Annotated in this window: 53 protein-coding genes and 2 pseudogenes (1 of these 55 running past the window's edge); 15 read left to right on the forward strand and 40 right to left on the reverse strand. The window is 54.7% G+C overall.

What is annotated here, in order from left to right:
* Window positions 1-68: 68 nt before the first annotated feature.
* The gene (gene lrhA, locus PSSD_RS03190; protein WP_039336481.1) at window positions 69-992 is read right to left on the reverse strand and encodes a transcriptional regulator LrhA; all 924 of its coding nucleotides are present in this window, start codon (window positions 990-992) and stop codon (window positions 69-71) included.
* A 967-nt stretch (window positions 993-1,959) separates the two neighbouring features.
* Between lrhA and PSSD_RS03195 the strand changes: the two genes are divergently transcribed.
* Window positions 1,960-3,177, forward strand: coding sequence for a pyridoxal phosphate-dependent aminotransferase (locus PSSD_RS03195; protein WP_039336479.1), 1,218 nt, complete (start codon window positions 1,960-1,962; stop codon window positions 3,175-3,177).
* A 195-nt stretch (window positions 3,178-3,372) separates the two neighbouring features.
* Window positions 3,373-3,972: a 5'-deoxynucleotidase gene (gene yfbR / locus PSSD_RS03200; protein WP_058969405.1), complete on the forward strand. Its 600-nt coding sequence runs from the start codon at window positions 3,373-3,375 to the stop codon at window positions 3,970-3,972.
* Window positions 3,973-4,171: 199 nt separating this feature from the next.
* On the opposite strand, the gene PSSD_RS03205 is transcribed toward yfbR, so the two are convergent.
* From PSSD_RS03205 to yfbV, 3 genes are all read right to left on the reverse strand, one after another.
* The gene (locus PSSD_RS03205; protein ID WP_058969406.1) at window positions 4,172-4,831 is read right to left on the reverse strand and encodes a sugar phosphatase; all 660 of its coding nucleotides are present in this window, start codon (window positions 4,829-4,831) and stop codon (window positions 4,172-4,174) included.
* 14 nt (window positions 4,832-4,845) lie between these two features.
* Complete coding sequence (locus PSSD_RS03210; RefSeq protein ID WP_039336473.1) at window positions 4,846-5,340, reverse strand: YfbU family protein; 495 nt, start codon at window positions 5,338-5,340, stop codon at window positions 4,846-4,848.
* 151 nt (window positions 5,341-5,491) lie between these two features.
* Window positions 5,492-5,944 (reverse strand): terminus macrodomain insulation protein YfbV, encoded by a 453-nt coding sequence (yfbV, locus tag PSSD_RS03215; RefSeq protein WP_039336471.1) that lies wholly within the window; start codon window positions 5,942-5,944, stop codon window positions 5,492-5,494.
* Window positions 5,945-6,282: 338 nt separating this feature from the next.
* On the opposite strand from yfbV, the gene ackA reads away from it, so the two are divergent.
* Together ackA and pta are read left to right on the forward strand one after the other, a co-directional pair.
* Window positions 6,283-7,485: an acetate kinase gene (gene ackA / locus PSSD_RS03220; protein WP_039336469.1), complete on the forward strand. Its 1,203-nt coding sequence runs from the start codon at window positions 6,283-6,285 to the stop codon at window positions 7,483-7,485.
* Window positions 7,486-7,558: 73 nt separating this feature from the next.
* Window positions 7,559-9,703, forward strand: coding sequence for a phosphate acetyltransferase (gene pta, locus PSSD_RS03225; RefSeq protein ID WP_197063374.1), 2,145 nt, complete (start codon window positions 7,559-7,561; stop codon window positions 9,701-9,703).
* Window positions 9,704-9,766: 63 nt separating this feature from the next.
* Here the strand turns inward: pta and yfcD are convergent, their stop codons facing one another.
* Together yfcD and yfcF are read right to left on the reverse strand one after the other, a co-directional pair.
* The gene (yfcD, locus tag PSSD_RS03230; protein ID WP_039336465.1) at window positions 9,767-10,300 is read right to left on the reverse strand and encodes an NUDIX hydrolase YfcD; all 534 of its coding nucleotides are present in this window, start codon (window positions 10,298-10,300) and stop codon (window positions 9,767-9,769) included.
* Between the two features lie 110 nt (window positions 10,301-10,410).
* Window positions 10,411-11,052: a glutathione transferase gene (gene yfcF, locus PSSD_RS03235; RefSeq protein WP_058969407.1), complete on the reverse strand. Its 642-nt coding sequence runs from the start codon at window positions 11,050-11,052 to the stop codon at window positions 10,411-10,413.
* Window positions 11,053-11,256: 204 nt separating this feature from the next.
* Here yfcF and PSSD_RS03240 point away from each other — a divergent pair, with 204 nt between their 5' ends.
* Entirely contained in the window at window positions 11,257-12,153 is an 897-nt protein-coding gene (locus PSSD_RS03240) for a TIGR01777 family oxidoreductase (protein WP_058969409.1), read from the forward strand.
* A 37-nt stretch (window positions 12,154-12,190) separates the two neighbouring features.
* On the opposite strand, the gene PSSD_RS03245 is transcribed toward PSSD_RS03240, so the two are convergent.
* From PSSD_RS03245 to dalD, 3 genes are read right to left on the reverse strand one after another with little or no spacing between them, the layout of a single operon-like run.
* Complete coding sequence (locus tag PSSD_RS03245; protein WP_058969499.1) at window positions 12,191-13,471, reverse strand: MFS transporter; 1,281 nt, start codon at window positions 13,469-13,471, stop codon at window positions 12,191-12,193.
* Between the two features lie 19 nt (window positions 13,472-13,490).
* Window positions 13,491-14,960 carry a xylulokinase gene (gene xylB / locus PSSD_RS03250; RefSeq protein ID WP_058969411.1) on the reverse strand — a complete coding sequence of 490 codons (1,470 nt, stop codon included), beginning with the start codon at window positions 14,958-14,960 and terminating at the stop codon, window positions 13,491-13,493.
* A 10-nt stretch (window positions 14,961-14,970) separates the two neighbouring features.
* Complete coding sequence (gene dalD / locus PSSD_RS03255; RefSeq protein ID WP_058969413.1) at window positions 14,971-16,359, reverse strand: D-arabinitol 4-dehydrogenase; 1,389 nt, start codon at window positions 16,357-16,359, stop codon at window positions 14,971-14,973.
* A 194-nt stretch (window positions 16,360-16,553) separates the two neighbouring features.
* Here dalD and PSSD_RS03260 point away from each other — a divergent pair, with 194 nt between their 5' ends.
* Window positions 16,554-17,501, forward strand: coding sequence for a sugar-binding transcriptional regulator (locus PSSD_RS03260; RefSeq protein WP_058969415.1), 948 nt, complete (start codon window positions 16,554-16,556; stop codon window positions 17,499-17,501).
* 158 nt (window positions 17,502-17,659) lie between these two features.
* Here PSSD_RS03260 and hisP read toward each other — a convergent pair whose 3' ends face one another.
* The 15 genes and pseudogenes from hisP to PSSD_RS03335 form a co-directional block, all read right to left on the reverse strand.
* Entirely contained in the window at window positions 17,660-18,433 is a 774-nt protein-coding gene (hisP, locus tag PSSD_RS03265; protein WP_039336453.1) for a histidine ABC transporter ATP-binding protein HisP, read from the reverse strand.
* Window positions 18,434-18,441: 8 nt separating this feature from the next.
* Window positions 18,442-19,158 carry an ABC transporter permease gene (locus PSSD_RS03270; protein WP_058969417.1) on the reverse strand — a complete coding sequence of 239 codons (717 nt, stop codon included), beginning with the start codon at window positions 19,156-19,158 and terminating at the stop codon, window positions 18,442-18,444.
* Window positions 19,155-19,841, reverse strand: a complete 687-nt coding sequence (locus tag PSSD_RS03275) for a histidine ABC transporter permease HisQ (protein WP_058969419.1) — start codon at window positions 19,839-19,841, stop codon at window positions 19,155-19,157. Before PSSD_RS03275 ends, PSSD_RS03270 begins: the two co-directional genes overlap by 4 nt.
* A 192-nt stretch (window positions 19,842-20,033) precedes the next feature.
* Window positions 20,034-20,816, reverse strand: coding sequence for a lysine/arginine/ornithine ABC transporter substrate-binding protein ArgT (argT, locus tag PSSD_RS03280; RefSeq protein WP_039336448.1), 783 nt, complete (start codon window positions 20,814-20,816; stop codon window positions 20,034-20,036).
* 275 nt (window positions 20,817-21,091) lie between these two features.
* Window positions 21,092-21,661: a UbiX family flavin prenyltransferase gene (locus PSSD_RS03285; protein ID WP_058969421.1), complete on the reverse strand. Its 570-nt coding sequence runs from the start codon at window positions 21,659-21,661 to the stop codon at window positions 21,092-21,094.
* Window positions 21,662-21,775: 114 nt separating this feature from the next.
* Window positions 21,776-23,293 carry an amidophosphoribosyltransferase gene (gene purF / locus PSSD_RS03290; RefSeq protein ID WP_039336444.1) on the reverse strand — a complete coding sequence of 506 codons (1,518 nt, stop codon included), beginning with the start codon at window positions 23,291-23,293 and terminating at the stop codon, window positions 21,776-21,778.
* A 36-nt stretch (window positions 23,294-23,329) separates the two neighbouring features.
* Entirely contained in the window at window positions 23,330-23,815 is a 486-nt protein-coding gene (cvpA, locus tag PSSD_RS03295; RefSeq protein ID WP_034825265.1) for a colicin V production protein, read from the reverse strand.
* 250 nt (window positions 23,816-24,065) lie between these two features.
* Window positions 24,066-24,820, reverse strand: a pseudogene (gene dedD, locus PSSD_RS03300) (cell division protein DedD).
* Window positions 24,810-26,075: a bifunctional tetrahydrofolate synthase/dihydrofolate synthase gene (gene folC / locus PSSD_RS03305; RefSeq protein ID WP_058969423.1), complete on the reverse strand. Its 1,266-nt coding sequence runs from the start codon at window positions 26,073-26,075 to the stop codon at window positions 24,810-24,812. The pseudogene dedD and the gene folC overlap by 11 nt, the downstream one beginning before the upstream one ends.
* Before the next feature lie 67 nt (window positions 26,076-26,142).
* Window positions 26,143-27,051, reverse strand: a complete 909-nt coding sequence (gene accD / locus PSSD_RS03310; protein WP_039337192.1) for an acetyl-CoA carboxylase, carboxyltransferase subunit beta — start codon at window positions 27,049-27,051, stop codon at window positions 26,143-26,145.
* Window positions 27,052-27,183: 132 nt separating this feature from the next.
* A complete protein-coding gene (locus tag PSSD_RS03315; protein WP_039337194.1) occupies window positions 27,184-27,846 on the reverse strand; it encodes a DedA family protein in 663 nt (220 codons plus the stop codon).
* A 29-nt stretch (window positions 27,847-27,875) separates the two neighbouring features.
* Window positions 27,876-28,682 carry a tRNA pseudouridine(38-40) synthase TruA gene (truA, locus tag PSSD_RS03320; protein ID WP_064511439.1) on the reverse strand — a complete coding sequence of 269 codons (807 nt, stop codon included), beginning with the start codon at window positions 28,680-28,682 and terminating at the stop codon, window positions 27,876-27,878.
* Entirely contained in the window at window positions 28,682-29,692 is a 1,011-nt protein-coding gene (locus tag PSSD_RS03325; protein ID WP_039337196.1) for an aspartate-semialdehyde dehydrogenase, read from the reverse strand. Before PSSD_RS03325 ends, truA begins: the two co-directional genes overlap by 1 nt.
* A gap of 102 nt (window positions 29,693-29,794) precedes the next feature.
* Window positions 29,795-30,919, reverse strand: coding sequence for a 4-phosphoerythronate dehydrogenase PdxB (gene pdxB, locus PSSD_RS03330; RefSeq protein ID WP_058969424.1), 1,125 nt, complete (start codon window positions 30,917-30,919; stop codon window positions 29,795-29,797).
* Window positions 30,920-30,976: 57 nt separating this feature from the next.
* Window positions 30,977-31,756: an AraC family transcriptional regulator gene (locus tag PSSD_RS03335; protein WP_058969428.1), complete on the reverse strand. Its 780-nt coding sequence runs from the start codon at window positions 31,754-31,756 to the stop codon at window positions 30,977-30,979.
* Window positions 31,757-31,850: 94 nt separating this feature from the next.
* On the opposite strand from PSSD_RS03335, the gene PSSD_RS03340 reads away from it, so the two are divergent.
* Window positions 31,851-32,756 (forward strand): DMT family transporter, encoded by a 906-nt coding sequence (locus PSSD_RS03340; RefSeq protein ID WP_058969430.1) that lies wholly within the window; start codon window positions 31,851-31,853, stop codon window positions 32,754-32,756.
* Here PSSD_RS03340 and PSSD_RS03345 read toward each other — a convergent pair.
* Both PSSD_RS03345 and tctD read right to left on the reverse strand, forming a co-directional pair.
* Window positions 32,743-34,119, reverse strand: coding sequence for a sensor histidine kinase (locus tag PSSD_RS03345; protein ID WP_058969432.1), 1,377 nt, complete (start codon window positions 34,117-34,119; stop codon window positions 32,743-32,745). The genes PSSD_RS03340 and PSSD_RS03345 overlap by 14 nt on opposite strands.
* On the reverse strand, window positions 34,110-34,781 hold the full coding sequence (gene tctD, locus PSSD_RS03350; protein WP_058969434.1) for a transcriptional regulator TctD: 672 nt from the start codon (window positions 34,779-34,781) through the stop codon (window positions 34,110-34,112). The genes PSSD_RS03345 and tctD overlap by 10 nt, the downstream gene beginning before the upstream one ends.
* Before the next feature lie 120 nt (window positions 34,782-34,901).
* Here tctD and PSSD_RS03355 point away from each other — a divergent pair, with 120 nt between their 5' ends.
* From PSSD_RS03355 to flk, 4 genes are all read left to right on the forward strand, one after another.
* The gene (locus PSSD_RS03355) at window positions 34,902-35,879 is read left to right on the forward strand and encodes a Bug family tripartite tricarboxylate transporter substrate binding protein (RefSeq protein WP_058969435.1); all 978 of its coding nucleotides are present in this window, start codon (window positions 34,902-34,904) and stop codon (window positions 35,877-35,879) included.
* 11 nt (window positions 35,880-35,890) lie between these two features.
* Complete coding sequence (locus PSSD_RS03360; protein ID WP_058969438.1) at window positions 35,891-36,322, forward strand: tripartite tricarboxylate transporter TctB family protein; 432 nt, start codon at window positions 35,891-35,893, stop codon at window positions 36,320-36,322.
* 12 nt (window positions 36,323-36,334) lie between these two features.
* Window positions 36,335-37,843 carry a tripartite tricarboxylate transporter permease gene (locus tag PSSD_RS03365; RefSeq protein WP_058969440.1) on the forward strand — a complete coding sequence of 503 codons (1,509 nt, stop codon included), beginning with the start codon at window positions 36,335-36,337 and terminating at the stop codon, window positions 37,841-37,843.
* A 120-nt stretch (window positions 37,844-37,963) separates the two neighbouring features.
* Entirely contained in the window at window positions 37,964-38,995 is a 1,032-nt protein-coding gene (gene flk, locus PSSD_RS03370; protein ID WP_058969441.1) for a flagella biosynthesis regulator Flk, read from the forward strand.
* Window position 38,996: 1 nt separating this feature from the next.
* Here the strand turns inward: flk and PSSD_RS03375 are convergent, their stop codons facing one another.
* Complete coding sequence (locus PSSD_RS03375; RefSeq protein ID WP_058969444.1) at window positions 38,997-39,440, reverse strand: rhodanese-like domain-containing protein; 444 nt, start codon at window positions 39,438-39,440, stop codon at window positions 38,997-38,999.
* Window positions 39,441-39,526: 86 nt separating this feature from the next.
* Here PSSD_RS03375 and pdxR point away from each other — a divergent pair, with 86 nt between their 5' ends.
* A complete protein-coding gene (gene pdxR / locus PSSD_RS03380; protein ID WP_058969446.1) occupies window positions 39,527-40,963 on the forward strand; it encodes a MocR-like pyridoxine biosynthesis transcription factor PdxR in 1,437 nt (478 codons plus the stop codon).
* Here pdxR and PSSD_RS03385 read toward each other — a convergent pair.
* Window positions 40,926-42,107: an MFS transporter gene (locus PSSD_RS03385; protein WP_058969448.1), complete on the reverse strand. Its 1,182-nt coding sequence runs from the start codon at window positions 42,105-42,107 to the stop codon at window positions 40,926-40,928. The genes pdxR and PSSD_RS03385 overlap by 38 nt on opposite strands.
* A gap of 251 nt (window positions 42,108-42,358) precedes the next feature.
* Window positions 42,359-43,579, reverse strand: coding sequence for a beta-ketoacyl-ACP synthase I (gene fabB, locus PSSD_RS03390; RefSeq protein WP_034825147.1), 1,221 nt, complete (start codon window positions 43,577-43,579; stop codon window positions 42,359-42,361).
* 155 nt (window positions 43,580-43,734) lie between these two features.
* Between fabB and mnmC the strand changes: the two genes are divergently transcribed.
* On the forward strand, window positions 43,735-45,747 hold the full coding sequence (mnmC, locus tag PSSD_RS03395; protein WP_058969449.1) for a bifunctional tRNA (5-methylaminomethyl-2-thiouridine)(34)-methyltransferase MnmC2/FAD-dependent 5-carboxymethylaminomethyl-2-thiouridine(34) oxidoreductase MnmC1: 2,013 nt from the start codon (window positions 43,735-43,737) through the stop codon (window positions 45,745-45,747).
* 30 nt (window positions 45,748-45,777) lie between these two features.
* Here mnmC and PSSD_RS03400 read toward each other — a convergent pair whose 3' ends face one another.
* From PSSD_RS03400 to prmB, 6 genes and pseudogenes are all read right to left on the reverse strand, one after another.
* Complete coding sequence (locus tag PSSD_RS03400; RefSeq protein WP_039336069.1) at window positions 45,778-46,059, reverse strand: YfcL family protein; 282 nt, start codon at window positions 46,057-46,059, stop codon at window positions 45,778-45,780.
* Window positions 46,060-46,090: 31 nt separating this feature from the next.
* Window positions 46,091-46,636 carry an elongation factor P hydroxylase gene (locus PSSD_RS03405; protein ID WP_039336067.1) on the reverse strand — a complete coding sequence of 182 codons (546 nt, stop codon included), beginning with the start codon at window positions 46,634-46,636 and terminating at the stop codon, window positions 46,091-46,093.
* Window positions 46,637-46,702: 66 nt separating this feature from the next.
* Window positions 46,703-47,501: pseudogene (locus PSSD_RS03410) on the reverse strand (sulfite exporter TauE/SafE family protein).
* Window positions 47,502-47,570: 69 nt separating this feature from the next.
* Entirely contained in the window at window positions 47,571-48,395 is an 825-nt protein-coding gene (gene mepA / locus PSSD_RS03415; protein ID WP_039336063.1) for a penicillin-insensitive murein endopeptidase, read from the reverse strand.
* Window positions 48,396-48,402: 7 nt separating this feature from the next.
* Window positions 48,403-49,488, reverse strand: coding sequence for a chorismate synthase (aroC, locus tag PSSD_RS03420; protein ID WP_039336061.1), 1,086 nt, complete (start codon window positions 49,486-49,488; stop codon window positions 48,403-48,405).
* A gap of 45 nt (window positions 49,489-49,533) precedes the next feature.
* Window positions 49,534-50,466 (reverse strand): 50S ribosomal protein L3 N(5)-glutamine methyltransferase, encoded by a 933-nt coding sequence (gene prmB, locus PSSD_RS03425; RefSeq protein ID WP_058969451.1) that lies wholly within the window; start codon window positions 50,464-50,466, stop codon window positions 49,534-49,536.
* A gap of 156 nt (window positions 50,467-50,622) precedes the next feature.
* On the opposite strand from prmB, the gene smrB reads away from it, so the two are divergent.
* Window positions 50,623-51,171: an endonuclease SmrB gene (gene smrB / locus PSSD_RS03430; RefSeq protein ID WP_039336057.1), complete on the forward strand. Its 549-nt coding sequence runs from the start codon at window positions 50,623-50,625 to the stop codon at window positions 51,169-51,171.
* Between the two features lie 46 nt (window positions 51,172-51,217).
* Here smrB and sixA read toward each other — a convergent pair whose 3' ends face one another.
* The 4 genes from sixA to PSSD_RS03450 form a co-directional block, all read right to left on the reverse strand.
* Entirely contained in the window at window positions 51,218-51,700 is a 483-nt protein-coding gene (gene sixA, locus PSSD_RS03435; RefSeq protein WP_039336074.1) for a phosphohistidine phosphatase SixA, read from the reverse strand.
* Between the two features lie 195 nt (window positions 51,701-51,895).
* Entirely contained in the window at window positions 51,896-54,025 is a 2,130-nt protein-coding gene (gene fadJ / locus PSSD_RS03440) for a fatty acid oxidation complex subunit alpha FadJ (protein ID WP_058969453.1), read from the reverse strand.
* Window positions 54,025-55,335: an acetyl-CoA C-acyltransferase FadI gene (gene fadI, locus PSSD_RS03445; protein WP_058969455.1), complete on the reverse strand. Its 1,311-nt coding sequence runs from the start codon at window positions 55,333-55,335 to the stop codon at window positions 54,025-54,027. Before fadI ends, fadJ begins: the two co-directional genes overlap by 1 nt.
* 167 nt (window positions 55,336-55,502) lie before the next feature.
* Window positions 55,503-55,799 (reverse strand): YfcZ/YiiS family protein, encoded by a 297-nt coding sequence (locus tag PSSD_RS03450; protein ID WP_072214941.1) that lies wholly within the window; start codon window positions 55,797-55,799, stop codon window positions 55,503-55,505.
* Between the two features lie 358 nt (window positions 55,800-56,157).
* Between PSSD_RS03450 and fadL the strand changes: the two genes are divergently transcribed.
* Window positions 56,158-57,441 (forward strand): long-chain fatty acid transporter FadL, encoded by a 1,284-nt coding sequence (fadL, locus tag PSSD_RS03455; RefSeq protein ID WP_058969457.1) that lies wholly within the window; start codon window positions 56,158-56,160, stop codon window positions 57,439-57,441.
* A 44-nt stretch (window positions 57,442-57,485) separates the two neighbouring features.
* On the opposite strand, the gene PSSD_RS03460 is transcribed toward fadL, so the two are convergent.
* Window positions 57,486-57,671, reverse strand: partial view of a LysR family transcriptional regulator gene (locus PSSD_RS03460; RefSeq protein WP_058969459.1) — the final stretch only. 711 nt of this gene lie beyond the right edge of the window; only the last 186 of its 897 coding nucleotides appear in the window; its start codon lies beyond the right edge, outside the window; its stop codon occupies window positions 57,486-57,488.

The following is a 57,671-nucleotide window of genomic DNA, read 5'->3' on the forward strand; positions in this document are numbered from 1 at the left end:
CTTTTTTTTCTATGTTTTAACAATTGAACGGCATTCCATTTGCGAGGAATGACCCGTTATTGCCATCCTTACTCTTCGTCATCCAGCAGCAGAGAGCCGTCCGGGTTTGCACTCAGATTGTAAGGATCATTGGTCGACTGCATCGCATTGAAGATGGCCAGTGCCAGTTCATTATCGCTGTCTGGATTGCGGCATAACAGATACTGTGTGTCCGGCAGAACCGGCAGACCTTCCGCCGCACCCATAACACGCAATTCTGGGCTCATCATCTCTACAGGACGCGCTGTAACACCTAAACCGGCTTTAACAGCAGCACGCACCGCAGCCAGCGTTGAGGCAACATAAGAGATGCGCCAAGGGATACCCGCTTCGTTGAGATGGTCGATCGCCATGTCACGATAAGGGCTTGGCTCATCCAGCAGAACCAAAGGAATGGCTTCGCCGCGCTGGAAGATATAATCCGCCGCGCAGTACCACAGAGTCGGTGATGTACGCAGGACTTGATAGGTGAAATTGCCGGGGCTGGACGTGGTGACGACCAGGTCGACTTCACCCTGGTTCAGCATTTCCATCATGAACGGGTTGCGCTTAACACGCACATCAATGGCCAGCTTAGGATACACCGACGTTACGCGGTTAAGCAGAAACGGCAGAATGGTATCGGAAGTATCATCAGAGGCACCGATAGTCAGTACGCCCTGGATATTGCTGTACATCAAAGAGGTGCAGGCTTCGTCGTTAAAACGAAGGATCTTTCTGGCATAGCCCAGCAACTGGATGCCATGCTCCGTCAGCAGTTTATTACGTCCATGTCTGGCAAACAGCTCTTTACCTACCAATTGTTCCAGACGTTGCATCTGCTGACTTACTGCCGATTGCGTTCTGCATACTGCTGCAGCTGCTGCCGCAAAGGTATTCAGGTCAGCAACAGCGACAAAAGTACGAAGCAGATCGAGGTCGAGATTCAGTATCGGACGATTTGCATTAGTCATGTTTTTTCTTCACTTATAAGATTTTTTAAAACTACTACCCTGGTGTATTACCCTACTTATCAAAGAGATAAGAGGTAATGGTGCTTAATGGCAGCCCTGTGTGGAGGATGCCATGAAAAAAACGTGTCAGGCGGATACCGACGGATAAGTCACTCTGCAATCAGAGCAGCGCCGTCTATTTAAGACAGAACAACTTCTGGTCCGAAGACGTATGTCGTACAAGTGCTGGAAGCTGCGTAGTTGTCTATTTTCCCGCAAAAAGGCCCTGCGGGTCAAAAAGGGATAACATCATGTTATGCTGATGCGAAGCGGTAAAGTGCATCAAATAATAAATTATACTTAATCATTTTTACGCTTTAAAGGGAAATGTTTTTGTTCAAAACATCGCAATTTTTGACCAAAACGCTTTTCCAGCCTATCCTGCCACAACCCTGCGCGTTTTTTAACCACCCCGATTCTGAAACCCCATACCAGGCGTTAAAGTTACAGTACAAATGCTATTTAAGACGCAATTATCGCCTTAATCATTCACTTGTTAGCGCCTCATTCTGCTGTGAAAAAGTGAATAAGAATGCACTGCATACCCTGACACCAGCTATTGCTTCAACACCGGTGCACACTTCTTCGGCATCCAACAAGATTCCTTTAACTATTTCATCATGTGGCTAATGAATTTTCGCACAGGATGTGAATAAAAAATTTCTTAATCACCTGCTTTACCTATGGATAACGCGCTTTACAGCGGTCATCAGTTTACCCAGAATTTAATATCACACTTACTTAAGTTTGCAGACTTATAAACCAGGCCGACTCACAACGGATGCGTTTTACTCTACGTACGCCGGGAATAACTGGCAAACTCGCCAAAACCCAGCGCTACCCTTCTTTTGTGACGATGAGAGGAGTAAATTGGGCAGGTTTGTTTTTGGTGGCAGGTTAAAGGACTCTGCCCATTAAGGCGGTAATAATGAATTTTCAAATTGATAAATCTGGCAAGCTGGAAAATGTCTGTTATGACATCCGTGGTCCGGTACTGAAAGAAGCAAAGCGTCTTGAAGAAGAAGGTAACAAAGTCCTCAAACTGAACATCGGTAACCCTGCCCCGTTTGGTTTTGAAGCCCCTGATGAAATCCTGGTCGATGTGATTCGTAACCTGCCAAGTTCGCAGGGTTATTGTGATTCAAAGGGACTGTACTCGGCGCGTAAAGCGATCATGCAGCACTACCAGGCGCGAGATATGCGCGATGTTACCGTTGAAGATATCTACATTGGTAACGGTGTGTCTGAGTTGATCGTGCAGGCGATGCAGGCGTTGCTGAACAGTGGCGATGAAATGCTGGTTCCGGCCCCGGATTATCCCCTGTGGACCGCGGCCGTTTCCCTGTCGAGCGGTAAAGCGGTGCACTATCTGTGCGATGAGTCTGCGGGTTGGTTCCCAGACCTGGATGATATTCGTAGCAAAATCACGCCGCGTACGCGTGGCATCGTGATCATCAATCCCAACAACCCGACCGGTGCGGTGTATAGCAAAGAACTGCTAATGGAAGTGGTTGAGATTGCGCGTCAACATAATCTGATTATTTTTGCCGACGAAATCTACGACAAGATTTTGTATGACGAAGCACAGCACCATTCGATTGCTGCGCTGGCACCGGATCTGCTGACGGTGACGTTTAATGGCTTGTCCAAAACCTACCGCGTTGCCGGCTTCCGTCAGGGCTGGATGGTGTTGAACGGTCCGAAAAAGCATGCCAAAGGCTACATCGAAGGCCTGGAGATGCTGGCATCGATGCGTCTGTGTGCCAACGTCCCGGCTCAGCATGCCATTCAGACTGCGCTGGGAGGTTATCAGAGTATCAGCGAGTTTATTGCACCGGGCGGTCGTTTGTATGAACAGCGCCAGCGTGCCTGGGAGTTGATTAACGACATTCCGGGTGTGAGTTGCGTTAAGCCACAAGGTGCGTTGTATATGTTCCCACGCATCGATCCTAAGAAATTCAATATCTTTGATGACCAGAAGATGGTGCTGGATTTCCTGCTGCAAGAGAAGGTGCTGCTGGTTCAGGGTACTGCCTTCAACTGGCCATGGCCGGACCACGTGCGCATCGTAACCCTGCCGCGCGTTGATGACCTCGAAATGGCCATCAGCAAGTTTGGTCGCTTCCTGCAAGGCTATCGCCAGTAACAGGTGATGCGTATACCCAAAATAATTCGAATTGCAGTAAGGCGGCAAGTGGGTGAATCCCCAGGAGCTTACATGAGTAAGTGACTGGGGTGAGCACGCGCAGCAAACGCAGCTGCGGTTCGAAGTATGACGGGTATATACTGTTTTTATTTCGGGGAGTGTAGAACTCCCCGCCGTGCGAACAGGAACACTTTAATGACCCGTAGCCACTTTTTCGCCCACCTTTCCCGCCTCAAACTGATTAACCGTTGGCCGCTGATGCGCAATGTGCGCACTGAGAACGTCTCTGAACACAGCCTTCAGGTCGCGATGGTGGCGCATGCCCTGGCGATCATCAAAAACAAGAAGTTCAGCGGTAATCTCAACGCGGAGCGTATTGCGATGCTGGCGCTCTATCACGATGCCAGCGAAGTCTTAACCGGTGATTTACCGACGCCGGTGAAGTACTACAATGCACAAATTGCCCATGAATATAAGAAGATAGAGAAAATTGCGCAGCAAAAGTTGATTGATATGCTGCCGCCTGAATTGCAGGATGCCTATCGACCCTTGATTGATGAGCATTTGCACAGCGAAAGTGAGCAGGCAGTGGTGAAACAGGCGGATGCGCTTTGCGCCTATGTGAAATGCCTGGAAGAGTTATCGGCAGGTAATAACGAATTCTTGCTGGCAAAGGCGCGTCTGGAGAAAACCCTGTCGCAACGCCGCTCACCTGAGATGGATTACTTTGTGGAAGTCTTTATCCCTAGTTTCAGCCTGTCGCTGGATGAGATTTCCCAGGACACGCCGTTGTAAAGACGGGACTTCAGGATTGGCGATGACGCCGATTGAAGCTGCATAAGTGCTGGCGGTCCTCGCGCCGCTTACGCGGTGCCTTCACTTCATTCGACGTCCTGCGGACTCTCCTGGCATACTCATTCCATTCAGCGCTGCGGATTGCCCGCCCTTATGCAGCCCCAGTCGGCTTCTCGACTTATGTGCGTGTAGTAAAAAATTAAGCGTTGAGAGAAAGTGTAAAGGTGCCGTTTTCCGCCTGCGTCACCACCAGCGGTTCCAGGGTTTTTACCTGATAAGTGACTTCATGCAAGCGCGGTGCATCTGCTGGGGCATTTACCGCAACTACAGCGCTACCCGCTTCCAGACCGGCGATAATCCCTGCTGGCGCATCTTCAACCACCACGCATTCGCTGGCGGCCAGACCCAGGCGCTCAGCACCCAGCAAATAGGGCTCCGGATTGGGCTTGCCGTGTTTGATATTCTCCGCGGTAATAAACACTTCAGGCATCGGCAGCCCGGCTGCTTTATGTCGCGCATGCGCCACCGGAATCGAGCCCGATGTCACGATCGCCCAAGGAATATGCAGCTCATTTAAAGTTGCCAGCAGAGCTTTCGCCCCGGGGATAGCTTGAACCCCTTCGGTATCCTCCGCTTCCAGACGCTCAAGCCAGAGGAACTCGGCTTGAATCGCCTCTTCAAACTGGCCAGCCATAAAGTGGCGCAGTGAATTGATGGCGGGTTTGCCGTGTATGAAGTCCAGAACCTCTTCCGCTGCGATACCGTGGCGTTCGCCCCACAATGACCATGAGCGAATCACCACAGGTAATGAATCCACCAATGTACCGTCTAAATCAAACAGAAAACCTCTGTACTTCACACGCTGCTCCTTATTCAGGCATTGAGAATCTGCGCAATTTCATTCGCGCTAAGATGATACTGACGCGGACAAGTGTGCCACACTGCCAGCATACGTTGGTATTTTTCCCACATCGGGGTTTGCGCATTGAAGCCGTGCGTGCCGGAATCGAAATGGGTATAGCGCCCTTCTACATTCACCATAAAGCGCACGTAACCGAGATAGCGCGCTTCGGTTGCGGCATCAAAACCGAGAAACGCCAGGCGGCGCTCTTCGAGGGTATGAGGTTCTTTCAGGTTCGACCATGAGACATGCAGCGCGTGATGCATTTCCATGATGTCGATAAGCTGGCGGCAGGTTGCTTCGGTTAATTCGCCGAACTCTTTATCCAGTTCGCGCAGTTGCAGCCCGTAGCCGCGCTCAATAATGGTTTGATAACGACGATAGCGCTCGGCGTTATCCGGCTCCAGCATGGCCATCATTTTGTACTGATTGGAAAGGATGAGTCGCTGTGCGTGGGTCATTTCCATGGTTCTCTCCCGGGCTATTACGGCCGCTTAAGATTTAAACGATGTAGAAATGATTACACAAGGAAAGTGATGCGTGTGCGTTCACACCACTTTTCTTTGATTTAGACCGGGATCAAGCACACATTCTCTGCGGAAGCGCAGTGTTCATCGATCAAAGATCGTCCAGGAAAGTACGATCGAGTTGCTTAAAAGCGCGTTTGAGCACATCTGCCAATGCCTGATAGGTGGGCTTACCATCAACCGGTGCGATAGCCTGACCCGCTTCTTCCAGTTTGCTCCGCACTTCGTGGAACCAGTGCAGCAGCGTGGGGGGTAATGGTGTGACTGAGCGTTTACCCAACCACCACAACCCTTGCATCGGTAAACTGCAGGCAAAGAGCGCAGTCGCGATCGCCGGGCCGAGTTGGCCGCCCATGGCAATTTGCCACGTCAGGGTAAAAATCGCTAAAGGTGGCATAAAGCGAATGGCAAAACGGGTTGCCGTCACCACACGATTTTCAGGGAACATTGGCGCCAGGCGTTTGTCGGCTGGCCAGGTCTTCATGTAGTGCTGGCCGCGCTGAAATAAGCCGAACCAGCCTGGATTACTTGCATCATTCGCCATGATAGACCTCAACTAATTCTGTAATGTTTAAAATAAACTTATAACTACACAACTTTACGTGACACGCTTCAAAAATTTTTGTCTTTGCGGGTGACACCAGATATTCTGACGCCGATTTAGCAACATTACCGGAAGCTTCAGCTCAATTAAAGAGCGGTTTAGAGCCATGTTTCGCTAAGCGGATTTCAAAAATCTGCGTAAAATTACCAAAATTTTTTGCATGTCGGTCTCTTTTTGACTACCGCATGATGTTAATCATTAATCTACCAGCATTCATGGGCTACGCTGTTAGTCTGATTGCGTTATTTTTAGCCACTATTTAATCAATAGGTACTTCCATGTCGACGAAGTTAGTACTGGTTCTGAACTGCGGCAGCTCCTCTTTAAAGTTTGCCATCCTTAACCCTGCTACCGGTGACGAATATTTGTCAGGTCTGGCAGAGTGTTTCCATTTACCTGAAGCACGTATCAAGTGGAAACTGGAAGGCAGCAAACAGGAAGCTCCTCTGGGCGCAGGCGCGGCACATAGTGAAGCGCTGAACTTCATCGTTAAATCCATTCTGGCACAAAAACCGGAGCTTTCGGCACAAATCGCTGCAATCGGCCATCGTATTGTTCACGGCGGCGAGCAGTTGACTCAATCTGTCATCATCGACGAATCCGTGATTCAGGGCATTAAAGACGCCTCTTCTTTTGCCCCGCTGCATAACCCGGCGCATTTGATCGGCATCGACGAAGCCATGAAGAACTTCCCGCATCTGTCGGATAAGAATGTGGCGGTTTTTGATACAGCATTCCATCAGACAATGCCGGAAGAGTCCTATCTTTATGCACTGCCGTACAAACTGTACAAAGAGCACGGCGTCCGTCGCTATGGCGCACACGGCACCAGTCACTACTATGTGACCCAGGAAGCCGCAAAAATGCTCAACAAGCCGGTTAATGAGCTGAACATCATTACCTGCCACTTGGGCAACGGCGGTTCTGTTGCGGCGATCCGCAATGGTCAGTGCGTGGATACCTCAATGGGTTTGACCCCGCTGGAAGGCCTGGTGATGGGAACCCGCAGCGGCGATATCGATCCCGCTATCGTGTTCTTCTTGCATGACGCACTGGGCATGACCGTTGATGCAATCAACAAGTTGCTGACCAAAGAGTCTGGCCTGCTAGGTCTGACCGAAGTCACCAGCGATTGCCGCTATGTTGAAGACAACTACGCGACCAAAGAAGATGCCAAGCGTGCGATGGATGTGTTCTGCCACCGCCTGGCGAAATACATCGGTAGCTACACTTCACTGATGGAAGGCCGTCTGGATGCCGTGGTCTTCACCGGCGGTATTGGTGAAAATGCGGCGATGGTGCGTGAGCTGTCACTGGCGAAACTGGGCCTGTTGGGCTTCGAAGTGGATCACGAGCGCAATCTGGCGGCACGCTTCGGCAAGTCTGGCTTTATCAACAAAGAAGGCACTCGCCCGGCTGTGGTGATCCCAACCAACGAAGAGTTGGTCATCGCCCAAGACGCCGCGCGTCTCACTGCCTAACCACACTTCTCTCCGTCAGCCCAGGCTGACGGAGTTGTTTTAGCTCGTCTGCAACACCTGAGAGGTTTCTATAGTGTCACGTACAATCATGCTCATCCCCACCGGCACCAGCGTCGGCCTGACCAGCGTCAGCCTCGGCGTGATCCGTGCCATGGAGCGCAAAGGCGTCCGCCTGAGCGTGTTCAAGCCAATTGCCCAGCCACGTGCGGGCGGCGATGCGCCCGATCAGACCACCACCATCATCCGTAAAAACTCCGCCATTCCTGCCGCAGAACCGCTGCAGATGTCGCGCGTTGAGTCGCTGCTGGGTTCAAACCAGCAAGACGTGTTGATGGAAGAGATCATCGCTAATTACCATGCCAATGCTCAGGATGCTGAAGTGGTGCTGGTGGAAGGTTTAGTGCCGACGCGCAAGCACCAATTCGCTTCCGCGCTGAACTATGAAATCGCCAAAACCCTGAATGCTGAAATTGTCTTTGTCACCGCACTGGGTAACGATTCCCCTGCTCAGCTGAAAGAGCGTATTGAACTGACGCAAAGTAGCTTCGGCGGCAGCAAGAACAAAAATATCACCGGCGTGATCATCAATAAACTGAATGCGCCCGTGGATGAGCAAGGCCGTACCCGCCCTGACCTGTCTGAAATCTTTGATGACTCAACCAAAGCCAATATCGCCAATATCGATCCTAAGCAGCTGTTTGCCAACAGCCCGCTGCCGATTCTCGGCTGCGTGCCATGGAGCTTTGATCTGATTGCGACGCGCGCCATCGACATGTGCCGCCATCTGAATGCAGACATCATTAACGAAGGTGAGATCCAGACGCGTCGCGTGAAATCCGTGACCTTCTGTGCCCGTAGTATTCCGCACATGCTGGAGCATTTCCGTCCAGGCTCGCTGCTGGTGACCTCTGCTGACCGTCCTGATGTGCTGGTGGCGGCTTGCCTGGCCGCGATGAACGGCATTGAGATTGGTGCGGTGCTGCTGACCGGCGGTTACCAGATCGAAGCGCCGATCGCGCGCCTGTGCGAACGTGCCTTCCAGACTGGCCTGCCAGTGTTTATGGTGAAAACCAATACCTGGCAGACCTCCCTCAGCCTGCAGAGCTTCAATCTGGAAGTTCCGGCGGATGATACCCAACGCATTGAGAAAGTGCAGGAGTACGTCGCCAGCTACATTGATGCAGACTGGGTTGAATCACTGACGGCCACCTCTGAACGCAGTCGCCGCCTGTCACCACCGGCATTCCGTTATCAGCTCACCGAACTGGCGCGCAAAGCGGGCAAACGTATCGTGCTGCCAGAAGGCGACGAGCCGCGTACCGTGAAAGCGGCCGCGATTTGTGCCGAGCGCGGCATTGCCTCTTGTGTATTGTTGGGCAATCCGGATGAGATCCAGCGCGTTGCCGCTGCTCAGGGCGTTGTTTTGGGCCAAGGCATTGAGATTGTCGATCCTGAAGTGGTACGTGAAAACTATGTGCCGCGCCTGGTTGAGCTGCGTAAGAGCAAAGGCATGACCGAAGTGGTTGCGCAGGAGCAGCTGGAAGATAACGTGATGCTCGGCACCATGATGCTGGAGCGGGGTGAAGTGGACGGTTTGGTGTCTGGTGCGGTTCACACCACGGCCAACACCATTCGTCCGCCGTTGCAGTTGATCAAAACCGCACCGAACAGCTCGTTGGTCTCTTCCGTCTTCTTCATGCTGCTGCCAGAGCAGGTGCTGGTTTACGGCGACTGCGCCATCAACCCTGACCCGAATCCAGAGCAGCTGGCAGAGATCGCCATTCAGTCGGCCGACTCCGCCAAAGCCTTTGGCATCGATCCTCGTGTGGCAATGATCTCTTACTCCACCGGTAACTCAGGTGCAGGTAGCGACGTTGAGAAAGTACGTGAAGCCACGCGTATCGCTCAGGAAAAACGTCCTGACCTGGTGATTGATGGTCCACTGCAGTATGACGCCGCTATCATGGAAGACGTGGCCAAATCTAAAGCGCCAAACTCCGCGGTTGCGGGTCGTGCCACCGTGTTCATCTTCCCGGATCTGAACACCGGTAACACCACTTATAAAGCGGTACAACGTTCTGCAGACCTGATCTCCATCGGGCCGATGCTGCAAGGCATGCGTAAGCCAGTCAATGACCTGTCTCGTGGTGCCCTGGTGGATGATATTGTCTACACCATCGCGTTGACCGCGATTCAGTCTCAGCAGGCAGAAGGCTAAGGCTTTCTCCCCTGAGAAAAGCATAAAGGCGCCTCTCGGCGCCTTTATTTCATTCAGCTAAGCTCAGGACTGGCTACGCGTGGCATCGCTGTTGCGGCTCAGCCATAGCGATACAGCCTTCAGCGAATCATCGGTAAATTCATCACAGCGCGCGGTAATCTCTTCCGGCGTCATCCAAAACACCTCGTCCACCTCTTCTTCCTGCATGGCAAACGGGCCATGGGAAACGCAGCTGAACAAGCCACCCCAAACGCGGCAGTGTTGGTCTTCGAAGTAGAATTTACCGTGTTCGGCAAAGGGTACAGCGGCGATACCGAGCTCTTCTTCCGCTTCACGGCGCGCGGATTCCAGCAGGTCTTCACCACTCTGCACGACACCACCTGCGGTGGCATCCAGCATACCCGGCATGAAGTCTTTGATTTCCGTGCGACGCTGCACCAGAATTTTACCCATACCATCATGCACCACGATATAGGTCGCACGATGGCGCAGATTCTGCGCGCGCATCTGCGCACGGCTGGCCTGCGCAATGACCTCGTTCTCTTCACTAACGATATCAACCCACTCGATACCGTTATCTGCCGTTTGATCCACCATCCGTAACCCTTTCTGTTTTCGGCGTGCCCAGCACGCGCCTGTTTGCGATGCCTTATTAGAATGTGCGGTAAGGTAAAGCGTTCTTTTGGCCTCCGCAAGGCTCTTCGTGCTTAGCGCGATTTACCTGATTCGGACAACCATAGCTGGACGGATGCACGCTGCCACTGGAACTCGGCATAATGCTGCAATTTCACTGGCAGCATATCGCCATGTAACGCCAGACGGTTAATCATCACCGCCAGGTCGGTATCCGCAATAGACCACTCGCCAAACAGGTTTTGCTGCCCTTCCGGCAACAGACGCTGTACCGCGGCAATCAGCTTGCTCGCAGCCTGCTCTCCTGCCGCCGACAACGGCGCAAACCGTTCGCCCGCAAACAGTACCTCTGTGGGACGCTCGGCGCGCAGAGCCATAAGATCACTACGCAACCACGCCTGCACTTCACGCGCATGGGCACGCTTTTCGCGGTCACGCGGGTAAAGACGCTCAAATTCCGGCGCAGGAAAACGCTCTTCAAGATATTCCGCGATCGCCGAAGATTCATTGAGGACCAGGTCATCAATTTGTAGCGTAGGCACACGGCAGGTCAGCGACAGAGCACGATAGTCATCATCAAGCTGCGCATTCTGCGACAAATCCACTCGCTTTAAGGTGAAGGGGATGCCTTTCTCAGTGAGTGCGACATAAACCGACATCGCATAAGGGCTGAAAAAGGACGCATCGGTCCACAAGGTGATGGTGGGATAATTCATCGGATGCCTCAAATAAGCGTCAGGTGTGCTTCCTGTTTACCGATTTTTATCTGCTAAGGCAATGGTGCGCTGGTCGGATCTTTATCCTTAAAGCCATCACAAACTTTCCCTTTTTCTTCATTAGCGTAAGCCGGGTCACGCTACACCTGCGCTTCTCTTCTATGATCAATTCTGAGCAGAAAATAAATTACAAGGAGGCTCACAATGCACCTGCTTATTACCGGCGGCACCGGACTGATTGGTCGCCACCTGATTCCTCGCCTGCTATTGCTCGGACATCAGGTTAATGTTGTGACTCGTGATGTCGCCACAGCGCGCGAGAAACTTGATCCGCGCGTATCACTCTGGTCTGGCATCAACCAGCAATCCGACCTCAACGGCATTGATGGCGTTATTAACCTGGCGGGCGAACCTATCGCCGATAAACGCTGGACCGAACAACAAAAACAACGACTGTGTGAAAGCCGCTGGCAGATCACCGAACAGATTGTTTCGCTGATCCATGCCAGCAGCCATCCACCGCATTTTTTGATTTCCGGATCTGCCACTGGCTTTTACGGCGATACCGGCGATCTGGTGCTGACTGAAGACGATCCTGGGCACGATGAGTTCACTCATGCCCTGTGCGCCCGCTGGGAGCGCCTGGCCTTGAACGCGCAGAGTGAACAGACTCGCGTCTGTTTGTTGCGCACTGGGGTGGTACTGGCAGCAGAAGGCGGTGCGCTGGCAAAAATGAAGCTGCCTTTTAAGCTGGGCGTAGGCGGCCCGTTAGGCAGTGGCAAGCAGTATTTGCCGTGGATCCACATTGATGATCTGGTGAACGCCATCATCTGGTTGATTGACAATAATAACCTGAATGGGCCGTTTAATATGGTGGCACCCTATGCGGTGCGTAATGAGCAGTTCGCCGCGATCCTGGGCCACGTGATGCATCGCCCGGCGTTTATGCGCACACCCGCCAGCGCCATCAAACTGATGATGGGTGAATCGGCCGTGTTGGTGCTGGGTGGGCAACATGTGTTACCAAAACGGCTGGAGGAGTCGGGCTTTGGCTTCCGCTGGTACGATTTACAGGAAGCTTTACAGGATGTGGCGGGATGAAATGTCCCGGTGCGTAGCTCTACGCACCGGGTTTGCTTCAACTGCGTTGCTCCGCAACGCGTGACTTCACGACTTTCTCTTCACGGGTATGCCCCGGTTGCGGCACGCGAATGATGAAGGTCAACACGCCGGCAAACACATACAGCGCGGTGTAGGCCCACACTACCCCCACAATATCGAAGAACGGCAGCATCACTGACGCGATGGCGGGTGCGACAAAATTACTCAGGCCCGCAGACAGGTTGTAAATCGACACCGCCGCACCTTTATGATGGGGTTCCAGCGTGGGGAACACCGCCGTCATGGGCACAAACGCCGCCACAAAAATGCCCAACATCACCGCAGGGATCAGCGCCACCCAGAAGTTATGCCCGACATACAGCGGCAGGTAGTAGAACATCAAACTGGAGATGGCCATACCGAGGCAGCCAAACCAGCGCACCTGACGGATCCAGCCCAATTTCTCGCCGGTAATGCCCCAGAAGATGTTGGTGAAGATGGTGACAAAGAAGAACACCGCCCAGATCTGCAGCCACTCAGAGATGGTGAAGCCGAGACGATCGACAAACAGCAACGGCATGATGATGGCAAAACCAAACAGTGAAAGCGTGTTGATGATGCGGATCAGGCAAGCGTAGAACACATGCTGATTGGTGAACAGAATGGTCACCGCACGCGACATCTCCGTCATTTTGTCACGCATCGGCAGGTTGACACGGGAGCGATCCACCGGCACATTGCGCAGACTAAAGTACGCCAGCACGCCGCCGCAGGCCACCCAGATGATCGCCAACCATAACGTTCCCGTTTCACCCAGCATCGGAATAGTCAGACTTGGCAGATAACTGCCCACCACGCCAATACCCACGGAATACATCGCCCAGAACCAGCCCGTGGCGGCAGCCAGTTTCTCACGCGGTAAGACCTGCACCAGCATCATCATAAACGAGTAGATAAACAGCGGATAAGCCAGCCCACGAATGCCGTAGAACAGCACCATCAAGGGATAGTTGCGCAGGCCGAGACCCAGCGTCATAAACAACGCATGCATCACGATCCACAGCACAAAACCGATCATCATCGCGCGCTGTGGGGTGATCAATTCGGCCACCACACCAGAGGCCCAGGCCGCCAGCGCGGCCGCCAGGCCGTAGAAAGTAAACACCAGCGCAGACTGCGCAGGCGAGAAGCCCATATCGGTAATATGGCGCGACAGGAACGCCATTTCGAAGCCATCACCCGCCATGAAAATCGCGATAGCGAGGAAGCCCCAAAACATCTTCTTCGGTAAGCCAAACCAGTATTCGTTCGATTGCATCACCATCATCCTCTGTTCGTTATGCAGGCAGCAACTGGCGCACCCATTGCTGTTGAATGTAGAGTTCGCGGAACGCACGCAGCCGCTGTTGCAGCACTCCAGCTTGCGCCGTATCGGGCTGATAACGCGCCTGCACAGCCGGTTTCAGGCACACCTCTTGTTCACTTCCGCCATCCGCCAGCCACGCCAGACGCGCGGCCCCCAGCGCGCCCGAGGCACTGGCTGGATGGGTCACTATCGGCAGTTGCAGCACATCGGCAATCAGCTGCGCCCACAACGTGCTGCGCGCACCACCGCCGGTCAGGCTGCATTGTTGAATCTGATGCTGGGCATCACCCAACACGGCGAGACCATCCGCCAGTCCAAACGCCACGCCTTCAATCACGGCATAACCTAATAGGGCACGAGGGGTTTCGTGGCGCAGATTAAAGAAGGAACCCGATGCATCGGGATCGTTGTGCGGAGTCCGCTCACCGGAAAGGTAAGGCAGAAAAAGCGGTGCCTGACGTCGCTGTTCAGCCGTGAGCTGTGCCATCTCCTCCATTAACTGACTTTCGCTGACCGCCAGTAGATTACACAGCCAGCGCAGGCAACTGGCTGCACTGAGCATCACGCTCATCTGATGCCAGCGTCCCGGCAGCGCATGGCAGAAAGCATGCACGCCGGATTGGGGATCGGCCTGTAAACGGTCATTCACCACGAAAATCACACCGGAGGTGCCCAACGAAATAAAAGCATCGCCGGGATTAACCGCCCCGACACCCACCGCGGATGCGGCATTGTCGCCACCACCGCCCGCCACCGTCACCGACGTGGACAAGCCCCACTCACTCGCCAACGCCGGTTTCAGACTGCCGCTGACGGCGCTGCCTTCCACCAGTTCTGGCATCTGTGCACGCGTCAGGCCGGTGATCGCCAGCAGTTCATCAGACCAGTCACGCTGCGCCACATCGAGCCACAGCGTGCCGGCGGCATCGGAAGGTTCACTGACAAAATGTCCGGTGAGACGCCAGCGCAGGTAATCCTTCGGCAACAACACCTTATCGATACGGCTAAAGATCTCTGGCTCCTGCTCTGCCACCCAGCGCAATTTTGGCGCGGTGAAACCCGGCATGATCATATTGCCGCTGATCGCCATCATCTGCGGATAGCACTTGCTTAGCACTTCACACTGCGCGGCACTGCGCGTGTCGTTCCACAAGATGCACGGACGCAGCACCTTGCCGTCAGCATCCAGCAGCACCGCACCATGCATCTGGCCCGATAAGCCGATGGCGCGCACCGCTGACCATGCCGCCGGTGACTGCTGCCGTAAACCGGCCAGCACGTCGGTGCAAGCTTGCCACCAGCGTTCGGGATCTTGTTCTGCCCAATGAGGATGCGGGCGTTGCACACTCAAGGTTGCATGCTGTGATGCCACGATCTCACCCTGCGTGTTGATGATCAGAGCCTTGAGTTCAGAGGTGCCAATATCGATACCGAGATACATAGTGCGCCCCTTACACCGCTGCCAGTTCGGGCTGTTTCAGCCACTGCTGCAACCCTTCGACACGGCGAGCAACCAGCGCGTGAAACGCCTTATCGTTGGCCAGCTCCGCAAACAGCGCGCTATCACTGAGGAAAGTCTGTAACGGTTCGCTGCTGGCGAACTGTTGACGCAGCGCATCAGCCTGAAGCGCACCGTCTTGATAGGTGTACGGCAAATCCTCATTGGCCCAGCGCTGCATAAACAGGAAGAACAGTGCTGGAATGGCTGCCGTTGCCGTGGGTTGCACACCACGCTGGTAGCACTCGCGCAGCGTCGGCGTCACCATGCCAGGAATCTTCGATAAGCCATCAGCGCCGACACGCTGATTGGTGTCTTTGATATAGGGATTGCTAAAGCGAGCCAGCACCACATCGCGGTAATCGGCCAGATCCAGAGGGCTGGGTGACAGTGAAGGGATCACATCCTGGGTCACATAGTCGTGTGCCAGTTGGTAGATCGCCGGATGGCGCGTGCTGTCATCGATATAGTTGAGACCGATCAGCGTGCCTGCCCAGGCAATCGCCGCATGGGTGGCATTGAGGATGCGGATTTTTGCCTCTTCCCAAGGCAGTACCGACTTCACCAGCTCCACACCGACGTTTTCGAGCGCCGGGCGACCCGCAATAAAGTCATCCTCGATCACCCACTGAATAAAGGATTCTGCCATCACTGCCGCACCATCCTGCTTACCGGTGGCGGCTTTTACTCGCTCCGCCACATCGGGTGTTGGGCGGGGTGTGATACGGTCCACCATAGTGTTCGGCGAAGTGGTGTGTGTACGCACCCATTCTGCCAGTGCGCTGTCGCCCTTGGCGGTCAGAAAGGCAAGGAACCCCTCACGGAAGCGTTCACCGTTGTGACGTAAATTGTCGCAGTTGAGCAGCGTCACTGCGGCACCGCCCTGCGCCACCCGCTGCGTCAGGATGCGGCTAAGTGCGCCATAAATCGTCCGAATATCGCCGCCGAGATCGGCCTGCACATCCGGCTGACTGAGATCCAGCTGGTGCTCTGGCGTCAGGTAATAGCCCGCTTCGGTCACGGTGAAACCAATCACGCGCGTTTCAGGCTGAGCGCCCTGCTGCACCAGCGCACTGATTTCGCTATCCCACGGCAGGATTTTGCGCAAAGAGGTGATGGTTTCATAAGCCCGTTCCCCTTCCGGCGTTACGGTTTCGAGTACGTACTCTCCTTGCTGTGCTGCAAGCTGGTTCAACAGCGGCACTGCATCATTGCGAATGTTACCTAGTGCAATGCTCCAACTGTCATCCCCCTGCTCACGCAGTTTGTGCAGATACCACGCCTGATGTGCCCGATGAAATGATCCCGCGCCGATGTGCATCCACACTGATTGATTGGTCATAATCGCCTCAATTAAACATTTGCCACAAGAAAGGGCATTTGCCCGATGTCGCGTAGCATAGGCTGCCATCCGACGATCGATCTGCGAAGCGCATCACAATTAATACTTTTGCTCTTTTTTAGGGCTTTTGCTCAGTTAGTGCTTTTCGTCAAACACGCGCTAAGATGACGCATCAGTTTTAACGGAACCACGTAATGAGCAGAGAAGAGAAAAAACAGGAGCTTGCCGCACGTGCCGCGTGGATGTATTACGTGGCGGGCGTGACGCAACAGGAGATAGCTCAGGCATTAGGCATCTCCCGCCAGGTGGCGCAGCGCCTGGTGTCCAGTGCGCGTGAGATGGGAATGGTGAGCGTGAAAATTGATCATCCTGTTACGCACTGTCTGCAACTGGCGTGTGAGGTGCAGGAGAAGTTTGCGCTGGATTTATGCCGGGTGGTGCCATCGGCGAACTTAAATGATGACGCCATTCAGCAGATGCTGGCCGTTGAAGGTGCGGCGGTGATGTCGCAGTTTATCAATGAGGAAGCGCCACAGGTGTTCGGTATTGGTTCTGGTAAAACCCTGCGCTCAATGATTGATGCGCTGCCATGGGTGGATCGCCCACAACATCAGTGCGTTTCCATGATTGGTGCGATCGCGCGCGATGATTCCGGCACACGTTACGACGTGCCGTTGAAGATGGCCGAGAAAATGCAGGGCAAATACTTTTTCATTCCTGCACCGCTGTACGCAGACACGCCGCAAGACAAGGCGATGTGGGTTCAGCATCAGGTGTATCAGCGCGTCACCGATCGTGCCTTGCAAGCAGATGTGGCGTTTGTCGGCATCGGTGAAGTGATGCCCGGTTGTCCGTTAAATGCCGAAGGATTTATCACCGATACTCAGGTTGAGGCACTCAATGCGCGTGGAGTGGTAGGCGAGATGCTGGGGCATTTTTTCAACCAACAGGGTGAGCGCGTATGGGGAGAAACCGATGAGTTGCTCACCAGCGTCCTGCTTGAGAGTCAGACCGAGCGCAAAATTATCGGCTTCTCTGGCAGCGAGCGTAAGTACCCGGCGATTCGTGCTGCGTTACAGGGTGGCTGGGTGTCGGGGTTGGTGACGGATGAAGATACAGCACTGAAGCTGCTGCGGGAGTAACGGGTGCCGCCATCGACCAAGTGCGCATAAATGCGTACTACGGGGTTGTAGCGGCGCGATTTATCACGCCGGTTTTCATGCCGGCACATCTGCCAGGTGCGCATAAATGCGCACCCTACGGGGCTGTAGGGTCGCCATTTATGGCGACCTGGGCAGCATTATTTCAACGATCCCTTCAGGAATTGCTGTAAACGTGGGCTTTTCGGGTTACCAAACAGTTCATCTGGCGAGCCCTGCTCTTCAATCTTGCCCTGATGCAGGAAAATCACATGATTGGAGACATGGCGCGCAAACTCCATTTCGTGCGTCACCACCACCATGGTTTTCCCCTCTTCGGCCAACTTCTGCATGATACGCAGAACCTCGCCCACTAACTCAGGATCAAGCGCAGAGGTCGGTTCATCAAACAGCAGCACCTCAGGTTCCATCGCCAGCGCACGAGCAATGGAGACACGCTGCTGCTGACCACCGGAAAGATGCACCGGATATTTGGCGCGCGCACGTTCGTCGATGCCCACTTTATCCAGATATTTAATCGCCCGCTCACGCGCTTCCGCTTTGCTCAGTCCCAGTACCTGAATAGGCGCTTCGGTGACGTTATCCAGCACCGTCATGTGGCTCCACAAATTGAAGTGCTGGAACACCATGGTCAGACGGGTACGCAGTGAGCGCAGTTGCTCTTTGTTAGAGACCTTCAACTGGCCATCGGTGTCGCGCACCAGGTTGATCTGCTCATTGTTCACCGCAATGGTGCCTTCGCTCGGTTTCTCAAGGAAGTTAATGCAGCGTAAGAAGGTACTTTTCCCGGAACCGGACGAACCAATGATGCTGATCACATCGCCAGCATTGGCCTGCAGTGATACACCTTTCAGAACTTCGTGTTCACCGTAACGTTTGTGCAGTTCGGTCACGCTTAATTTGTTGTCAGCCATAGTGATACTCAATGCGATGAAGAAGGTTTCACGTGCGCCAGGAAGCGGCGTTCTGCTTTGCGGAACAGGCTAATCAGCACGTAAGAGATAATCAGATACAGCACCGCAGCGATGCCAAACGCGGTAAACGGCTGGTACGTTGCCGAGTTAATATCACGCGCGATTTTCAGCAGATCCGGCACCGTGGCGGTAAATGCCAGTGCGGTGGAGTGCAGCATCAGGATCACTTCGTTACTGTAAGCCGGCAGTGCGGTACGCAGTGCCGACGGCAGGATAATGCAACGGTACATTTTGAACGGTGAAAAGCCATAAGCACGGGCGGCTTCGATTTCACCGTGCGGCACAGCGCGAATCGCACCGGCAAAAATTTCAGTGGTGTAGGCACAGGTGTTTAAGGTAAAGGCCAGCAGCGTACAGTTCAGACCGCTACGGAAAAAGGCGTTGAGTAACTCCGAACCTTTGACCACTTCCAGCGTGTACATGCCGGAATAGAACACCAGTAACTGTACGTAGAGCGGTGTACCGCGGAAAACATAGGTGAACAGCCAGACAGGTGTCGAAATAAAGCGGTTCGGTGACACACGGGCAATCGCCAGCAGCACCGCCATGGAACCCCCGATCACCACGGAGAGAATCAGCAACCACAGGGTAATGGCGACGCCAGTAAAACGGTAACCATCGGTCCAGAGCAGCTGTTTCCAATACTCTTGAATAATATCGATCATAGCTCTGCCCTTTTCACACCCACCGTGTAGCGACGTTCGAGCCACCACAGCACGCCGTTCGACAGCGTGGTAAACACCAGATAAATCCCCCCCGCGACAATCGCGAAGTAGAACGGCTGCCAGGTACTTTTCCCTGCCAGCTGCGTGGCTTTCACCACGTCTTCCAGCCCCAGCAGCGAAACCAGCGCCGTGGCTTTAAGGATAACTTGCCAGTTATTGCCAATACCCGGCAGCGCGAAACGCATCATCGCCGGGAACAGAATGCGGCGGAAGGTTTGCGAACCGGTGAAACCGAAGGCGGTTGCCGCTTCGATCTGCCCTTTAGGCACGGCGAGAAATGCACCACGGAAGGTTTCGGTGAAGTAAGCGCCGTAAATAAAGCCCAGCGTGATGATACCGGCCACCATCGGGTCAATATCAAACTGATCCATACCTAACGCATCGGTCAGGGTGTTCAATGCGATTTGCAGTCCGTAGAAGATCAGCAGCATCAACACCAGGTCGGGCACCCCACGAATTAACGTGGTGTAGCCTTCGAAAATCATCGCCAGCAGGCGATTACGGGAGAGTTTGGCGCCAGCGCCAATCAAGCCGAGCACTACAGCCAGCACCACCGAGCTGAGTGCCAGCTCAAGGGTCACCAGGGTGCCTTTGAGGATTACTTCAGAATAGCCATACAGCATGGGTTCGATCCTGTCGTGAAGGAAAATAACAAACGCTGCCCAACTAACGGACAGTCCTGACCAGGATGTGAATCACAGGGTAGATGGCGGCAAGCGTATGAACCCCGGGAGTTTACATAAGTAAGCGCCCGGAGTGAATAGTTATGACCAACCCTGCTGTAAATCAATCATCAAGGTCAGAAAACAGGACAATTAATCGCCGTATACGTTGAAATCAAAGTACTTCTTAGCAATTTTGTCGTAGGTACCATCTTTACGCATGGCATCAAACGCTTTATCGATAGCGGCTTTCAAATCGGCATCATCTTTGCGCAGGCCCATACCGGTACCAACACCGAAGATTTTGTCATCTTTCACCGCTGGACCGGCAAACGCATAATCCTTACCGACAGGCTGTTTCAGGAAGCCTTCGCTCGCCTGCACTTCGTCCTGGAAAGCCGCATCAATACGACCCGCATTTAGATCCTGATACACCAGATCCTGGTTCGCGTAAGGAGTGACGGTGACGCCTTTTGGACGCCAGTTTTCATTGGCGTAGGTTTCCTGAGTGGTGCCCTGCAGCAGGCCAATGTTTTTGCCCTTCAAGGATTCAATGGTCGGTTGTAAATCTGACCCTTTTTTCGCGACTAAACGCGCGTTAGCTGCATACAGTTTTTCTGAGAAGGCGATCTCTTCCTGACGTTTCTCCGTGATAGAGAGAGAGGAGATGATGGCGTCAATTTTCTTCGCTTTCAGCGAAGGGATCAGCGCATCGAAATCACTTTCAACGTAATTGCATTTGGTATGGATACGCTTACAAATTTCGTTCGCCAGATCGATGTCAAAACCCACTAACTGGCCTTGCGCATTTTTGGATTCAAATGGCGGGTAAGTCGGGTCAGTCCCGATACGCAGCGTCTTCGGTACTGCAGCGAACACGCTCGCAGCGCTGGTCATTGCCAGCAGCAGGGAAAGAGCCAGAACTCGCTTTTTCATAGGTAACCCTCAAGTAAGTGCTTATTGTTATATGGTGCGTGATGTGTGTTTGCGCTGAATGATTTGCAGGTTTCATGCCAGTTATGCAAAACGGCGAAAGCCTGCTCAGGCGCACTAAATACCGCGCCTTTTAGCAGCGCAAGCACCTAGTTTGTGAGGGAAATATAACAGCGGCGTGAGGAAGAAAAAGCGACATTGTTAACTTTTGGTGCACAAGATGCACGAAGAGTGATCGGGCACGCGAATTTGCACACGCTTAGTGCAATATTGCACCATTATGCGCCATGCCAGCGGGTAAACAGGTCTTCAGGAAGCTCAATATCGAACTGATCGATAACGCGGTTGACCGTTTGATCAATCAGATCTTCAATGCGCTGCGGGCGATGATAGAAGGCAGGAACCGGAGGCATGATCATCGCCCCCATCTCGGCGGCGGTGGTCATCATGCGCAAATGGCCAAGGTGAAGCGGGGTTTCACGCACGCACAGGACTAGTTTTCGTTGCTCTTTGAGCACCACATCCGCTGCTCGCGTCAGCAGACTGTCGCTGTAGCTGTGCACAATGCCTGACAGCGTTTTCATTGAACAAGGCAGAATCGCCATGCCCAACGTCTTGAACGATCCCGAAGAGATGCTGGCGGCAATATCACGCACATCATGCACTACGTCGGCCAGTGACTGAACATCACGCAGGCTGTAGTCAGTTTCCAGCGTCAGCGTTTGTCGTGCAGCAGGGCTCAGCACCAAATGGGTTTCCACATCGGCCACCGGTTGCAGCACCTGCAACAGTCGTACGCCGTAGATCGCGCCGCTGGCGCCGGAAATTCCAATGATGAGTCGTTTCATATTTCAGCCTTGCTATTCAGATTGCGGCAATGATAGCCGCTACCTGAACAAAAATACAAAAACAAACAGGGCGGGATTGCGCCCGCCCTGTTTTATGTGTGCACTCCGAAGATATTAACCTTCGTTATGCAACTCCAACCCTTCCACTTCATTCTGGCGCTGAATCGCTTTCGCATCATCATTACGCAGTGACTGCAGGTACTCAAGGTACTGCTGGTCAACGTCTTTGGTCACATAGACGCCGTTGAACACCGAGCACTCAAACTGAGCAATATCCGGGTTCTCTTCGCGCACGGCTTCGATAAGATCATCCAGGTCCTGGAAAATCAATGCATCAGCTTTGATCAGCTGGCGAATCTCTTCCACTTCACGACCGTGAGCGATCAGTTCCGTGGCGCTCGGCATATCGATGCCGTACACGTTCGGGAAACGAATTTCCGGTGCCGCTGACGCAAGGTAAACGCGTTTTGCGCCCGCTTCACGTGCCATCTCAATGATCTGCTCTGAGGTGGTGCCACGGACAATTGAGTCATCGATCAACAGCACGTTCTTATCACGGAATTCTGCACGGTTGGCGTTCAACTTACGGCGAATCGCGCTGCGGCGCTGATGCTGACCAGGCATAATGAAGGTGCGGCCAACGTAGCGGTTTTTCACAAAGCCCTGACGATAAGGTTTATCGAGGATGCGAGCGATTTCCAGCGCAGCATCGGTCGAGGTTTCCGGAATCGGGATCACCACATCGATATCCAGGTCTTCCCACTCGCGAGCAATTTTCTCGCCCAGTTTGGTGCCCATGCGCACGCGCGCGCTATAGACAGAAACCTTATCCAGGAACGAGTCTGGACGAGCAAAATAAACGTATTCGAACAGGCACGGATTGGTTTTCGGATTCTCAGCACACTGACGTGTAGAGAGCTGACCTTGTTCGGTGATGTACACCGCTTCGCCCGGTGCCACATCGCGAATGAACTCAAAGCCCAGGGTATCCAGCGCGACACTTTCAGAGGCCACCATATACTCGGTGCGGCCATCTTCAATCACACGTTTGCCCAGTACCAGTGGACGAATACCGTTTGGATCGCGGAACGCGACCATACCGTGCCCGATGATCATCGAAACCACTGCGTAAGCGCCGCGCACATGCTGATGCACCGCCGCCACCGCAGCAAAAATGTTGTCAGCTTCCAGCGGGTAATGCTGAAAACGGTCCAGCTCCTGCGCAAAGATATTCAGCAGGATTTCAGAATCAGAGGTGGTGTTAACGTGACGGCGACCCACTTCGAACAGGTGTTTACGCAGCTCGTGCGCATTGGTGAGGTTACCGTTGTGCGCCAGCGTAATACCATAAGGGGAGTTGACATAGAATGGCTGTGCTTCTGAAGCACTGGAGCTGCCCGCCGTTGGGTAGCGAACGTGACCAATCCCGATGTTACCCTGCAAACGCTGCATGTGGCGTGCTTCGAAAACATCGCTCACCAAGCCGTTTGCTTTACGCAGACGAAAACAGTTAAGCGCATCGATGGTACAAATGCCGGCGGCATCTTGCCCGCGGTGCTGCAGCACCGTTAACGCGTCATAGATCGACTGGTTTACTGGCATAAAACCGGTGATACCAACAATACCGCACATGTTGTCATTTCCTCATTGGCCGCACTCCCGGTGGCGTTACCGGGGTATAAAACTGGACGTGCTTTTCAGGTAATCGAAAAACCACCTGATGATGTAACTGAACTGGGGAATGAGTTGCGACTGTTGCCAGTCCGGGCTTTTAGAAAAGCCGGTGAATGTATCGAGGAAGAAGAGCATAGCGGAAACAATCAGCACGCCACGCAACGCCCCGAAACAGACCCCCAACACCCTGTCGGTTCCCGACAAGCCAGTTTTTTCCACCAGCGAGCCGATCACATAGTTCACTATGGCACCCACAATCAGGGTGGCAACGAATAACACCGCGATAGCGATGCCGTTGCGAACCAGTTCGTCGTCAAAACCTGTAAACCAGACTGCAAGGTAGGTGTAGTAATGACTGGCGACAAAAAACGCGCATCCCCAGGTAACGAGAGATAAGGCTTCACGGACAAACCCACGAATCAGGCTGACCAGAGCCGAAAAACCAACTACCGCAATAATGACGTAATCAATCCAGATCATGAACTCTTCCAGCCCAGTGCTTATGCACCCCTGCATCCAGTTCGGGGCGCATTCTAACAGAAAAAGAAAACGTTTGCGTAGGGTTTTCCGGTTCTGCATCCATAAAAAAGGCGATGAAAAAAACTTTCTTCGCCCTGAGTATTATCAGCGATTCAACCTACTGATATTAATTAATTTTTTCATGCCATTTTAACAAACCGCGAATGCTTTACCGCGCCTTTTACTGCTATCGGCGCGGCTTATCAAGCCATTAACGCGTACCGTAGGGTTTAATCACACCACCGAGGCCCGAAATGCTTTGTAGCTCGCTCAGTGAACTTTGCAGCTTCGCTTTTGACGCATCCGGTCCCACGTAAATTCGGGTGATTTGTCCCTGCACTGGCGTTGAAGGCACGGTAAAGGCGCGATAGCCCGAGAGACGCAGCTGCGCCACGATCTCGCTCACCTTAGCCGCATTCTTCAGCGCGCCGAGTTGCACCACATACGCCTGGCCTGCAGGCGCCGCTTCCGGCTCACTCTGCTTCGGCGTTTCAACCGCTTTCGGCTGCTCAACCGGTTTCGGTTGCTCTACCGGTTTCGGTTTTACCTGCTCGACAGGTTTTGGCTTCGGCTGTTCTACTGGCTTCGGCTTGGGTTGTTCAATCGGTTTGGGCTTCGGTTGCTCAACCGGCTTCACCTGCTGATGCACCGGCGGTGGCGTCACCAGCGTCGGCTCACTGTTCTGCGCAGGCTGCGCACTGCCGTTGCTGGCATTACCCGTGGCTTTCGCATTATCCGGATTCTGTGCGGCACTGGCGCCTTCTGGCGGTTGCGCAGGCAACGGTTGCGTGACCGGCGGTACCATTTCGCTGTCTTGCTGATCGTCAGGTTTGGGCACCAGCGGGATCGCCGCAAACTCTTCCTTATAGTGTTTTTCTTGCCGTCCAACAGGCCCGGCAACACAATGACGCCAATCGCGACCAGAATAACGGTCCCGACTAAGCGATTTTGAAACTTACTTGCCACTGCCGTTCTCCGCTGCCATCGATTCCATAACCTGTGCGACGGTGTGGAAAGATCCACACACCAGAATCACATCCTCAGGCGCTGCTTGCAGGCGCGCTGCTTGCCATGCCGCATCCACATGCGTGAACGCTTTACCTGCATCAAGATGCGCAATCAACTCATCGGCTGTTGCACCGCGTGGACCATCAAGTGGCGCGCAGTACCAGCTGTCCACCTGTGGCGACAATGCCGCCAGGGTGCCAGCGATATCTTTGTCGTGCAGCATGCCGACCACCGCCAGGACTTTCCCGCGCTTTGGCAGTTCAGCCAACCGTGAAGCCAAATAATAAGCGGCATGTGGATTGTGCGCCACATCGAGGATCACGCGTGGTGATTCGCTCACGGTCTGGAAGCGGCCCGGCAAAATCGCCAATGGCAGATGTTCGCGGATCACTGCCTCACTGGCATTCAGGCCAGAGGCGCGTAACGCCGTCAGTGCCGTTGCCGCGTTGGGCAGCGGTACCTGTGGCAATGGCAGGTCGCGCAACTCACCGTGCGCATCCTGCAGCGTCCAGCTGTTTTCCTGTTTTTGCCACTGCCAGTCGCGATTGATTTGCAGCAGCTGCGCGCCCTTCTCTGCGGCCACCTCCGCAATGGTGTGCGGCATATCAGGTTCACCCACTACCGCAGGCTTACCGGCGCGGAACACGCCGGCCTTTTCACGTCCGATACTTTCGCGATCCGGCCCCAGCCAGTCCGTGTGATCCAGGGCAATACTGGTGATAACCGCAACATCAGCATCGACAATATTGGTGGCATCCAGACGACCCCCCAGCCCGACCTCCAGAATCACCACATCGAGATTGGCATCGCGAAACAGATTGAGTGCCGACAGCGTACCAAATTCGAAATAGGTCAGCGAAGTGTCACCGCGCCCGGCTTCGATGCTGGCGAAACTGGCGCTGTGCAGCGCTTCATCCAGCTCAGCGCCCTGCACACGTACACGCTCGGTGTAGCGCACCAGATGCGGCGAACTGTAAACACCCACACGGTATCCCGCGGCCATCAACAAGGTTTCCAGCGTACGACAGGTGGTGCCTTTGCCGTTAGTGCCGGCGACGGTGAAGATAAACGGAGCGGGTTTGAGTAAATCGAGGCGTGCAGCAACGCGTTGAATACGGTCCAGGCCCAGTTCGATGGCCTGCGAATGAAGATGTTCTAGATAATGAAGCCACGTGGCCAAAGGCGACGTGGCTTGGGGAAGAGTCTTGTCCATGTGTCCCGTTAACTGATTGACGGTGCATTGGTGAAAAGGCGCATAAATGCGCCTTTTCGTTGCCTGATCAGGCCTCGTTGCTCTCCGGCTCAGCCGTCGTTGGCTGATCACCATCCTGCAGCGGCGCTGGCAGGTTCATCATTTTCGCCAGCAGGCTTGCCAGCTTAAAGCGCATTTCCGGACGACGGATGATCATGTCGATCGCGCCTTTCTCAATCAGGAACTCACTGCGCTGGAAGCCCGGCGGCAGTTTTTCGCGCACGGTCTGCTCAATGACGCGTGGCCCCGCAAAGCCGATCAGGGCTTTCGGTTCTGCGACGTTCAGATCGCCTAACATCGCGAAGCTGGCTGAAACACCGCCCATGGTTGGGTCAGTCAGCACGGAGATGTACGGCAAGCCGCGCTCCTGCATTTTCGCCAAGGCTGCGCTGGTTTTCGCCATCTGCATCAGCGACTGTAACGCTTCCTGCATACGCGCACCGCCACTGGCTGAGAAGCAAATCAGTGGGCAGTTATCTTCCAGTGCTTGTTCAACGCCACGCACAAAGCGCGCGCCAACCACAGAACCCATCGAGCCGCCCATAAAGGAGAACTCGAAAGCTACAGCCACCACCGGCATACCATGCAGTGTGCCTTTCATGGTGATCAATGCATCTTTTTCACCGGTATCTTTCTGCGCGGCAACCAGACGATCTTTGTACTTCTTAGAATCGCGGAACTTCAGCAGATCCTTCGGTTCCAGCTCGCTGCCTAACTCAACCAGAGAACCTTCGTCCAGCATGCTGTGCAAACGCTCACGGGCGTGCATACGCATGTGGTGGTCGCACTTCGGGCAGACCTCAAGGTTACGCTCCAGCTCGGCGCGGTACAGCACCTGGCCGCAGCTATCGCATTTGGTCCAGACCCCTTCCGGGATACTGGCTTTGCGCGTTGGCGTGGTGGTGCTTTTATTCAGTATGCGTTCAATCCAGCTCATTGATGACCTTTCTGTTTAATGCTGACCTGGTCCAGTCTTCTTGTGGCTGCCGAAATCACCTTCAGCAGGCCGTAAATGTCGCTCATTAAACCACAACCCGTTCTCGCTGTGGACAAAAATCTGGTAACAGGCTTACTGTGGCTTCTGCTGACGCGCCTGACGGCGATGGCGCCATACTTCAATCACGCCTGGCAGTATTGAGACCACAATAATGCCCACAATCAGCAGCTTCAGGTTCTCTTGCACCACCGGCAAGTCGCCAAACAGGTAACCGGCGTAGGAGAAGAGCAGTACCCATAGCAGCGCACCCGTTACGTTGAAGAGCGCGAAGTGGCGATAAGACATGTGTCCCATCCCTGCCACAAAGGGGGCAAAGGTTCGCACGATTGGTACAAAGCGCGCAAGTATAATGGTTTTGCCACCGTGGCGATCGTAGAACGCGTGGGTTTTATCCAGGTAGCTACGACGGAAAATTTTTGAGTTCGGGTTACTGAACAGCTTCTCACCGAACAACCGACCAATAGTGTAGTTCACCGCATCGCCGAGGATGGCGGCGATCACCAGTAGCGTCACCATTAAATGCACATTGAGATCGTTGCCCGGCAGTGCGGCCAAGGCACCGGCCACAAACAGCAGGGAATCCCCTGGCAGGAAAGGCGTGACCACTAAACCGGTTTCACAGAACAGAATCAGGAACAGAATGGCGTAAATCCAGATGCCGTACTGCGCCACGAGTTCGGCTAAATGCACATCAATATGCAGAATAAAATCAATAACGAAGTGGATAAACTCCATACGGCTCCCCTACATCCTTCAATTAACAGTTAATCCGCGAGGAACAAGGGTCCCAGCGCAGGCTGAGGTAACGCAAAATGGGATGGATAATCCACCGCCACCAAATACAACCCTTCTGCTTTAGCGGTTGCTGCCGCCAGAGTGCGATCTTTTGCTGCCAGCAACTCAGCCATCCAATTCTCAGGCTTGTTGCCACAACCAATTTCCATCAGGCTGCCGACGATATTGCGCACCATGTGATGCACAAAGGCGTTGGCTTTGATATCAACAATCACATACGGCCCCTGACGCGTGACGTTGAGGTGCATCACATTGCGCCACGGTGTGCGTGACTGGCACTGCACGGCACGGAACGAGGTGAAATCGTTCTCGCCGATCAAACACTGCCCTGCACGCTGCATTTTTTCCGCATCCAGCGGATGATAAAAATGGGTGATACCGTTACCCAGAATCGCAGGGCGCAGCCGCTGGTTGAAAATCACGTAGCGATAGCGACGCGCAGTGGCACTGAAACGCGCGTGGAACTCATCGGGCACTTCTTTGACCCAGCGCACCGCAATGTCATCCGGCAAATTGGCGTTGGCGCCCAGCGTCCAGGCACCGTCAGCACGCTGTGAGGTGGTTTCAAAATGCACCACCTGCCCGGTCCCGTGCACACCCGCATCGGTGCGTCCGGCGCAGAACACCACCACCGGATGATTCGCCACTTTCGACAGCGCTTTTTCTAACTTTTCCTGCACGCTGCGCACTTCATTCTGTCGCTGCCAACCGTAATAACGGCTGCCATCGTACTCAATGCCTAACGCCAGCTTAATGGTCTTAGCTTCAGACAACATTAATAGAAATACTCCTGCACCAATTTCTCAGCGGTTTTCACGGCCATCAATGCGCCGCCGAAGCGGATGTTGTCCGCCACTGACCAGAACTGCAGCAGTTCAGGCACGCCGTAATCGTTACGAACGTTGCCAATGCTCAGTGCATCGCTGCCCGATGCATCGCTGACCGGGGTTGGGTACTCACCGTCTTCGCTCAAATTGATGTCTTCAGCGCGGGCCAGCTCGTCACGTGCTTCTTCTGCTGACAGTGGGCGCAGATTTTCGATGTGCACCAGCTGTGCGCTACCGTAGAACACCGGTGCCTGCACGCTGCTGACCGCAATCGGTAAACCTTCGTCCTGCAACACTTTACGCACCTGATCCACCAGTCGACGTTCACTCTCTACGCTGCCATTGTTGTCTGCCAACTGTGGCAACAAGTTGAACGCCAGCTGGCGGCCAAAGTAGTGTTCATCAGCGGGGATGCCGTTCAGCAAACGCGCGCTCTCACCGGCCAGGCCATCAACCGCAGCTTTACCATGGCTGGAGACAGACATCAGGTTGGTGACCTGTAAACGGCTTAAACCGGCGCTATCCACCAGCGGTTTGATCGCGCTCAGCAACTGACTGACCAGTGCATCTGCCACTGTCACAATATTACGATTGCGATAGTCGGCCAGCACCTGCGGATTGACATCCGGCACCACCAGCGGCACATCCGGCTCCAGCGCGAACAGGTCGCTGCTGTCGATCACCAGACAACCCTGGCTCGCGGCTTCATCCGCATAACGTGCTGAGGCTTCACGCCCAGCAGCGAAAAATGCCAGCTGTGCCTGGGTCCAGTCGAACTCGGCGGCATCCTGCACCCGCAGGGTACGACCATCAAAACGTACACTCTCACCGGCGCTGTTTTCACTCGCCAGCAGATGCAATTCACCAACCGGGAACTGGCGTTCTGCCAGCAATTCCAGTACAGCGTTCCCTACTGCGCCTGTTGCGCCCAGTAGCGCGATATTCCAGCCGTCAGACATGTTGGTTTACTCCAGACAATGACACAAAAAATTGAGGCGGTGACATCACCGCCTGACATTTAAGACTTTTCCCGCGCGAAATCGCAGGGGATTGATTTAACTTTACAAACTGGCGCGAAAACCGAGTTTTTCCAGCATGGCAGCCGCGTCGGCGTCATCGCATTTCACCTGCAGCGAGGACCACTCACGGCGCTCTTCATACTGTTTGCGCAGGCGGTCAAATTCACCTGGCTGCGCGGCCACTTTTCGTAGTGGGGCATCATCGCGGCGCACATCATACACCAGATGCACCAGTCGTTTCAGCGTAGGCTGATCGAGCTTACCGTGCAGCGTGATGGTGCCAAACTCGGGTGCAGGCAGCAGACTCTCCAGCGCCACCTGTTGAGGCTGGCCGATAAAGTCACACCAGGCTTCGAATACCTGCGTGGTTCCGCGTGCTTTTCCTTCCAGCGTATAGCCTGCAATGTGGGCCGTGGCGATATCCACTTTATCCAGCAGATCCAGATTCAGATCCGGCTCTGGCTCCCACACATCCAGCACCACGCTCAGATCGCTGCGCAGCTTGAGGACTTCCAGCAAGGCGGCGTTATCCACCACCGGGCCACGACAGGCGTTGATCAGGATGGTGTTCGGTTTTAACGCCATCAGCAGCGCCATGTCCGCCAGATGCCAGCTTTTGTAGGGACCATCTTTAAACAGTGGCGTGTGGAACGTCAGGATATCGGCCTGTGCCACCACTTCATCAAGCGAATGGAATTCCTCTTGATCGCCGCGATCGGCACGTGGTGGATCGCACAGCAAGGTCTTCACGCCCCAGGCGGCAAGGCGTTTTTGCAAGCGCCCACCGACATTCCCGACGCCGACAATGCCGACGGTACGATCGCGCAACTCAAAACCATCACGCTCAGCCAATAGCAATAAAGAAGAGAATACATACTCCACCACGGCAATGGCGTTGCAGCCCGGCGCGGCAGAGAAGGCAATGCCTGCCGCCGCCAGCGATGCGTCATCAATATGGTCAGTGCCTGCCGTCGCGGTACCGACAAATTTCACCGGCGTGCCCGCCAGCAGTGCCGCATTGACTTTGGTGACGGAACGCACCATCAGTCCGCTGGCATCCTGTAATTCCGCTTCCGGTAATGGTCGACCCGGTACCGCCAGCACATCACCGGTACGGCTGAACAGTTCACGGGCGTAAGGCATATTTTCATCGACGAGAATTTTCACTGCGGCGGTCCTGTCATATTGAAATAAACGGGGCGTATTTTGTCACAAAGTCCGGGATTAGCCTAACCGGCTGCGATAGCGATCAGGCGTCGTACCCGCCTGCTGTTGAAACATCACAATTAGCGCGGATGCCGAACTGTAACCGAGTTCATGTGCGATCCCCTGCACGCTACACCCTTGCTCAAGAAGCGCAATCGCGCGCAGAAAACGTAAACGCTGCCGCCATTCGCTGAACGACATGTTCAGTTGCTGTTGGCAACGCCGCGCCAGCGTACGCTCAGTGGTAAATACGCGCTTCGCCCATTGTGCCAGCGTGGTGTTATCGCCGGGGTTATCCTCCAGCGCGCGGAGAATCGGCGCGAGAAATTTGTCATCCGATAACGGTAAATAACTGGTGTGCACGGGCGCTAAACCCAGGCGATCGATCAGTACCTCGCACAATCGCCAGTCGGCTTCGGTCTGAGGCTGTTCCAGCGAGCGCCGCGCAAAGTCGTTCATAATGGCGTGCACAATAGCATCGACGTTAAGCAAACAGGCTTTTGCCGGCAGGTCGTGGCAAAGCTCAGCGGCAATATTCAAGGTGCGAAAGTGTGCGGTGTTGTGGTTATAGCTGCTGTGACGATGGGTCGGTGGGATCCAGATCGGCATATCTGAAGGGGCTAACAAGCGCTCACCCGCCACTTCCATCTCCATGACGTGGCGGGTGACAAAAATCACCTGCCCCCAATCGTGAGCATGTGGAAGATACTCGGTCTTCGCATTGGCTTCGTCATAACGCATAAAGAAGCGCAGCATCGGTGCATCAATGGGCGCCTGATACTCGATCTGTAAATTCATTCTGTCCGGTCATTAACGAATGTTGTCCGATTTTAACTATCTGGTTTAAACCGGTCAAACGTAAACTATTCGCAATTATTTCAGGAGCCGTACGATGAATTTACTCTTCCCGCTGATTGCGGTGCTGATCTGGTCGATCAACACCATCGTCAGCAAACTCTCTGCCGGGAGCATCGATCCTGCCGCCATTTCATTCTATCGCTGGTTGCTGGCGCTGGTGGTGTTGGCACCGTTCTGCCTGCCCGGTGTCTGGCGTCATCGACAGACCATTCGCGAAAATGTGTGGCGTTTACTGGTCCTCGGCCTGCTGGGCATGGTGCTGTATCAGAGTCTTGCCTACTATGCGGCACACAGCGTGTCAGCGGTAATGATGGGTATTTTGGGTGCCACCATCCCACTGTTAACCATCTTGCTCAGTGTGTTCGTGCTGCGCCTTGCACCCACGCGTGGGATTTTGATCGGCGGCCTACTGTCATTTGTTGGCTTGGTGTGGCTGGTCAGTGAAGGTAATCCTGCCCAGTTGCTGAATCAACGTCTCGGAAACGGGGAGTTAATGATGCTGGCGGCCTCTACTTCGTACGCGCTCTATGGCGTACTCACCAAGCGCTGGGCGATCCCGCTGCCCACTTGGCAGAGCCTCTATGTACAGATTTTCTTTGGCGTGTTGCTGCTATTGCCGGGATTCCTGCATGCACCAGACGTCACGCTGAATATGCATAATATTCCGCTGGTGCTGTTTGCAGGGCTGTTTGCTTCTATCGTCGCGCCATTCCTGTGGATCCTTGGCGTACAACGACTCGGTGCCAGCACCACCAGCATCTTTATGAATTTCGTACCGGCTTTTACGGCGATTATCGCCGTGCTGTTCCTGCATGAACAGTTGCATGCCTATCACTGGGTGGGCGGCGGCATGACGTTAGTCGGCGTGATTCTGGCGCAGCGCCTGAAAACCCCGCTGCGCAAGCCGCGGGCAATCACGCCGCAGATCAGCGAAAGTTAATAATGACCCGCAGCCCGCCTAATTGTGGGCTGCGATCGAGTTGCAATTGTGCACCGTGCCAGGCACAAATATCTTTCACCAGCGCGAGGCCGATGCCAGCCCCAGGCTGACTGGCGTTATCTAAACGACCAAACGGCTGCAAAGCCTGATGCTGTTGTGACGTACTAATGCCCGGCCCACTGTCCTCAATTTCCAGCTGTTTTTCCTGCAATCGCGCCGTCACGACGCCCCCTTCAGGCGTGTATTTGATCGCGTTGTCGAGTAAGTTGGCACACAGCTCAGCCAGCAATAGGCTATCACCTTGCACGTTACAGGCGATGTCGCCTTCAAATCCCAGGTCAATCTGTTTGTGGCGTGCGGCGGCATAGCTGCTGAAACAAGCCTGTTCAACGATTTGATTCAGGTTGACGCGGGCAAAGGGTTTATCTTCTCCGTGCCGGGCTTTGATTTGCGCGAGCTGCAAAAGCCGATCGGTGAGCTGTACCGTATCGTTGAGCGTATGGCGCATACCAAGCAAACTTTCGCGCCATTGCTCAGGGTCATCACTATTTAGTGCAACGCCAACCTGCGTTTTGAGAATGGTGAGTGGCGTACGCAACTGGTGCGAAACATCCGCACTAAAACGTTCCTGACGCGCCAGTAAACCGCGCAGTCGTTCCAGATGGCGATTGAAGGCGATAATCAGGGGCTGTAATTCCGACCAGGGCAGTAGCGATGGCAAGGGCGTTAACTCGCCGGGCGCACGACGCAACATCATGCGCGATAACCGGCGCAGCGGCCTTAACACTTTGCGTAACAACAGGCTGGCTAATAGCAGGGTGATCAGCACCAGAAAGCTTTGGCTAATCAAGGCAGTACGCAACAGTCCTTCCGCAAAGACATGCCGCGAGTTAAGGGTCTCGGCCACTAAGACCAGCGCCATCCCCTCTACGCCTTGCTCGTTCACCGGCTGCCATAACGCTGCCACCCGAATCGGTTGTTTACGATAATTGCCATCATAAAAGTGCACCAATGCAGGGTAGGCCTCTGAAAGGGGCGCATTGCGTGGCAATGGGGGCAAATCGGGATAGCCAGACAGGGTTTTACCCTGCGGCGAAATGACCTGATAAAACAGCTGATCGTTCATATTGCGTTCGAAGCTGTCGAGCACCACCCAAGGGACATCGACATCCAGATGGTTTTGCCGCACCACTAGCCTCTCCGCCACCGTCCTTGCCGAGGCGAGGAGTGAGCGGTCATAGGCCTGATTCGCGGCTTGCATTGCGCTTTGATAATGGGTGTAAACCGACAATCCCCACAGCAACATCAACGGAGCACCCAGCCACAGCAGCAGTTCACCACGCAGTGAATGGCTCAGGCGCACGGTTGGCACTCCAGGCTGTAACCCAATCCACGTAGCGTCACGATGGCCACATCACTGCCCTGCAATTTTTTCCTTACCCGATGCACGTACAGCTCAATACTTTCCAGGCTGGCTTCATCGGTCAAAGTGAAGGTTTGTTCGTAAAGATGTTGACGTGACACAGGACGTCCAGGGCGTTGCATCAACGTGGAGAGCACGCTGGCTTCACGCGGGGTAAGCAGCAAAGGTTTGTGATTCAAGAGAAAATAGCCTTCGCCGTCGCGCTCCAGTTGCCCCACGGTCTGTGATTGCGCTGTTTGCCCCATACTGCGGCGCAGTAACGCCCGCAGGCGCGCTTCCAACTCATCCAGTTCAAACGGCTTAGTGAGATAGTCATCCGCGCCCGCATTCAGTCCTTGCACGCGCTGTTCCAGCGCGCTTTTGGCCGTCAGCAGCAACACCGGGGTAGCCTGTCCGCGTTTACGCAATCGCGCCAGCACCGCAAGCCCATCTAAGCGAGGCAGCGACACATCCAATACCACCACCGCATAGTCTTCGCTTTGCAAAACGTGATCCGCCGCCAGCCCATCCGCCACCCAGTCTACGGCAAAGCCTTTCTGTGTCAGGGCCTTTTGCAGCCAGTTGGCTAACTCAACCGTATCTTCCACCAGTAAGAGACGCATATCACATCCTGATACTTTTCCCGAGCACTGAAAGGTAAATGAAAGGTTACACCATTAACAATTCAGCAACGTCGAATGTTCGGCAGTTGTCACACTCTGGAAGAATGAATGGAGCGAATAATGAAAAAAATCTTACCTCTCGCCCTCGCCTCAACCCTACTGGCTGTGTCGATCTCTTCTGCGATGGCAGAAGCACCAGACCGCACAGAATGTATCGCCCCTGCCAAACCCGGCGGCGGATTCGATCTGACCTGTAAACTGATTCAGGTTTCGATGCAGGAAACCGGCGAAATCAAGAAGCCGATGCGCGTGACATACATGCCAGGCGGTGTCGGTGCCGTGGCTTACAACGCCATCATTGCGCAACGCCCGGCCGAAGCAGGCACGCTGGTGGCCTTCTCCGGCGGTTCGTTGCTCAATCTCTCTCAGGGCAAGTTTGGTCGCTATTCAGAAAGTGACGTGAAGTGGTTGGCTGCGGTCGGCACCGACTACGGCATCGTCGCGGTGCGTAATGATGCCCCATGGAAAACGCTGGGCGAACTGATGGAAGCCATGAAGAGCGATCCTACCAAAGTGGTAGTCGGTGCGGGTGCTTCCATTGGTAGCCAGGACTGGATGAAAACCGCCCTGCTGGCTCGCGAAGCGGGCATCGATCCACGCAAGATGCGCTACGTCGCCTTTGAAGGTGGCGGCGAGCCAGTTACAGCACTGCTGGGCAACCATATTCAGGTGGTGTCCGGTGATATGAGCGAGATGGTGCCACATCTGCAGGCTGGCAAGTTGCGCGTGCTGGCAGTGATGTCTGATAAACGCTTACCAGGTGAACTGGCGAGTGTGCCCACCGCCAAAGAGCAAGGCTACAACGTTGAATGGCCGATCATTCGTGGCTATTACCTCGGTCCGAAAGTCAGTGACGCGGAATATCAATGGTGGGAAGACGCGTTCAAAAAACTGGTCACCACCAAAGAATTCCAGCAACAGCGCGATATGCGCGGACTTTTTGAATTCAACTTGTTCGGCAACGAACTGGATGCCTATGTGAAAAAACAAGTGGCTGAATACCGAGAACAAGCCAAATCCTTTGGCCTGGCCAAATAACGGAGTCGATGATGAGCGATCGTATCTTCGCTGGTATCTGGCTGCTGCTGTGCATTGCCGGGCTGTTTATCGCCTGGCAAATCCAGAGTGAGTACAGCTATGAACCGGTCGGCCCTCGCCCTTTCCCGATGTTGCTGTTGGGGTTGATGGCGATTTGCGCCGTGATGATGTTACTGCGCAAGCCAGATGAGGTGCAGTGGCCTGCCGCCGCCACACTGAAAAAGCTGGTGCTGATGTGCCTGATGTTGATGGTGTATGGCTGGCTGTTTGAGCGACTGGGCTTCGCTTTATGCACCTCGCTGCTGACCTTTGGCATCGGATTGTTGTTTGGCGCGCGCTGGTGGGCGGCCGCGTTGTCCGGTGGGGTGATGGGTATTGCGCTGTTTTATGCCTTTGACCGTTTACTCGATGTCACCTTGCCAGTCGGCAGCTGGTTCAATTAACAGGAGTCTCACATGGATACCTGGTCATTTCTGATGCAAGGGTTTGCCGTCGCGATGACGCCGGAAAACCTGATGATCGCGCTGATTGGCTGCTTTATTGGCACCATTGTCGGCTTGCTGCCCGGACTCGGGCCCATTAACGGCGTGGCGATCCTGATGCCGCTGGCGTTTGCTTTGCACTTACCGGCCGAGTCAGCACTGATCCTACTCGCGACGGTCTACATTGGCTGCGAGTACGGTGGACGCATATCCTCCATTCTTCTCAACGTACCGGGTGATGCCGGCGCAATTATGACCGCGCTAGATGGCTACCCTATGGCGCAACAGGGTAAAGCCGGCGTTGCCTTATCGATTTCGGCGGTGAGTTCGTTTATTGGGTCCACTATCGCCATCCTCGGCATTATTCTCTTCGCCCCTATCCTGGCTAACTGGTCGCTGGCCTTTGGCCCGGCAGAGTATTTCGCGCTGATGGTGTTTGCTATTGCCTGTCTGGGCAGCATGATGAGCAACAATCCGTTGAAATCGTTTTTGGCTGCGCTGATTGGCTTGGGCATGGCGACTGTAGGCGTTGATGCCAATACCGGTGTCTATCGCTTCACGTTTGATAGCGTCCACCTCTCCGATGGCATCCAGTTTGTTGTGGTGGTGATTGGGCTATTTTCGGTCAGTGAAATCCTGCTGATGCTGGAATCCACCAGCAGCGGCCAGAAAGTGGTCCGTGCCAGCGGTCGCATGATGTTCAATATGAAAGAAGCCGCGCAGGCAACCGGTGCAACCTTGCGCTCCTCCTTTATCGGTTTCTTTGTCGGTGTACTGCCAGGCGCGGGCGCAACCATCGCCAGTGCCATCGCTTACATGAGCGAGAAGAAGATCAGCGGCAGCGATCAATTTGGTAAAGGCGATATTCGCGGCGTGGCAGCGCCTGAAGCCGCCAACAACGCTTCAGCCTGCGGCTCCTTTATTCCGATGCTGACGCTGGGTATTCCCGGCTCTGGCACCACGGCGGTGATGGTGGGCGCACTGACGCTTTACAACATCACACCTGGACCGGCGATGTTTACTGAGCAACCCGATATCGTCTGGGGCCTGATCGCGGCACTGCTGATTGGTAACGTGATGCTATTGATCATGAATATCCCGATGATCAATATCTTTGCGCGCATGTTGACGATTCCGCTGTGGTTCCTGGTGCCAGCGATCGCTGCGATCTCTGCAGTCGGTGTTTACGCCGTGCACAGTACCACTTTTGATCTGCTGCTGATGGTCGGATTGGGGATCTTTGGCTATATCCTACGTAAAATGGATTTCCCGATGTCACCGCTAATTTTAGGTTTCGTACTGGGAGAGATGCTGGAGCAAAACCTGCGTCGAGCGCTCTCCATCAGTAACGGCAACCTGCCGATTCTGTGGGAAAGCCTAATCTGTAAAGTGCTGCTGGTGCTGGCGATTGCCGTCCTGATCGTGCCGCCACTGTGGAAACGCTGGCGTCGTAAGCGTCTTAAACTGGCTGAAGCTGAATAAGTCGGCACCTGACGCGATTTCCCCTCACAGCCCCCGTGGATTTCCCGGGGGCTTTTGTTATCATATGGCCTCTTTTTTCCGGCGCACCCGGATCTGACCTCGTTTTTCAAGGATTCCGCCATGCAACCTCTCAGCGGTCCCGGTGTGCCTGCGGGCGATCGTTCAACGCTCACTAACGCAACTGGCCCAACACGTCCTGGCGGACCGGCGGGCGAACAGCCCCTCTCCCCTGCTCAGCGCACCACACTGGAACGTCTGATTGTTCGCATCATGTCTCTTAGCACGCTGAAAGCGCCGGAATTGTGGGCTGGCGTGCGCCATGAAGTGGGCGTGAAGAACGATGCGGAACTGCAATCGCGTCATTTCCCTGCCGCTGAACAGCATCTGAATGGACGTTTAACTCAGGTGCAGAACAGCCTGGCCACGCGCCAGTTATTGCAGCAGCTGTTAGAAAAACTGCCGCAGGGCAATAATCGTCAGGCCGTCAGTGACTTCATTCGCCAGCAATTTAACCAAACCGTGTTAAGTGCGCTGTCGCAGGATCAACTGCGTCAGGTGCTGACGATGCTGCAAAATGGTCAGATGGCGATCCCACAGCCTCAGCAGACACGCGTCTCGGATCGCACCTTGCTGCCGGCCGAACAGCAGTCACTCAATCAGCAGGTCACCCGCCTTGCCGCGACGACCGGCGAGTCGCCGGTTAAACTGCTGGCTGATACCTTAAAACTGGTCAATCTGAAAAGTGGCGATCCCATTCCCTCGCGCCACTTCCCGCTGCTGACACAGTATCTTCAGGTGCGTCAGACGCTAAGCCAGCACCATGCACCGACGCTGCAATTGCTCGAAAGCTCGCTGAAACAGCCGCTGACTCATGATGAACAACGATTGCTGGAGGACTACAGCCAGCAACGCTTCCAGGCCACGCCGCAAACGGTACTGACTCCGGCACAAGCGCAAGATCTGCTCAATGTGCTGTTCAGCCGCCGCGTAGAGAAGACGCTGGAGCAACCGCACGCCGCCAGCGAATTACGCCCTCAGCCCATCTGGTCACCTTGGGTTGAAATGCTGCCGCGACCGTTGGCTCAGCGTCCGGCATTAACATTGATCCTCGGACTGGCGCTGTTCTTCTTTTTACTCTGGCTGTTCCTGTAATTTAACAGCCGCAGTGTGCGCCGGGAGTGGCTTGTGGCCACTCACCCGGTGCCGTGCCCCACGTCAACGGGTGCCCATCCCGCTTCCAGAAATCCAACCCGCCGATCAGCTCCTTCACCTGATAGCCCAGTGACGCCAGTTTCAGCGCGGCTTTGGTCGAACCATTGCAGCCAATGCCATCGCAATAGGTGATGTAAACTTTGCTGCGATCCAGCTGCGCAGTCGATTCGGCATTCATGGTGCGATGAGGGAAAGAGATTGCCCCCGTGATGTGTCCCGCCTGATAAACCTCCTCGGAACGTGCATCAATCACCACGATGGCCGTTATGCCCAGAGCCAAATCTTCTGCCAAATCCCAGGCATCAGTGTAATAACTCAGTTTGTGCTGCAAATAGGCCAGGCTCTCTGCCGGGCTGGCTGCGGGAACATGTAATACCGATGACATCGCATTCTCCTGTTGTGATTTTCCCTCAGTCTACGGCAAAGTGGTCTGTAACCTGATACCACTTTAGCGATGATGACAAGACCACAATGAGCCTCTCTTTTTTAGCGCTGTTTAACTTACATTTGCAAGGCGGACTGCGCGAGCGTGTGTGCAATACGCTGCGTCAGGCGATCGCCCATGGCCATTTACACCATCAGCAGAAGTTACCCTCCAGCCGCCAGCTGGCGTTGGATCTATCGCTATCCCGCGTCACGGTGGAAAGCGCCTATGCGCAATTAGAGAGTGAAGGTTATCTGGAGAGGCGGGCTGGAAGCGGCACCTTTGTGTCGATCGCTATGCCAGTACGGCAGAGATCCTCAGCTTCAATCGACTCGCCACGCTTCTCGCAACGTGGCGATCGCGTTCTGGCGACCGGCGGTTGTCAGGATCCCCCCTTCCCCGATGCGTTTGCCGCCGGTTCACCTGAGCTGCGCGCCTTTCCGCATGAACAATGGCGACGCATCAGCAACAGTGTTCAACGCCAGTTCGGGAGTCAGTTAATGGGCTATGGCGACCCGTTGGGATACCCGCCGCTCCGTCAGGCGGTGGCGGATTATCTGGCCCTGTCACGCGGAGTACGCTGCACCGCCGAACAGGTAGTGATGTTGACCAGCTCGCAGCAGGCATTGCAGCTGTTGGCTTTGATGTTTCTCGATAATGATGATGAGGTGTGGCTGGAAGAGCCCGGCTATCCTGGTGCGCGTAATGCCTTTCTGGCTGCCGGTGCGCGCTGCCGTGCCATGCGGCTGGATAGCGAAGGTGCCGTGCCGCTAAACGGGCATGCCAAACTGGTCTATCTGACGCCTGCGCATCATTACCCCACCGGCACGCCGATGAGCCTGGCCCGCCGCCTGCAGTGGCTGGCCTGGGCACGCCAGCAGCAAAGCTGGTTGATTGAAGATGATTATGACAGTGAATTTCATTATGAGGATCGTCCAGCCCCGGCGCTTCAGGGGTTAGAGAACGACAGCCGGGTGATCTGCCTTGGCACCTTTTCCAAAACGCTTTTCCCCTCGCTGCGGTTAGCGTGGATGGTAGTGCCGCCGCAGTTGGTGGATGCACTGGGTCGTGCACGCAGCGTGATGGATGGACACAGCGCACTGTTACCGCAGGCGATCACCGCCGAATTTATGCAGCAGGGCCATTTTGCCAGCCATCTGCGGTTGATGCGCCAGCTCTATCACAGCCGCCGCGACCGCCTGCTGGAGCAAATCCATTCTCGGCTGCAGCCGTGGCTGACACCCGGGCATGCGGCCGGTGGCCTGCAATTGACCGTCACTTTGAATCAAGGTGATGAAGCACGATTGACACAGCAGGCCAGTGAGGTGGGGTTGTTGCTACCACGCTTGTCGCCGTTATATGCAGGGGATACAAAACAAGCCGGCTGGCTGCTCGGCTTTGCGGCACTGACGCCCGGTGAGATTGTCAGTGCCTGCGATAAGCTGGTCAGGCTGTTGTCGCGCTACGCGCAAACGCCCAGGTAACCAAAATGCCCAATGCCGCGCAGCAGGCACCGGCCAGATAGACTGAGCCATAGCCCAGCGCGGTCGCCAGCAGACCGGTGAGCGGACCGCTGGCACCATAAGCGATATCCTGAAAGGCGGAGAATCCACCCAGTGCTGTGCCGCGAATCTGCGGGGAGACGCGTTTAATCACTTCGACACCCAATGCCGGGAAGATCAGCGAGCAGCCGCAGCCGGTCAGTGCCGCGCCGACCAGCGCCATCCAGCCAGAGGTCGCACACGCCAGCACCAGCAAACCCAGGGTTTCCACCAACAGCGACACCATCGCCACACGTACGCCGCCGTGACGATCGGGCAAGCCGCCAAAAAATACCCGCACCAGCACAAAGGCACAGCCGAAAGCCGTCAGGGCAAAACCGGCGTTGCCCCAGTTCTCAGCGGCAAAGTAGAGCGAGGTGAAGGTACCGATGACCGCGAATCCGGTACCTTGCAGTGCCAGCGCCACACCCGGCTGGAAAATGGTTTTTACCACGCTGAACAGTGAAGGCCTCTCCCCGCCGACCACCGGGACTTTGCTCACCCAGCTGTTGATCGCCAACGAGAGCAAAGGCAGCAGTAAAGCTACCGCCCCTAAAGCCGCAAATCCGCCATGTTGGTTGATGAGTAAGCCGAGCGGTGCGCCTGCCGCCAGCGATCCATAAATCGCCATACCGTTCCACGACATCACTAATCCAGAGCGTTTACTCCCGACTAATCCCATACCCCAGGTGAGATTGCCGGTCAGCAGCAGGCTCTCGCCAAAACCCAGTAACAAGCGCCCTACCGCTAACAGACCAAATTTGGCCCAGGGAGACACCGGCAACAATGCCGCCGCCAAATAGGCGACACCGACCAGCGCTATGGCAATCATCCCGTGCTGTGTGGTGAGCTTAGCACCGTGCTGATCGGCGCGACGGCCCGCAAAGCTGCGCGTCAGCAGGGTAGCGAAGAACTGAATCCCCACCGCCACGCCGACCATCAGGTTACTCATGCCCAACTGCTGATGGACATACAGCGGGATCACCGGCAAGGCCAACCCGGCAGTAAGATAAGTGAGGAATACCGCAAAAGAGATGCAGCCTAAAGGCAGCACAGATTGCGTCTGCGTATCAGCAGCCGTGGTCATGATGGTATGAACTCCTTGTTCAGGGCGTGCGCAATAGGTTCGTTGGCTGCTCGCAGCAAAAACGGGTGATTTGATTCACAATATGCGCAAACGATTATTTTGTTTCAGGTAAGAACGAAGAGTGTAGGCAAGCGAGGGGATAAATGTCAAAAACAACAAGGGCCGGATTGACCGGCCCTTGATACTGAGCATGTTATGCACGAAATACTTCAACAAACAGACAGGCTGCAGGTCGAAATATGACGAGTCTTTTATGCTGGCAGCTTACGCATCGTCAGCGTGGCGTTAGTGCCACCGAAACCAAAGCTGTTGGACATCACGGTAGTCAGCGCTTTTTCAGTTGGCTGAGTCACGATGTTCAGGCCCTTACCGGCTTCATCAATCTCTTCGATGTTGATGCTTGGCGCGATGAAGCTGTGCTCCAGCATCAGCAGGGTGTAGATGGCTTCCTGCACGCCCGCCGCACCCAGTGAGTGACCGGTCATGGCTTTGGTAGCAGAGATGTACGGAGAGTTATCACCGAACACTTCGCGAATCGCACCCAGCTCTTTCACATCGCCGACTGGCGTTGAAGTGCCGTGGGTGTTGAGGTAATCGATTGGGGTATCAACGCCCTGCATCGCCATCTTCATGCAGCGCACCGCGCCTTCGCCTGAAGGGGCAACCATGTCTGCACCGTCAGAGGTCGCGCCGTATCCCACGATTTCTGCATAGATGTGTGCGCCACGCGCCAGAGCATGTTCCAGCTCTTCAACAACAACCATACCGCCGCCGCCAGCGATCACGAAGCCATCACGGTTCGCATCGTAAGTACGTGACGCTTTTTCTGGCGTTTCGTTGTATTTGGTGGACAGTGCGCCCATCGCGTCGAACTCACAGGCCATTTCCCAGCTCAGCTCTTCGCCGCCGCCAGCAAACACGATGTCCTGTTTGCCCAGTTGGATCTGCTCAACGGCATTACCAATACAGTGTGCGGAAGTCGCGCAAGCAGAGCTGATTGAGTAGTTCACGCCGTGGATTTTGAACGGCGTGGCCAGGCAAGCTGACACACCAGAACCCATGGCTTTGGTCACCACATAAGGACCGACCGCTTTCAGACCACGTGGGCCGCGCATCGCGTCAGCACCAAAGACCTGGTAACGTGGGGAACCACCGCCTGAACCGGCAATCAGACCCACACGTGGGTTGTTCTGATACTGCTCATCAGTCAGACCGGAGTCCTGAATGGCTTCAGCCATAGACAGGTAAGCGTAGATTGAAGCATCACTCATGAAACGCACGATTTTGCGATCGATGAGCCCGTTGGTATCCAGTTTGACGTTGCCCCATACGTGGCTGCGCATACCGATATCTCTCATCTCTTCAGAGAAAGTGATCCCGGAACGGCCTTCACGCAGAGAAGCCAGCACTTCTTGCTGGTTATTACCAATGCTGGAAACAATACCCAGGCCAGTAATCACTGCACGTTTCATTCAATAGTCCTCATTCCACTTCTTTTGGATTGACGTGCACTCTAGCTTACAGTTGTAAGCCGAACAAGTCCGATCAGCCATTTCCTTTTGTAAATTTGCGTCATGTGACCACACTCGCTAAAATCGCGCCACTGCCTGAAAAATGAGCCTTTCCCGTGAAGTTATCCCCGGTTGAACACGCGCAATTAAACTGGAATGATCAGGGTACACCTGTTTCCCGAGCATTCGACGACGTCTACTTCTCCAACGACAACGGGCTGGAAGAGACGCGCTATGTGTTCCTTGATGGCAACCAGATCCCACTCCGTTTTGCCGAACATTCGCGCGATATTTTTATTGTCGCTGAAAGCGGTTTTGGGACTGGTCTTAACTTTTTGACGCTGTGGCAAGCCTTCGACCGCTTCTGTCATACGCATCCAGACGCCACACTTAAGCGCCTGCACTTTATTAGCTGCGAAAAATTCCCACTCACGCAAAGCGATCTCGTGGCTGCCCATGCACACTGGCCTGAGCTGGCGCCCTTGGCGGAACAGCTACAACAACAGTGGCCGCAAGCGTTACCGGGTTGCCAGCGCATATTGTTCAACGGCGGTAAAGTCACGCTCGATCTCTGGCTCGGAGATATTAACGCGCTAATTAATACCTTTGATGACAGTCTTAATCGGCAAGTGGACGCGTGGTTTTTAGATGGCTTTGCGCCGGCGAAAAACCCTGAGATGTGGACCCCCGAGCTGTTCGCTGCCATGGCGCGCCTCGCCCGACCGGGTGGGACACTGGCGACATTTACAGCAGCCGGTTTCGTGCGGCGTGGGTTGCAGGAAGCGGGTTTCACCGTGGCAAAACGCAAAGGGTTTGGCCACAAACGTGAAATGTTAACCGGGGTGATGGATCAGAGCATTCCCCTGCCCCACAGCCAGCCGTGGTACGCCCGCCCTGCGGCTAACAGCCAGGAGGCCGCGCTGATTGGCGGGGGTGTCGCCAGCGCCGTGTTAGCTCTAGCGCTGTTACGCCGAGGCTGGAAAGTGACCCTTTATTGCGCAGATGCGGCTCCCGCTTTGGGCGCTTCGGGTAATCGTCAGGGCGCACTCTATCCGCTGCTCAATCAACACGACCCGGCACTCACCACCTTCTTTCCTGCAGCATTCACCTTTGCCCGCCGTTTGTACGATCAACTGCCGGTGATATTTGAGCATGACTGGAGCGGCGTGTTGCAACTTGGCTGGGACAGTAAAAGCGCAGAGAAAATTGCGCAGATGCTGCAGATGGCACTGCCACAGGAAGTAGCGCGGGGAGTGAATAAAGAAGAAGCGGAACAACTGGCAGGGGTGGCGACCGGAAGTGGCGGTATTTTCTACCCGCAAGGCGGCTGGCTCTCTCCTTCTCAACTCACCAGCAATTTGCTTGAACATGCGCAAACACTGGGCTTACGCGTGCACTGGCTGCATCAGGTCACAAAGATGGAGCGTGCAGAGGATGGCTGGACGTTGCAGTTCAGCGAGCAACCGGCGGTCAAACATCAGCAAGTGGTATTGGCGAATGGACATGCGCTACTGGAGATGGAACAGAGCAAAGAACTGCCAGTGTATGCCGTGTCGGGTCAGGTGAGCCATGTGCCGACCCATCCCGCCTTGGGCGCGTTAAAAACCGTGCTGTGCTACGACGGCTATCTCACCCCGGTCAGCCCTGACTTTAATACCCACTGTATCGGTGCCAGCTATCATCGTGGTGATACCGCCACCACCTTCCGCGCTGACGATCAGCAGGAAAATCGTCAGCGACTGATTAACTGTTTACCCGATGTTGACTGGCCGTTGCTGGTGGATATCCGTGATAACGAGGCGCGTGTCGGTGTGCGCTGTGCCACGCGTGACCATTTGCCGATGAGTGGCAGCGCGCCCGATTATCCCGCCACCCTTGAGCAGTATGCCAACCTGCCTGAGCAGCGTGCACAGGGTGACACCATCACTGAAGCGCCAGTGCATGCCGGGTTGTTTGTGCTGGGGGCGTTAGGTTCGCGGGGCTTATGCAGCGCACCGCTGGCCGCAGAAGTGCTGGCTGCGCAGATGAGTGGCGAACCCCAACCGCTGGATGCAGCGACGCTGGCGGCGATGAATCCCAATCGCTACTGGGTGAGGAAACTGCTGAAAGGAAAAAAAGCCGGGCGGTAACCGAACGGGGCGAGTAATCGCCCCGTTTGTTTATGCAGGCTGGCGCGCCTGCAGGAATAAGTTGTCCCACATCCCTATCACCAGCGCTTGATCGCGTGGTGACAACTCGCCCGCCGCAATCGCTTTTTGCAGGCTATTGGTAACGTGAATTTGCAGGGCTTCAGGGGTATGTTCGCCGCTGATTTCAATCTCAGCCACCGCCAGGGTCAGATGACCACGCAGATAGCCACCGGCAAACAGCTCGTCGTCGCTGGCATGATCGACCATATCGTCAATCAGAGCCAGAATGCGTGATTCAAATTCTACGATCATCTTTTCTATCCTTTATTAGTCGCCAGACGAATCACAGATCTTCCGGCCAGGGAAAATGTGCCGCCGTCAGCGCAGGCGTACCGTAATAGCTGGCTAACGCATCAATAAAACGCGCCGGACGTGCCGGGATGCCCTGCTCAAAATAGTGCATGACCTGAGCATGGACCTTACGCTGAAACGCGATGCGATCCGGCTCACAATCCCCTTCGAGGTTGTCACAGCTGACATTGAAGGGAAAGCCCGCCGCAACACAGAATAACCACTCCAGCGCCTGTGGTTTTACTTCCACCGACTCGAACTGGCTCTGCGTCTGCGCATCACGTCCATCTGGGCAATACCAGTAACCAAAATCCACCAACTTGCGACGGGCTTCACCCGCAATACACCAGTGGGAAATCTCGTGAAGTGCGCTGGCATAGAAGCCATGGGCAAACACCACGCGGTTCCACGGTGATTCCTCATCCGCTGGAAGATAAATAGGTTCGTCGTCGCCTTTAATTAGACGGGTCTGAAAGTCTTCAACAAAGCAGCCATCAAAGATATCCACCAGCTGCTGATAATGATGTTCTGTACTCATAATATTTTAATCTTTAAAAAACTGTAGCCATTGTCGCATTGGTAGCCGGTCTTGACGAGCGTTGGTTTACAGGGTCGCCATCCACGCCAGCAGCGCACTGCCGTGGCTATCCCATAACAGTTTAGCGCTCATCACCGCGGAGACGGTGACCACCATCGGGCGGATAAGCTTTTGGCCGCGGCTCAGCACCAGCCTTGCGCCAAGGCGCGCACCACAAAATGCGCCAATCAGCATGATCGCGCCGGTACCCCACACCACTTTCCCGCCGAACATAAAGAACAGTAGGCTCGCAAAGTTGGAAGTGAAATTTAAGACTTTGGCGTGGGCAGTGGCTTTCGCCAGATTGAATCCGCACAGCGTCACGAACGCCAATGCATAGAATGAACCGGCGCCCGGCCCGAAAAAGCCGTCGTAAAAATCCCACACAGCCGCCGCCCACCAGCGCATAGGCGAAACCTTGCAGACGATGTTCACGATCGGATTCACCCAGGCGTGGCATCAGCAGGAACCATAAGCCGATGCTGATCAACAGAATAGGCAGAATCTGGCGCAACACATCGGCCTGGATGTGTTGAATCAATACCGTGCCGCAGACTGCGCCAATAAAGGTCATGGCGATATTGAGCCGCTGTTCACGCAGTTTCACCGCGCCGCGACGCACAAAGTAGAGGCTGGCAGAGAAAGAACCGCCTACTGACTGTAATTTATTGGTGGCTAACGCCTGCGCCGGGGAGAGCCCGGCAGCCAGTAATGAGGGAACGGTGAGTAAACCACCGCCACCGGCAATGGAGTCGATAAACGCCGCCAGCACCGCAACCAGAAACAGCACGCCCAGCACGAGTGGGCTTACAACGAAGAAATCCATTTTTGTCTCATATATATAACTTTAAAATTCTCGTTGCAGCCAATGCACCTGCAGCGTGAAGAATCAAGGCTAGAGCAAATGACGATCCAGTAATGCCTGACACGACGGCGGCAACGGCGGCGGCGTCTTCTTCACCGGTGGCGTGCTGCCAGGTTTTTTCGGCAAGAACCAGCTATCCAGCTCCGCACCACAACCGTCGCCCGGTGGCGGTGCCGCCTGATCTTCGCACTCCAGGCTGCCAGCCGGACAGCGCAGACGCACGTGCATATGTGCACGATGGGCAAACCACGGTCGCACTTTGTTCAGCCAGGCACGATCGCTACCCGCATCAGCACAAAGCTGCTTTTTGATCGCCGGATTAACGAAAATGCGCGTGACTTCATCATCTTTGGCGGCCAGTTTAATCAGGCTATCAATTTGCGGCTGCCAGTGACGCGCAATCACCTGCTTATCATCCGGGGCCACCAGATCGAGCGGTTGCGGCTTCAACAACTGCTGTGCAGTCCAACGGGTTTGCGGCAGTTGCAGCCAGATATCGACATCCAGGCCGGTTTGATGGCTGGCGTGACCACTGCTGAAACGCCCACCTGCGGCCATGCCCATATCGCCAATTAACACTTGCCCCAACTGCAACTGGTGCACCTGGTTGCTGAGACGCTGAATAAAGGCGATAAGATCCGGATGACCATAATAGCGACGCTGATCCTGACGCATCACCTGATAGTTCGGCGCATTAAGCGGCAGCTGTTGTGCACCGATAATACAGCCGTTAGCAAAACCACCAATCGACTGCGGGCTACCGGCGATCGGCTGATGAATTTGCTGCCAGGGCGTGGCAGCAAAGGCGGCCGCACTGCACAACAGCGCGGCAACGGTGATGAGCAGGCGGCGCATCAATGGCTTACCAGCGCGGTACTGTGCTGTTGACGTCACCGTTCTGCGCACGCTGGCGCAACAGGTGATCCATCAACACAATCGCCATCATCGCTTCCGCGATCGGCACCGCACGGATACCGACGCAAGGATCGTGACGACCTTTAGTGATCATCTCGACTTCTTCGCCATCACGGGTAATGGTTTTCCCCGGCACGGTGATGCTGGAGGTGGGCTTCATCGCCAGATTGGCGCTGATGGTTTGCCCACTGCTGATACCGCCGAGGATGCCGCCCGCATGGTTACTCTGGAAGCCATCGGCACGAATTTCATCGCGGTGCTGGCTGCCACGCTGGTTGATCACTGCGAAACCGTCACCGATCTCCACGCCTTTCACCGCGTTGATGCTCATCAGCGCGTGGGCCAAATCGGCATCCAGACGATCAAACACCGGCTCACCCAGTCCTGGCGGGACGTTTTCCGCCATCACCGTTACCTTGGCACCGATCGAGTCACCCTCTTTCTTCAGGCCACGCATCAGTTCGTCGAGCGCTTCCAGTTTTGATGCATCCGGGCAGAAGAACGGGTTCTCCTCCACGATGCTCCAGTCTTTCAACTCACAGGCCACATCACCAATCTGCGCCAGATAGCCGCGCACCTGAATACCATGCTTCATCTGCAGATATTTTTTGGCAATCGCCCCTGCTGCCACGCGCATCGCAGTCTCACGAGCAGATGAACGGCCGCCTCCACGGTAGTCGCGCATGCCATATTTCTGCTCGTAGGTGTAATCCGCATGCCCCGGACGGAACAGATCTTTGATGGCGCTGTAATCCTGCGAACGCTGGTCGGTATTCTCAATCAGCAAGCCGATGGAGGTGCCCGTCGTGACGCCCTCAAACACACCGGACAAAATTTTCACCTGATCTGGCTCACGACGCTGCGTGGTATAGCGCGAGGTGCCCGGGCGGCGGCGATCGAGATCGTGCTGAATATCGGCTTCAGTCAGCGGAATGCCAGGTGGCACACCGTCAACAATGCAGCCCAGCGCAATACCATGCGACTCGCCAAAGGTGGTTACGCGAAAAACGTGTCCGATGCTGTTTCCGGCCATTGTGGTTCCTTGTTGCGATGTTGCGGGCGAGCGCTCGCCCCGATTTTAGTCTTTATAGAAAGAGAAATGATGCTGTGCCGCGACAATCTGCTCGCGCGTCAGCATGAATACGCCGTCACCGCCGTTATCAAATTCCAGCCAGGTGAAAGGCACATCCGGATACTGTTCAATCATGTGCACCATGCTGTTGCCCACTTCACAAATCAGCACGCCTTGCTCGCTGAGATAATCCGGGGCGCAAGAGAGAATACGGCGCACCAGTTTCAAACCATCGCTGCCCGCAGCTAAGCCCAGTTCCGGCTCATGGCGATATTCGTTTGGCAGGTCGTCCATATCTTCCGCATCCACATACGGCGGATTAGTGACGATCAGATCATATTTCACCTGTGGCAGACCACGGAACAGATCCGCTCGAATCGGCGTGACATGATGCATCAGGCCATGCTCTTCAATATTCTGCTCGGCCACGGTCAGGGCATCGGTAGAAATATCTACCGCATCCACTTCGGCTTCCGGGAAGGCGTAAGCGCAGGCAATCGCGATGCAGCCGCTGCCGGTGCACATGTCGAGAATGTGGTGGGGTTGCTGGCTAATCAGCCCGGCAAAACGGTTTTCGATCAGCTCACCAATCGGTGAACGCGGCACTAACACGCGCTCGTCGACATAGAACTCATGACCGCAGAACCAGGCTTTGTTAGTGAGGTAGGCCACTGGGATACGCTCATTGACGCGACGAATCACGCGTTCAACAATGCGATGACGCTCACTGGCGGTGAGGCGCGCGTGGCGCATATCTTCGGGAATATCCAGCGGCAACCATAGCGTTGGCAGAACCAGTTGGACTGCTTCGTCCCAGGGATTATCCGTGCCGTGGCCGTACCAAATGCCTGCCGCCGAAAAACGGCTGACAGCCCAGCGCAGCATATCCTGAATGGTGTGCAGTTCACTCACTGCCTCATCGACGAAAATCTTGTCCACGTAGCCCTCCGCAGGCCTTAAAATCAATCGGCGGATAGTTTGCCACGAAGCCGGGCAGAATTCAGCGCAGCGAGGCGAAAAAGCTGACATTTGTTAACGCACCGCGTTAAGGTATGCCACCGGCTGTTAACCAGCCTTTTAACCCATTGCCGAGCCATGAGTAAGAAGACACCGCTAAACCAGGACGATCAGGCGCTGTTCCGTGAATTAATGAGCGGAACGCGTAAGCTGAAACAAGACACCATCGTGCATAAACCGGTGGTGAAAACTCGCGAAGTACCGTTGAAAAGGCTGCTTTCCGAGCAGGCCGATAACAGCCATTACTTTTCAGATGAATTTCAGCCTCTTCTCTCCAGCGATGGGCCGATGCGCTATGTGCGTGCGGATGTCAGCCACTATGAATTGAAGAAGTTACGACGCGGCGACTACACGCCCGAGATTTTTCTCGATTTGCACGGGTTGAGACAGCAGCAGGCTAAACAGGAGTTGGGTGCGCTGATTGCCGCCTGCCGGCGTGAACACTTGTTCTGTGCCAGTGTCATGACCGGGCACGGCAAGCATATTCTCAAGCAGCAAACGCCACTGTGGTTGGCACAACATCCGCATGTGATGGCGTTTCATCAAGCACCTAAGCTTTTTGGCGGAGATGCAGCGTTACTGGTGCTGATTGAAGTGGAAGAGTGGCAACCGCCGGAACTGCCGTGAGCAGAAAAGGAAAGGGCCGCGATTGCGGCCCATAGCATTGGCGAATTTACATCGCTTTGGCCAGTTTTGACGGGCTGACCTGCCACTCCAGCTTGCCTTCACAGGCATCTGCATCAAAGTTCACGTAGGCTATCGCGGAAGTCGCGAACATCGGTGGCGCTTCCTGCGGGCAGAGTTCTGAAACCAGATACCCCACCAGCGGCAGATGCGAAATCACCAACGCCGATTTAACACCCTGCTGCGCCAGCGCCTGCAGATAACAGGCCACCATGCCCGGATCACCACCTGGCGTCAGTTCCGGCAACACATCCTGCCCTTCTGGTAACGTCAGCGCCTCACGGACTGTGGCGAGCGTTTGCTCAGCACGCAGATAAGGGCTCACTAACACTCGTTCGATATCCAGCGCCTGGCCGTTCAGCCAGCTCGCCATCTGGCGTGATTCATCACAGCCACAGATTGTTAAAGGGCGTACCGAATCACTTGCTGCTTCCAGAGCTGCATCGCCGTGACGCATGATAAAAACTTGCATAAAGCACCGCTGTTGTTTGTCGATATCGTCGGGTACCACAGCACCAGACGCTTCATTCTGCGAATGAACGCTGTGTTTTACCCCAATGGCTTCAGTATAGTCAACCGGTTGTTTATTAAATAAGCATATCTCAGAATGGTGCCGCGCCACCTGTTGCGCAGCCCCATTTCTAACCCGCTGAATCTGTGCGCCTATTCATGATTGTGCAGAAGTGTAAAAATTCGTTTGCGCTTCTGACATTGCCATTAAAGCATCACAGGGCGCAAAACGATCGCCCTGTTGCTGCATTAATGCGCGTAATGTGTTGACGATGTCAAGCACGCCACGCTGATCCATATAGCGGAACGGGCCGCCCAAAAACGGCGGAAAACCGATGCCAAATACAGCCGCTATATCGCCAGCTCTGGCACTGCTGATCACCGTTTCATCCAGACAGCGTGCCGCTTCATTCAGCATCATCATCACGCAGCGCTGTGCGATCTGCTCTTCGCTCTGCTTCGCCTGCGGTTTGACGTTCAATAACGCATAAATCGAATCATCCACTTTGCGTTTACCCGGCCAGCGTGAAGCGCTGTAAAGGTAGAACCCCTTTTGGTTTTTACGCCCTTTACGGCCATCCGCCAGGATAGCATTGACCGCATCGGGTGCACTGAACCGCGCACCGTAGGCCTGTTGCAAAATGGGGCTGATTTTACTGCCCACATCAATGCCCACTTCATCAAGCAGCTGCAGCGGCCCCACTGGGAAGCCAAACTTCACTAATGCGCGGTCGATATGATCCACCGGCTCACCTTCAAGCAGGCAACGCATTGCTTCATTTATATAGGGTGCAAGAATACGGTTAACGTAGAAGCCAGGGCGATCGGCCACTACCACCGCGGTTTTTCCCTGCTGACGAGCCAGCTGCACCGTGGTTGCGATAGTCTCGGCGGAAGTACCAGCATGCGGGATCACCTCCACCAGCGGCATTTTGTCGACCGGACTGAAGTAATGCAGACCAATCACATTCTCCGGGCGCTGCGCGTTTGACGCGATGTCGCCAATCGGCAGCGAGGAGGTATTAGAGGCAAAAATGGTGTGCGGCTGACACTGTGTTTCGATTTCCGCCACCATCTGTTGCTTAAGCGCCAGGTCTTCAAACACCGCTTCGATCACCAGATCGCGCTGGCTAAAACCTTGATAGTCCGTTCCGCCGCTAATGCGCGCCATCTGCTGTTGGCGTTCAGCCGCTTTTAGCTGGCGGCGTTTCACCTTTTGGCTCAGCAGATCCCAGCTATATTGCAACGCGTGATTGACGCCGTTAAGGTTGATATCTTTGATGCGTACCGGTAAACCGGCCTTGATCGCCGTTACGCTGGCAATGCCGCCCCCCATCAATCCGCCACCCAGCACACCAATCTGCTTCAGTGTGCGCGGTTCTGCATCAGCCATCGCTTCTTTCTTTAATGCGGTTGAGGCAAAGAACAGGCTGCGCAGCGCGGCCGATTCGGGGGTCATGGCCAACTGGCCGAATGCGCGAGCTTCAGCAGCATGGCCTGCATCGCTCCCCTGCTCCAGCCCCACCCGCACCACCTGCAGAATACGATCTGCTGCGGGATAGTTGCCTTGGGTTTTACTGTCCGTCTGGCGCTTTGCCATCGAGAATAATAATGTACGCATCAGCGGTGCCTGCATCAGCCGATCGCGGCGTGATAACTCACGACGCGAAATACGACCTTTGTGAACGCGTGCAATGGCGGTTTCCAGCAAAATCGATTGCGGAACGGCGTCATCTACTACACCCAGCTTTAATGCCTGCTTAGCGCGCAGTTGCTTACCACTGAGTATTAACGGTAACGCCTGCGGCACGCCAATTAACTTCGGCAGGCGTTGTGTGCCGCCGGAACCTGGCAGCAGGCCCAGCTGTACCTCGGGCAACCCCAACCGGGTTTTGTCATCCAGCGTGCAAATACGCGCACTGCAGGCCAGCGCCAGTTCAAGACCGCCCCCCAGACAGGCACCGTGTATCGCCGCCACTACCGGGAAAGGTAAGGCCGCAATTTCTGCCATCACCTCTTGCCCCTGTCGTGCCAGGGTTTCCGCCTCTTCTGCCGTTTGACACTGCGCGATCATGCTGATGTCCGCACCCGCCACAAAGTTATCGCTTTTACCGGAAATCAGCACCAAGCCCGCCAGCTGCGGATTACTGCGCGCCTCTGCCAGCACGGCTTTAATTTGCGGGACAAACTCGGCCTTGAGCGTATTCATCTTTTCGCCCGGCACATCGATGGTGATCACCCCAACATGGTCGAGGCGCATATGTAAATGGAAAGCGGACTCGCTCATTATTCAGCCTCCAGAACCATCGCGGTACCTAATCCGCCCGCCGCGCAGGCGGTCACCAACCCCAACCCGCCGCCGCGACGCCTTAGCTCTTGCAGCGTTTGGGTGATCATACGTGCGCCCGTGGCAGCAAATGGATGACCATAGGCAATCGATCCCCCCAGCACGTTGAATCGTTCTTCATTGACTTCACCCAGGGCATGCGGTCGATTCAGCACCTCGCGGGCAAAGCGTTCATCGCGGAACATTTTCAGATTAGCGAGCGTTTGCGCGGCAAAAGCTTCGTGCATATCAATCAGCGTCAAATCGTTGAGGGTGATGCCTGCTCGCTCCAGCGCCAGCGGGGACGCATAGGCAGGACCCAGCAGCATGTCTTGCCAGACATCAATGGCGGTGAAGGCATAGCTGCGCAAATAGCCCAATGGCGGAATACCCAACTCACGCGCGCGGCCTTCACGCATTAAAATCACCGCGGCTGCGCCATCGGTCAGTGGCGTGCTGTTGGCGGCGGTCACCGTACCATGGCGACGATCAAAGGCTGGACGCAGTTTGGCGTAATCACTGGCACTGGCGTTGAAACGGATGTTGTTATCCTGTTCGATCGGGGCTTTCCAAGGGGGCACAAAAGCAGGCATCACTTCTTGCGCCAGTACGCCAGATTGCCAGGCGCGGGCCGCATGCTGATGAGAACGCAGTGCAAGGGCATCTTGTTGTTCACGGGGAATGCCATGGGTTTTAGCCATCTGCTCGGCGGTGTCACCCATGCGCAAACCGGTGGAATACTCCGCAACGGCCGGTGGCACCGGTAAGAGGTCGCGTGGGCGCAGACGACGTAAGATTTGCAGCTTCTTGCTAAAGGTGCGGGCCTTATTGAGATCCACCAGCGCACGCGCCAGCGTCTTACTGACCCCTATCGGCAAAACGGAGGATGAATCGGCTCCACCTGCAATCCCGGCATCGATGGTGCCCGCCATTAAACTTTCAGCCACATTGGCCACGGCCTGAAAACTGGTGGCGCACGCCCGGCTAACGCTGTAAGCATCGGTGTGCACACTCAACCCGCTACTTAGCACGATTTCGCGCGCAATGTTTGGCGCTTCCGGCATCTGTACCACCTGACCAAATACCAGCTGGTCGATTACCTCGACCGGTAATTCGCTACGCGCCATGAGTTCAGACACCACCATGCGCCCCAGCTCAAGTGCTGGGATGCCATGAAAGTCACTCGCCTGACGAGCAAAAGGTGTCCGTAATCCGTGGGTTATGGCGATACGTTCGCCCTGACGCGTCAGCAGCGGCTGCGCTTTGCTCATTGCACTCACCTGTAATTTACGACCGTAGCATCATTGCCAAACAGGTCTGACCTGATCATCAGTGTTAACCAGGTGCTGCTAAGTCGCCAATAACAGAAGAAAAAAAGTGCGAGGGAAGACACGAAAAAGAGATAAGGCTGCCGAGAGGGCTTTCGGCAGCAGCAGGATTAGCGTAAGCCAAGTTGGAAAATCAGCGTCTCGGCCTGGCAGGCAAAGGTGAAATCGATATTGAGACGAACACCAGCCGCATCTTCAACAAAGTCAGCGCGAATATCACAAGGTTCGGACTCAACCTGACGAGCTTTATCGCTCAGGTGCGTCAGCATCGCCTCCGCTGCATGGCGGTCTGCAAACACGCCTGACCAGCTGGCCGTGCAATCGGTATTGTCCATCACGGTGCCGACATCGACACAGCAGCAAGCTGCGGTTTCGTTAGCACTGCATTTTTTAATGGCATCAGTCATTGCTCTCTCCTGACGATAAATCGACACAATCGGATCATTTTCTATCGCAAAGTGTACGCTCCACGCGCCCTGGCATCTATCTCTCAGCAGCTAAGTGACGAATATCACACTAAAAATTGATCCAAAACAAATTTGACCGCTATGCTGGAGAGGCATCGCCAAGATTTTGTTAAGCAGATCTGATTTTGTCGATCAAATTGGAAATATTTAAAAAACAATATTGCAACAAATACACAGGTCGGACCTATACTCGTCGCACTGGTCTGATATGTGTCTTTGTCGTCAGTCCCTACAATCCGCCGTCCTTTGTTACGCGACGTAACAACGTTTAATAATAAATCTAGATGAGGTTGTGGTCATGAACCATAAGAACCTGTTTGCAAAGTCAGCTGTGGCAGCTGCAGTGGCGCTCGTCTCTTCCCATGTTTACGCCGCAGGCTTTCAACTTAATGAATTCTCAGCAATTGGTTTAGGTCGTGCTTATTCGGGTGAAGGTGCGATGGGCGATACCGCCGCATCCGCCAGTCGCAACCCCGCGACCATGGCATTGATGGATCGTCCTTCGTTCTCCATCGGTGCTGTTTATATTGATCCTGAAGTGGATATCAGCGGTCAGAGCCCAACAGGCAACAGCCTCAATGCGAAAAACATTGCTCCGAATCAGTGGATTCCCAACATTCATTACGTTCACCCGATTAACGATCAGTGGTGGGTGGGTGCATCCGTCACCTCCAACTATGGCCTGGCAACAGAATTCAATGACGGTTATGCCGCGGGTGGATATGGTGGTAAAACCGACCTGATGACCGGCAATTTTAACCTTAGCACCGCTTATCGTTTGAATGAGCACTTCAGCTTCGGTGTTGGCTTTGATGCGGTATACGCCAAAGCGAAAATCGAACGTTATGCGGGGGAAGCGGGAGCACGTGTTGGCATGCCTGCGGATACTCAGGTTGCTCACCTGAAAGGTGATGAATGGGGTTACGGCTGGAATGCCGGTATTCTGTATGAAGTGGATAAAAACAACCGTTTCGGCTTCACCTATCGTTCAGAAGTGAAAATCGACTTCGATGGCGATTATAAGAGCAGCATCCCAACCGCTTACAACGGCACACCGCAGGCCATTGCCTTAGGTCTGCCCTATGGCACCAGCGGACAGACCATTCCGGGTTCACTGACCCTGAATCTGCCAGAAATGTGGGAATTATCAGGCTGGCATAAAGTGGCACCGCAGTGGGCGGTCCACTACAGCCTGACCTATACCAGCTGGAGTCAGTTCCAGGAGCTGAAAGCCACGGGCAGCAACGGTCAGACGCTGTTCTATAAAGATGAAGGTTTCAAAGATGCATACCGCATCGCGCTGGGTACCACTTACTTCTACGACGATAACTGGACCTTCCGTACCGGTATCGCTTTTGATGACAGCCCAGTTCCGGCTGATAAGCGTTCCATCTCCATCCCTGATCAGGACCGTCTGTGGCTGAGCGCCGGTGCTTCATATGCCTTCAACGAAGATGCGTCTGTCGACCTCGGTATCTCTTACATGCACGGCCAGAAAGTGACCGTGAAAGAAGGTCCTTACACCTTTAATTCCGAAGGTAAAGCCTGGCTGTACGGCGCGAACTTTAACTACAAGTTCTAAAACCAGTATTGCTATGAACAACGGCGACAGTGATGTCGCCATTTTTATTGACGGCGCGCTACCGGCCAATGTTCCGCTAAAAAGTCGATAAAGCAGCGCACGCGGGGTGACAAATAGCGTCCGGGCCAAATCGCCGAAAAACCGCTTTCGCGAATACAGTTGCCTGGCAACACTTCCACTAATGTACCCTGCGCCAGCAAATCCCCCACCACAAAATCCGGCACATAGCT

This window comes from Type-D symbiont of Plautia stali, assembly GCF_001485335.1.
In the GTDB taxonomy this organism is placed as follows: domain Bacteria; phylum Pseudomonadota; class Gammaproteobacteria; order Enterobacterales; family Enterobacteriaceae; genus Pantoea; species Pantoea vagans_C.

What these genes read in the sequence shown, in the direction of transcription:
- lrhA (WP_039336481.1), bottom strand. Translation starts at nt 992, where the DNA reads ATGACTAATGCAAATCGTCCGATACTGAATCTCGACCTCGATCTGCTT.
- PSSD_RS03195 (WP_039336479.1), top strand. Translation starts at nt 1,960, where the DNA reads ATGAATTTTCAAATTGATAAATCTGGCAAGCTGGAAAATGTCTGTTAT.
- yfbR (WP_058969405.1), top strand. Translation starts at nt 3,373, where the DNA reads ATGACCCGTAGCCACTTTTTCGCCCACCTTTCCCGCCTCAAACTGATT.
- PSSD_RS03210 (WP_039336473.1), bottom strand. Translation starts at nt 5,340, where the DNA reads ATGGAAATGACCCACGCACAGCGACTCATCCTTTCCAATCAGTACAAA.
- yfbV (WP_039336471.1), bottom strand. Translation starts at nt 5,944, where the DNA reads ATGGCGAATGATGCAAGTAATCCAGGCTGGTTCGGCTTATTTCAGCGC.
- ackA (WP_039336469.1), top strand. Translation starts at nt 6,283, where the DNA reads ATGTCGACGAAGTTAGTACTGGTTCTGAACTGCGGCAGCTCCTCTTTA.
- yfcD (WP_039336465.1), bottom strand. Translation starts at nt 10,300, where the DNA reads ATGGTGGATCAAACGGCAGATAACGGTATCGAGTGGGTTGATATCGTT.
- yfcF (WP_058969407.1), bottom strand. Translation starts at nt 11,052, where the DNA reads ATGAATTATCCCACCATCACCTTGTGGACCGATGCGTCCTTTTTCAGC.
- PSSD_RS03240 (WP_058969409.1), top strand. Translation starts at nt 11,257, where the DNA reads ATGCACCTGCTTATTACCGGCGGCACCGGACTGATTGGTCGCCACCTG.
- PSSD_RS03245 (WP_058969499.1), bottom strand. Translation starts at nt 13,471, where the DNA reads ATGCAATCGAACGAATACTGGTTTGGCTTACCGAAGAAGATGTTTTGG.
- xylB (WP_058969411.1), bottom strand. Translation starts at nt 14,960, where the DNA reads ATGTATCTCGGTATCGATATTGGCACCTCTGAACTCAAGGCTCTGATC.
- dalD (WP_058969413.1), bottom strand. Translation starts at nt 16,359, where the DNA reads ATGACCAATCAATCAGTGTGGATGCACATCGGCGCGGGATCATTTCAT.
- PSSD_RS03260 (WP_058969415.1), top strand. Translation starts at nt 16,554, where the DNA reads ATGAGCAGAGAAGAGAAAAAACAGGAGCTTGCCGCACGTGCCGCGTGG.
- hisP (WP_039336453.1), bottom strand. Translation starts at nt 18,433, where the DNA reads ATGGCTGACAACAAATTAAGCGTGACCGAACTGCACAAACGTTACGGT.
- PSSD_RS03270 (WP_058969417.1), bottom strand. Translation starts at nt 19,158, where the DNA reads ATGATCGATATTATTCAAGAGTATTGGAAACAGCTGCTCTGGACCGAT.
- PSSD_RS03275 (WP_058969419.1), bottom strand. Translation starts at nt 19,841, where the DNA reads ATGCTGTATGGCTATTCTGAAGTAATCCTCAAAGGCACCCTGGTGACC.
- argT (WP_039336448.1), bottom strand. Translation starts at nt 20,816, where the DNA reads ATGAAAAAGCGAGTTCTGGCTCTTTCCCTGCTGCTGGCAATGACCAGC.
- PSSD_RS03285 (WP_058969421.1), bottom strand. Translation starts at nt 21,661, where the DNA reads ATGAAACGACTCATCATTGGAATTTCCGGCGCCAGCGGCGCGATCTAC.
- purF (WP_039336444.1), bottom strand. Translation starts at nt 23,293, where the DNA reads ATGTGCGGTATTGTTGGTATCACCGGTTTTATGCCAGTAAACCAGTCG.
- cvpA (WP_034825265.1), bottom strand. Translation starts at nt 23,815, where the DNA reads ATGATCTGGATTGATTACGTCATTATTGCGGTAGTTGGTTTTTCGGCT.
- folC (WP_058969423.1), bottom strand. Translation starts at nt 26,075, where the DNA reads ATGGACAAGACTCTTCCCCAAGCCACGTCGCCTTTGGCCACGTGGCTT.
- accD (WP_039337192.1), bottom strand. Translation starts at nt 27,051, where the DNA reads ATGAGCTGGATTGAACGCATACTGAATAAAAGCACCACCACGCCAACG.
- PSSD_RS03315 (WP_039337194.1), bottom strand. Translation starts at nt 27,846, where the DNA reads ATGGAGTTTATCCACTTCGTTATTGATTTTATTCTGCATATTGATGTG.
- truA (WP_064511439.1), bottom strand. Translation starts at nt 28,682, where the DNA reads ATGTTGTCTGAAGCTAAGACCATTAAGCTGGCGTTAGGCATTGAGTAC.
- PSSD_RS03325 (WP_039337196.1), bottom strand. Translation starts at nt 29,692, where the DNA reads ATGTCTGACGGCTGGAATATCGCGCTACTGGGCGCAACAGGCGCAGTA.
- PSSD_RS03335 (WP_058969428.1), bottom strand. Translation starts at nt 31,756, where the DNA reads ATGAATTTACAGATCGAGTATCAGGCGCCCATTGATGCACCGATGCTG.
- PSSD_RS03340 (WP_058969430.1), top strand. Translation starts at nt 31,851, where the DNA reads ATGAATTTACTCTTCCCGCTGATTGCGGTGCTGATCTGGTCGATCAAC.
- tctD (WP_058969434.1), bottom strand. Translation starts at nt 34,781, where the DNA reads ATGCGTCTCTTACTGGTGGAAGATACGGTTGAGTTAGCCAACTGGCTG.
- PSSD_RS03355 (WP_058969435.1), top strand. Translation starts at nt 34,902, where the DNA reads ATGAAAAAAATCTTACCTCTCGCCCTCGCCTCAACCCTACTGGCTGTG.
- PSSD_RS03360 (WP_058969438.1), top strand. Translation starts at nt 35,891, where the DNA reads ATGAGCGATCGTATCTTCGCTGGTATCTGGCTGCTGCTGTGCATTGCC.
- PSSD_RS03365 (WP_058969440.1), top strand. Translation starts at nt 36,335, where the DNA reads ATGGATACCTGGTCATTTCTGATGCAAGGGTTTGCCGTCGCGATGACG.
- flk (WP_058969441.1), top strand. Translation starts at nt 37,964, where the DNA reads ATGCAACCTCTCAGCGGTCCCGGTGTGCCTGCGGGCGATCGTTCAACG.
- PSSD_RS03375 (WP_058969444.1), bottom strand. Translation starts at nt 39,440, where the DNA reads ATGTCATCGGTATTACATGTTCCCGCAGCCAGCCCGGCAGAGAGCCTG.
- pdxR (WP_058969446.1), top strand. Translation starts at nt 39,527, where the DNA reads ATGAGCCTCTCTTTTTTAGCGCTGTTTAACTTACATTTGCAAGGCGGA.
- PSSD_RS03385 (WP_058969448.1), bottom strand. Translation starts at nt 42,107, where the DNA reads ATGACCACGGCTGCTGATACGCAGACGCAATCTGTGCTGCCTTTAGGC.
- fabB (WP_034825147.1), bottom strand. Translation starts at nt 43,579, where the DNA reads ATGAAACGTGCAGTGATTACTGGCCTGGGTATTGTTTCCAGCATTGGT.
- PSSD_RS03400 (WP_039336069.1), bottom strand. Translation starts at nt 46,059, where the DNA reads ATGATCGTAGAATTTGAATCACGCATTCTGGCTCTGATTGACGATATG.
- PSSD_RS03405 (WP_039336067.1), bottom strand. Translation starts at nt 46,636, where the DNA reads ATGAGTACAGAACATCATTATCAGCAGCTGGTGGATATCTTTGATGGC.
- mepA (WP_039336063.1), bottom strand. Translation starts at nt 48,395, where the DNA reads ATGCGCCGCCTGCTCATCACCGTTGCCGCGCTGTTGTGCAGTGCGGCC.
- aroC (WP_039336061.1), bottom strand. Translation starts at nt 49,488, where the DNA reads ATGGCCGGAAACAGCATCGGACACGTTTTTCGCGTAACCACCTTTGGC.
- smrB (WP_039336057.1), top strand. Translation starts at nt 50,623, where the DNA reads ATGAGTAAGAAGACACCGCTAAACCAGGACGATCAGGCGCTGTTCCGT.
- sixA (WP_039336074.1), bottom strand. Translation starts at nt 51,700, where the DNA reads ATGCAAGTTTTTATCATGCGTCACGGCGATGCAGCTCTGGAAGCAGCA.
- fadJ (WP_058969453.1), bottom strand. Translation starts at nt 54,025, where the DNA reads ATGAGCGAGTCCGCTTTCCATTTACATATGCGCCTCGACCATGTTGGG.
- fadI (WP_058969455.1), bottom strand. Translation starts at nt 55,335, where the DNA reads ATGAGCAAAGCGCAGCCGCTGCTGACGCGTCAGGGCGAACGTATCGCC.
- PSSD_RS03450 (WP_072214941.1), bottom strand. Translation starts at nt 55,799, where the DNA reads ATGACTGATGCCATTAAAAAATGCAGTGCTAACGAAACCGCAGCTTGC.
- fadL (WP_058969457.1), top strand. Translation starts at nt 56,158, where the DNA reads ATGAACCATAAGAACCTGTTTGCAAAGTCAGCTGTGGCAGCTGCAGTG.